Annotated in this window: 41 protein-coding genes, 2 tRNA genes and 1 pseudogene; 20 read left to right on the top strand and 24 right to left on the bottom strand. The window is 58.2% G+C overall.

All coding sequences use genetic code 11. The features are described from left to right. Position 1: 1 nt before the first annotated feature. From OKB77_RS11305 to lolB, 8 genes and pseudogenes are all read right to left on the bottom strand, one after another. Positions 2–78, bottom strand: a tRNA-Met gene (locus tag OKB77_RS11305). 234 nt (positions 79–312) lie between these two features. Beyond that, complete coding sequence (gene ychF / locus OKB77_RS11300; protein ID WP_005353921.1) at positions 313–1,404, bottom strand: redox-regulated ATPase YchF; 1,092 nt, start codon at positions 1,402–1,404, stop codon at positions 313–315. Between the two features lie 116 nt (positions 1,405–1,520). Next, entirely contained in the window at positions 1,521–2,117 is a 597-nt protein-coding gene (gene pth, locus OKB77_RS11295; RefSeq protein WP_005334960.1) for an aminoacyl-tRNA hydrolase, read from the bottom strand. 218 nt (positions 2,118–2,335) lie between these two features. Beyond that, on the bottom strand, positions 2,336–4,324 hold the full coding sequence (locus OKB77_RS11290; RefSeq protein WP_270817643.1) for a bifunctional metallophosphatase/5'-nucleotidase: 1,989 nt from the start codon (positions 4,322–4,324) through the stop codon (positions 2,336–2,338). Between the two features lie 116 nt (positions 4,325–4,440). Then, positions 4,441–5,388, bottom strand: coding sequence for a ribose-phosphate pyrophosphokinase (locus OKB77_RS11285; protein ID WP_005343846.1), 948 nt, complete (start codon positions 5,386–5,388; stop codon positions 4,441–4,443). A gap of 197 nt (positions 5,389–5,585) precedes the next feature. Continuing rightward, positions 5,586–5,660 (bottom strand) — tRNA-Gln (locus OKB77_RS11280). Further along, positions 5,640–6,510: pseudogene (gene ispE, locus OKB77_RS11275) on the bottom strand (4-(cytidine 5'-diphospho)-2-C-methyl-D-erythritol kinase). Before ispE ends, OKB77_RS11280 begins: the two are co-directional and overlap by 21 nt. Continuing rightward, positions 6,510–7,088: a lipoprotein insertase outer membrane protein LolB gene (lolB, locus tag OKB77_RS11270; protein ID WP_005353907.1), complete on the bottom strand. Its 579-nt coding sequence runs from the start codon at positions 7,086–7,088 to the stop codon at positions 6,510–6,512. The pseudogene ispE and the gene lolB overlap by 1 nt, the downstream one beginning before the upstream one ends. Before the next feature lie 126 nt (positions 7,089–7,214). On the opposite strand from lolB, the gene hemA reads away from it, so the two are divergent. The 7 genes from hemA to OKB77_RS11235 all read left to right on the top strand — a co-directional run bounded on the left by hemA (position 7,215) and on the right by OKB77_RS11235 (position 14,314). Beyond that, the gene (gene hemA / locus OKB77_RS11265; protein WP_005362209.1) at positions 7,215–8,474 is read left to right on the top strand and encodes a glutamyl-tRNA reductase; all 1,260 of its coding nucleotides are present in this window, start codon (positions 7,215–7,217) and stop codon (positions 8,472–8,474) included. Between the two features lie 51 nt (positions 8,475–8,525). Further along, the gene (gene prfA / locus OKB77_RS11260; RefSeq protein ID WP_270817642.1) at positions 8,526–9,614 is read left to right on the top strand and encodes a peptide chain release factor 1; all 1,089 of its coding nucleotides are present in this window, start codon (positions 8,526–8,528) and stop codon (positions 9,612–9,614) included. A 61-nt stretch (positions 9,615–9,675) separates the two neighbouring features. Next, positions 9,676–10,527 (top strand): peptide chain release factor N(5)-glutamine methyltransferase, encoded by an 852-nt coding sequence (gene prmC, locus OKB77_RS11255; RefSeq protein ID WP_270817640.1) that lies wholly within the window; start codon positions 9,676–9,678, stop codon positions 10,525–10,527. Between the two features lie 56 nt (positions 10,528–10,583). Next, positions 10,584–10,967, top strand: coding sequence for a SirB2 family protein (locus OKB77_RS11250; RefSeq protein WP_270817639.1), 384 nt, complete (start codon positions 10,584–10,586; stop codon positions 10,965–10,967). A 12-nt stretch (positions 10,968–10,979) separates the two neighbouring features. Then, the gene (locus OKB77_RS11245; RefSeq protein ID WP_005334938.1) at positions 10,980–11,780 is read left to right on the top strand and encodes a SirB1 family protein; all 801 of its coding nucleotides are present in this window, start codon (positions 10,980–10,982) and stop codon (positions 11,778–11,780) included. 97 nt (positions 11,781–11,877) lie between these two features. Further along, positions 11,878–12,732: a 3-deoxy-8-phosphooctulonate synthase gene (kdsA, locus tag OKB77_RS11240; RefSeq protein WP_005334937.1), complete on the top strand. Its 855-nt coding sequence runs from the start codon at positions 11,878–11,880 to the stop codon at positions 12,730–12,732. Positions 12,733–13,033: 301 nt separating this feature from the next. After that, positions 13,034–14,314, top strand: a complete 1,281-nt coding sequence (locus OKB77_RS11235; RefSeq protein WP_270817638.1) for a dicarboxylate/amino acid:cation symporter — start codon at positions 13,034–13,036, stop codon at positions 14,312–14,314. Between the two features lie 116 nt (positions 14,315–14,430). Here OKB77_RS11235 and grcA read toward each other — a convergent pair whose 3' ends face one another. Beyond that, complete coding sequence (grcA, locus tag OKB77_RS11230; RefSeq protein ID WP_005334936.1) at positions 14,431–14,811, bottom strand: autonomous glycyl radical cofactor GrcA; 381 nt, start codon at positions 14,809–14,811, stop codon at positions 14,431–14,433. A 368-nt stretch (positions 14,812–15,179) separates the two neighbouring features. Between grcA and OKB77_RS11225 the strand changes: the two genes are divergently transcribed. The 3 genes from OKB77_RS11225 (at position 15,180) to OKB77_RS11215 (ending at position 17,289) form a co-directional block, all read left to right on the top strand. Beyond that, entirely contained in the window at positions 15,180–15,920 is a 741-nt protein-coding gene (locus OKB77_RS11225; protein WP_058055670.1) for a substrate-binding periplasmic protein, read from the top strand. 69 nt (positions 15,921–15,989) lie between these two features. Then, positions 15,990–16,667: a uracil-DNA glycosylase gene (gene ung / locus OKB77_RS11220; protein WP_005353881.1), complete on the top strand. Its 678-nt coding sequence runs from the start codon at positions 15,990–15,992 to the stop codon at positions 16,665–16,667. A gap of 70 nt (positions 16,668–16,737) precedes the next feature. After that, positions 16,738–17,289, top strand: a complete 552-nt coding sequence (locus OKB77_RS11215; protein ID WP_005353878.1) for a hemerythrin domain-containing protein — start codon at positions 16,738–16,740, stop codon at positions 17,287–17,289. 100 nt (positions 17,290–17,389) lie between these two features. Here OKB77_RS11215 and ygjK read toward each other — a convergent pair whose 3' ends face one another. The 4 genes from ygjK to OKB77_RS11195 all read right to left on the bottom strand — a co-directional run bounded on the left by ygjK (position 17,390) and on the right by OKB77_RS11195 (position 22,867). Beyond that, positions 17,390–19,870, bottom strand: a complete 2,481-nt coding sequence (gene ygjK, locus OKB77_RS11210) for an alpha-glucosidase (protein WP_270817637.1) — start codon at positions 19,868–19,870, stop codon at positions 17,390–17,392. Positions 19,871–20,065: 195 nt separating this feature from the next. Next, positions 20,066–20,866: a helix-turn-helix transcriptional regulator gene (locus OKB77_RS11205; protein ID WP_270817636.1), complete on the bottom strand. Its 801-nt coding sequence runs from the start codon at positions 20,864–20,866 to the stop codon at positions 20,066–20,068. An 11-nt stretch (positions 20,867–20,877) separates the two neighbouring features. Further along, entirely contained in the window at positions 20,878–21,414 is a 537-nt protein-coding gene (locus OKB77_RS11200; RefSeq protein WP_005353872.1) for a YbhB/YbcL family Raf kinase inhibitor-like protein, read from the bottom strand. A gap of 196 nt (positions 21,415–21,610) precedes the next feature. Next, entirely contained in the window at positions 21,611–22,867 is a 1,257-nt protein-coding gene (locus OKB77_RS11195; protein ID WP_005347796.1) for an adenylosuccinate synthetase, read from the bottom strand. 170 nt (positions 22,868–23,037) lie between these two features. On the opposite strand from OKB77_RS11195, the gene OKB77_RS11190 reads away from it, so the two are divergent. After that, a complete protein-coding gene (locus OKB77_RS11190; protein WP_005353868.1) occupies positions 23,038–23,952 on the top strand; it encodes a LysR family transcriptional regulator in 915 nt (304 codons plus the stop codon). 122 nt (positions 23,953–24,074) lie between these two features. Here the strand turns inward: OKB77_RS11190 and OKB77_RS11185 are convergent, their stop codons facing one another. Next, positions 24,075–25,496, bottom strand: coding sequence for a TAXI family TRAP transporter solute-binding subunit (locus OKB77_RS11185; protein ID WP_270817635.1), 1,422 nt, complete (start codon positions 25,494–25,496; stop codon positions 24,075–24,077). An 81-nt stretch (positions 25,497–25,577) separates the two neighbouring features. Then, complete coding sequence (locus OKB77_RS11180; protein WP_204383845.1) at positions 25,578–26,723, bottom strand: MalY/PatB family protein; 1,146 nt, start codon at positions 26,721–26,723, stop codon at positions 25,578–25,580. 182 nt (positions 26,724–26,905) lie between these two features. Between OKB77_RS11180 and OKB77_RS11175 the strand changes: the two genes are divergently transcribed. Next, positions 26,906–28,078 (top strand): MFS transporter, encoded by a 1,173-nt coding sequence (locus OKB77_RS11175; RefSeq protein WP_005334914.1) that lies wholly within the window; start codon positions 26,906–26,908, stop codon positions 28,076–28,078. Positions 28,079–28,093: 15 nt separating this feature from the next. On the opposite strand, the gene OKB77_RS11170 is transcribed toward OKB77_RS11175, so the two are convergent. After that, the gene (locus OKB77_RS11170; protein ID WP_247823263.1) at positions 28,094–29,008 is read right to left on the bottom strand and encodes a LysR family transcriptional regulator; all 915 of its coding nucleotides are present in this window, start codon (positions 29,006–29,008) and stop codon (positions 28,094–28,096) included. 127 nt (positions 29,009–29,135) lie between these two features. Continuing rightward, entirely contained in the window at positions 29,136–29,891 is a 756-nt protein-coding gene (locus tag OKB77_RS11165) for a YciK family oxidoreductase (protein ID WP_040069067.1), read from the bottom strand. Positions 29,892–30,113: 222 nt separating this feature from the next. Between OKB77_RS11165 and sohB the strand changes: the two genes are divergently transcribed. After that, positions 30,114–31,121 (top strand): protease SohB, encoded by a 1,008-nt coding sequence (gene sohB, locus OKB77_RS11160; protein ID WP_005347779.1) that lies wholly within the window; start codon positions 30,114–30,116, stop codon positions 31,119–31,121. A 180-nt stretch (positions 31,122–31,301) separates the two neighbouring features. Next, on the top strand, positions 31,302–32,525 hold the full coding sequence (locus OKB77_RS11155; RefSeq protein WP_270817634.1) for an MFS transporter: 1,224 nt from the start codon (positions 31,302–31,304) through the stop codon (positions 32,523–32,525). A 34-nt stretch (positions 32,526–32,559) separates the two neighbouring features. Here the strand turns inward: OKB77_RS11155 and OKB77_RS11150 are convergent, their stop codons facing one another. Then, positions 32,560–33,642 (bottom strand): diguanylate cyclase, encoded by a 1,083-nt coding sequence (locus OKB77_RS11150; protein ID WP_123172560.1) that lies wholly within the window; start codon positions 33,640–33,642, stop codon positions 32,560–32,562. 175 nt (positions 33,643–33,817) lie between these two features. Then, positions 33,818–34,171 (bottom strand): DsrE/DsrF/TusD sulfur relay family protein, encoded by a 354-nt coding sequence (locus OKB77_RS11145; RefSeq protein WP_005334901.1) that lies wholly within the window; start codon positions 34,169–34,171, stop codon positions 33,818–33,820. Between the two features lie 158 nt (positions 34,172–34,329). Here OKB77_RS11145 and OKB77_RS11140 point away from each other — a divergent pair, with 158 nt between their 5' ends. Next, the gene (locus OKB77_RS11140) at positions 34,330–34,722 is read left to right on the top strand and encodes a DUF1090 domain-containing protein (RefSeq protein ID WP_005334898.1); all 393 of its coding nucleotides are present in this window, start codon (positions 34,330–34,332) and stop codon (positions 34,720–34,722) included. A 56-nt stretch (positions 34,723–34,778) separates the two neighbouring features. On the opposite strand, the gene OKB77_RS11135 is transcribed toward OKB77_RS11140, so the two are convergent. From OKB77_RS11135 to OKB77_RS11125, 3 genes are all read right to left on the bottom strand, one after another. Further along, on the bottom strand, positions 34,779–35,027 hold the full coding sequence (locus OKB77_RS11135) for a YfhL family 4Fe-4S dicluster ferredoxin (protein WP_005334896.1): 249 nt from the start codon (positions 35,025–35,027) through the stop codon (positions 34,779–34,781). Between the two features lies 1 nt (position 35,028). Continuing rightward, positions 35,029–36,390 (bottom strand): prephenate-dependent tRNA uridine(34) hydroxylase TrhP, encoded by a 1,362-nt coding sequence (gene trhP / locus OKB77_RS11130; RefSeq protein WP_042082572.1) that lies wholly within the window; start codon positions 36,388–36,390, stop codon positions 35,029–35,031. Between the two features lie 256 nt (positions 36,391–36,646). After that, positions 36,647–37,384: an EAL domain-containing protein gene (locus OKB77_RS11125; protein ID WP_270817633.1), complete on the bottom strand. Its 738-nt coding sequence runs from the start codon at positions 37,382–37,384 to the stop codon at positions 36,647–36,649. Between the two features lie 279 nt (positions 37,385–37,663). Between OKB77_RS11125 and OKB77_RS11120 the strand changes: the two genes are divergently transcribed. The 4 genes from OKB77_RS11120 to OKB77_RS11105 all read left to right on the top strand — a co-directional run bounded on the left by OKB77_RS11120 (position 37,664) and on the right by OKB77_RS11105 (position 42,612). Beyond that, positions 37,664–38,362, top strand: coding sequence for a hypothetical protein (locus tag OKB77_RS11120; protein WP_270817632.1), 699 nt, complete (start codon positions 37,664–37,666; stop codon positions 38,360–38,362). 45 nt (positions 38,363–38,407) lie between these two features. Continuing rightward, positions 38,408–38,896, top strand: a complete 489-nt coding sequence (locus OKB77_RS11115; RefSeq protein WP_270817631.1) for a CS1 type fimbrial major subunit — start codon at positions 38,408–38,410, stop codon at positions 38,894–38,896. A 66-nt stretch (positions 38,897–38,962) separates the two neighbouring features. After that, positions 38,963–41,389: a TcfC E-set like domain-containing protein gene (locus OKB77_RS11110; protein ID WP_270817630.1), complete on the top strand. Its 2,427-nt coding sequence runs from the start codon at positions 38,963–38,965 to the stop codon at positions 41,387–41,389. Next, on the top strand, positions 41,341–42,612 hold the full coding sequence (locus tag OKB77_RS11105; RefSeq protein ID WP_270817629.1) for a hypothetical protein: 1,272 nt from the start codon (positions 41,341–41,343) through the stop codon (positions 42,610–42,612). The genes OKB77_RS11110 and OKB77_RS11105 overlap by 49 nt, the downstream gene beginning before the upstream one ends. A 47-nt stretch (positions 42,613–42,659) precedes the next feature. On the opposite strand, the gene OKB77_RS11100 is transcribed toward OKB77_RS11105, so the two are convergent. Further along, positions 42,660–43,298, bottom strand: coding sequence for a response regulator (locus OKB77_RS11100; RefSeq protein WP_270817628.1), 639 nt, complete (start codon positions 43,296–43,298; stop codon positions 42,660–42,662). Between the two features lie 122 nt (positions 43,299–43,420). On the opposite strand from OKB77_RS11100, the gene OKB77_RS11095 reads away from it, so the two are divergent. After that, positions 43,421–46,864: an ATP-binding protein gene (locus OKB77_RS11095; protein WP_270817627.1), complete on the top strand. Its 3,444-nt coding sequence runs from the start codon at positions 43,421–43,423 to the stop codon at positions 46,862–46,864. Here OKB77_RS11095 and OKB77_RS11090 read toward each other — a convergent pair. Further along, entirely contained in the window at positions 46,838–47,128 is a 291-nt protein-coding gene (locus tag OKB77_RS11090) for a hypothetical protein (protein WP_042082561.1), read from the bottom strand. The two genes, OKB77_RS11095 and OKB77_RS11090, sit on opposite strands and share 27 nt — an antisense overlap. Positions 47,129–47,340: the final 212 nt, after the last annotated feature.

Raw genomic sequence — 47,340 nt, 5'->3', positions numbered from 1 at the left:
ATGGTGGCTATGACGGGATTCGAACCTGTGACCCCCGCATTATGAGTGCGATGCTCTAACCAACTGAGCTACATAGCCAACCTTGCTTCCGGTGAGTCGTTACCTCGTCACCGTGCGGGCCGAATTATGCGTATCTGGCTCTGGGGCGTCAACCCTTTTTTTGCCAGAAAAACGCAATTTGAGTGCGTTTGACCAGTTATTGGTCTCTGTTGCGCAAAAGCCCAACAATCTGGTTTTTTTTAAGACATTGCCATGATTACCCGGGCAATGGCAGATAAAAAACAGGCCAGCAAATGCTGGCCTGTCATGGGATTAGACGTTGAACAGGAAGTTCATGATATCGCCATCTTTGACGATGTAATCTTTCCCTTCAGCGCGCATCTTGCCCGCTTCCTTGGCGCCTTGCTCACCCTTGTAGTTGATAAAGTCTTCAAAGGCGATGGTTTGGGCGCGAATAAAGCCTTTTTCAAAGTCAGTGTGGATCTTGCCAGCCGCTTGCGGGGCCGTGGCACCGACCGGAATAGTCCAGGCGCGTACCTCTTTCACACCGGCGGTGAAGTAGGTCTGCAGGTTGAGCAGCTGGTAGCCGGAGCGGATAACACGGTTCAGGCCCGGCTCTTCGATGCCCAAGTCAGCCATGAACTCGGCGCGATCTTCATCGTCCAGTTCGGCGATGTCGGCTTCGATGGCGCAGCAGACCACGACCACGACCGCGTTCTCGGCGGCGGCGATTTCACGCACCTTGTCCAGATAGGGATTGTTCTCGAAGCCATCTTCCGCCACGTTGGCGATATACATGGTGGGTTTGAGGGTCAGGAAGTTGAGGTGGCTGACGGCGGCCAGCTCTTCTTTATCCAGCTTCATGCCGCGGATCATCTGACCGTTTTCCAGTGCGACCTTGATCTTCTCAAGCACTTCCACTTCCAGCTTGGCATCCTTGTCGCCGCCTTTGGCACGCTTGGACTGGCGGTGAATGGCGCGCTCGCAGGCGTCCAGATCCGACAGGGCCAGCTCGGTGTTGATCACTTCGATGTCGTCGGCAGGGGAGACCTTGCCGGCAACGTGAATGATGTTCTCGTCGTCGAAGCAGCGCACTACGTGACCGATCGCTTCGGTTTCACGGATGTTGGCGAGGAACTGGTTACCCAGACCTTCACCCTTGGAGGCACCGGCAACCAGACCGGCGATGTCGACGAATTCCATGGTGGTCGGCACAACGCGCTGCGGATTGATGATGGCAGCCAGCTGATCGAGGCGCGGGTCCGGCATCGGCACCACACCTGTGTTCGGCTCGATGGTGCAGAACGGGAAGTTGGCGGCTTCGATACCGGCCTTGGTCAGCGCGTTGAACAGGGTGGATTTGCCTACATTGGGCAGGCCCACGATACCGCATTTAAAACCCATGGATTGTTACCTTACTTGATGGATGCTGTTGGGGATCGCCCGCAGGCGGCCCATGTCATGCTTGTTCTGGTCGTTGCTCATGTACCGGCACAATGCCCGTACAGGGTCAAACCGACCTAACCCTTTTCCGCCTTGAAGCTGTGCAAGCGATTCATGGCCTTGGTCATATCTTGTTTGAACAGGATGTCGGTGGCGCGCAGAGACTCGTCCAGCGCGGCGTCGATCAGGTTCTGTTCACTGCTGGGGGCCTTGGTCAGGACGAAGCCAGCCACCTGCTCTTTGCTGCCGGGATGGCCGATCCCGAGGCGCAGCCGGAAGAAGTTATTGTTGTTGCCCATCTTGGCGATGATGTCCTTGAGGCCGTTATGGCCACCGTGACCACCACCTTGCTTGAACTTGGCGATGCCCGGCGGCAGATCCAGTTCGTCATGGGCCACCAGCATCGCTTCCGGCTCAATCTGATAAAAACGCGCCAGTGCGGCCACCGCCTTGCCGGAGAGGTTCATATAGGTGTTCGGGATGAGCAGCCGCACATCCTGCCCCTCGACCAGGATGCGGGCAGTATGGCCGAAGAACTTGGGTTCTTCACGCAGGCTGACATTGTGCCAGCGGGCCAGTTGCTCCACATACCAGGCGCCCGCATTGTGGCGGGTTTTGGCATATTCCGGGCCGGGGTTGCCCAGTCCGACGATCAGTTTGATTTCGCTTGTCACGCTTGATGTCTTCACTCGCAGCTGCCGTGGGCACACTACCCAGGGCAATAGGACGCAATATTCTAGCCGCCGAGTGGCGATCACTCAACCAATGCGCATGTTATGGCGGGATTTGCAGCATTATTGCGGCCAATGGGTGGCTAACGGTGGGCAAACGGGCCTCTTGCAAGAGGCCCGTTTCAGTTTACCGATGGATTGTGCCCGGTTGACTACCGTCGTTATTTGGCACGCAGCAGGGTTACAGTTTCCTCATCCAGCGCGGTCAGGGAGGGGCGGGCATCGCGCACATACTCCACGAAAGAGGCTGCATCGGTGCCGCAATCCACGCCGCTGGCTTTGCAATCGAGGGCCTGGCCCGGGGCATAGACGGCACTCAGCAGTTCGCCGTTTTGTGCCACCTTCAGCACCGGGAAGGCGGTCAGCTTGCCATTGACGCTGGCGATATCGACCCGCTCGCTCTTCTGACGCTGGACATTGGCCAGCGCCTGCCAGCCATCGTTGCCGTTGGCGCTGTAGGCGTTCATCACTACCCGATAGTGCAGGCTATCCACCAGATCTTGCCACTCGCCGCTTGCGGTCTTGCGCTGCAATTGGGTCAGGGTGCCCGCTTTGCCTGCGTCGGTCTCCTGGAAGGTGTAACGCAGGTGACCGCCATAGGGGAACTTGCCGGCATGGGCGCTGGCGGGCAGGGTGGCGGTGATGGTCTCGGTCAGGAGGGCGCGTACCTCGGCGCCGGTCAGGGTCAGCACCGAGAGCTGGTTCTTGAACGGCAGCAGGGTGAGGGCGCTATCCCCCTCACGCCATTCGCCAGCAGGCAGGTCGGCGCGCACGCCGCCCACCGCAACCAGAGAAAAATCGACCGGGCCGCCGGTCAGGGCTTGCACTGCTGGGGTATTGGCCCAGTAGAAATCCCCTTCGGCAACCAGCGGCGCTACATCTGAGCCGTGGCTGTCGCTGCCGTTGTCACCGGGACGACGGGCATTTTGCAGCTGCTCGGGGATGGTGCCGATCACTGGGCCATAAGCTTTCTCCAGCGCCGGTTTGTAGTGGCTGTCGATGATGCCGCGCAGGCGCGGGTCTTCATCCACGGTGACCAGATTGGGCTGGTTGTCGACAAACTGGCTCGCCTCTTTGCTGCGGGCATCGTCGAGCGCCTGCTTGCGCGCCGCATCGGCGAAGAAGTCGCGGCTGGCCAGCAGGCTGTTGTGGCCCTGGCAGTCGGTCACCTGACCCTGGCTGTCAAAGGTTACCTGTGCCAGACCGATGGCCTGGGCGTAGGAGCCTGCCTGCACCACGCAGGTTTTGCCGATGCCATCCGGATTGGTCACCAGCTTGGCGTAATCGCCGGTCTTACCCCAGCCGATATTGCGAAAATCGCCGAGCAGGCTGTGGGAGTGGCCGCCGACGATGGCATCGAGGCCGTTTACCTTGGCCGCCAGCGCCAGATCCCGCTCGTTGCCGATGTGGGTCAGGGCCACGATCTGGTGGATCCCCTTGGCTTGCAGCATGTCGACCGTGGCCTGAGCCGAGGCGACCTCCTTGCCAAAGCGCAGCTTGCCGACGTTGGGGGCGATATTGCCCATGTCTTCCAGTACCAGACCGATGATGGCGACCAGCTGTTTGCCTTGTGGCAGGTTGTCGAGATCGGTAACCGGGCTCTTCTGGTTACCGTCAAAGGCGTAGACCACGAAGGGCTTGAGGTTGTCAGCCTTGCTGAGGGCCGGATCGGCCTTGGTGTCGAGGTTGGCGGCCAGCACCGGGAAGTTGACCCCCTCGATGAAGCGGGCCAGCTTCTGGTTATCCAGATCGAACTCGTGGTTGCCCAGCGCCATGGCATCGAGGCCGAACTGGCTCAGCAACTCGGCGTTGGCCATCCCCTCGTTGAGTTTGAAGTAGCCGCTGCCCTGCCAGGCATCACCGCCGTGCAGCAGCAGCAAGGGCTGGTTCTTGGCCAGCGCCTCGGCCTGATAGGCTTTCGCCATGGTCAGCAGGCGCGGGTAACCGCCAAAGCGGGTATAGAGGGTGTCCGTCTCCCCCTGCTGGGCAAAGATCTGCCCTTTGATCTCGGCATTGACCGGATCAAACTGGGAGTGGGTGTCGTTCATGTGAGCCAGAGTCAGCACGAAGGGCGGGTTCTCTTTGGCGGGCTGACAGGCGAACAGGGCGGAGGTGAGGGTCGCGAGCAGGAGGGGACGCAAGCAATTCATGGGTAAATCCTTAAGCCTGCCGGGGGCAGGGTCGTACCAGATAGCAGAAAGTTGGAAAGAGAAGGTCCAGAAAGACGAAAACCGCCTGATGGCGGTTTTCGTTATTGCTGAATCTATCAATGCTCAAACATGGCAGAGATGGACTCTTCGTTGCTGATGCGACGAATGGCTTCGGCCAGTACAGTTGACAGCGTCAGCTGCTTGACCTTGCCGACCGCTTTCATCTCCGCAGTGAGCGGGATGGAGTCGGTGATGATCAGTTCGTCGATCACGGAGTTCTTGATGTTCTCGACGGCGGAACCGGAGAAGACCGGGTGAGTTGCGTAAGCGAATACACGCTTGGCACCGCGCTCTTTCAGGGCCTCTGCGGCTTTGCACAGGGTGCCGCCAGTGTCGATCATGTCATCAACGATGATGCAGTCGCGGCCGGCAACGTCACCGATCAGGTGCATGACCTGGGAGACGTTCGGGCGGGGACGGCGCTTGTCGATGATGGCGATGTCGGTGTCATCCAGCAGCTTGGCGATGGCGCGGGCACGCACGACGCCACCGATGTCCGGGGAAACGACGACAGGAGACTCGAGGTTCTTGGACTTCATGTCTTCCAGCAGCACCGGGCTACCGAACACGTTGTCTACCGGAACGTCGAAGAAACCTTGAATTTGCTCGGCATGCAGGTCAACGGTCAGCACGCGATCCACACCGACGCTGGAGAGGAAGTCAGCGACAACCTTGGCGGTGATGGGGACACGGGCGGAGCGGACGCGGCGGTCCTGACGGGCATAACCAAAGTAGGGGATAACGGCAGTGATACGGCCAGCTGAAGCACGACGCAGAGCATCCACCATGACGATCAATTCCATCAAATTGTCGTTGGTCGGGGCACAGGTGGATTGAATGATGAAGATATCGCCACCACGTACATTCTCATTGATCTGTACGCTGATCTCGCCGTCGCTAAAGCGACCTACGGCAGCATTGCCGAGTTTGATAAACAGGCGATCTGCGATCTTCTGGGCTAGTTCCGGCGTTGCGTTACCAGCAAACAGCTTCATGTCAGGCACGGTTTGAAACCTCGGGGTTGCATCCAGTATGTGGGGGAGTCTGAAATCAGACCCTATCGTTTTGGGGCAAACGATTTATCAAGATAACGTACAAGGTGTCTGCTGCCCAATGAATGTGATGATACCGGTAACCCGAATCCGTGGCCGAGTGCAAAACCGGCCACGTTAATCACAACGCATCATTGCTACTTGGGAATTGGCTGGGGTACTAGGATTCGAACCTAGGAATGGCGAGATCAAAACCCGCTGCCTTACCGCTTGGCGATACCCCAATCATTTGAACTGTTGCAATGTGGAGAAGAGAGGTGATATGTTCTCGCCCTTGGCGACAAACCCATCAAGTCCCTTCGGCACGCAGGCCAACACTTCCCGAGCAGTTACTTCGTCTTCAAATTGAGCAAAGACGCAGGCTCCTGTGCCCGTCATTCTTGACGGCGCGTATTCTAGCAACCAGCCGAGCGCATTGGCAACCTCGGGGTGGCGCTTTTTCACCAGTGATTCGCAATCGTTTTTCCACTCGCCTTCCAGCAGGTTGTCCAGCGACATTTTCGGCGTGGCTCTCGGCAGCTCCGGATCCTGGAATACGGCCGCGGTCGCCACATGGCAATCGGGCTTGAGCACCAGATACCAAGCATCGGGCAGTTCGACCGGTTGCAGCCGCTCACCCACTCCTTCGGCAAAGGCCGCCTTGCCACGGACAAACACCGGCACATCGGCCCCCAGCTGGACGCCGAGCGCTGCCAGTTCATCTTCGCTCAAACCCGCTTGCCAGAGGTGGTTAAGCGCCACCAGCGTGGTCGCTGCATCGGACGAACCGCCGCCAATGCCGCCCCCCATGGGCAGCACTTTTTCCAGCCGGATATGGGCACCTTGCGGGCTCGGCAGGGTTGCTTGCAGCAGGCGCGCCGCCCGGATAATCAGATTCTGCTCATCCGGCACCCCGGGAATGGCCGGGCTCAGGGTGAGTGTGTCGCTATTCGGTATCACCTCGAACTCGAGCCAGTCGCTGTGGTTGAGGAAGATAAACAGGGTCTGCAGCTCGTGATAGCCATCGGGACGACGGCCATTGACGTGTAAAAACAGGTTGAGTTTGGCCGGTGCCGGCCAGCGTGTGGAAGCCATTAACGTGCAAGAGTCCATTGGTTGATCTGAAGCTTGAGGCGGCTGTTCTGGCCAGTCATGGTCAGCTGGTGCGGCAGGCGGTAGCCATCCTGATCCCGATAATCGCCATAGACGATCTGCCACTGGCCGTCGCGCACGCTGGCCAGACTGCTGTCGGGGTTGAGTTCAAACTCCGCCTGACCCGGCAGCCCCTTGATCCACTCCGGTAATCCCGCAACCGGAATATTCCAGCCGGTCAGTTGATAGATGAGCGCTTCGGCATCCTGGCTCTGGTGGCGATTGCCGTCGCTGTCGAGCAGGGTGATCTCTCCCTTGCTGCGGGAGAGCTCCAGAATGCTGGTGCCAATCAGGCTGGTGAGGTTGAGGCGATAATCCTCGCCATCCTGCTGCCAGTTGAGGCGGGCGCTGCCCTTTTGTTGGGGGGTGATGATGGCCATCTTGCCGGATAGCTGCCAGTGGGTCAGTTGCTCGAGACGGGTCCGCTCCTGGTTCCAGTTCACCTGGTCACGCTGGGGCTGGGTGGTGGCACAACCGGCCAGCAACAGCAGGCAGGTGAGGGTAAAAATACGTAGCAGCAAGGGACGGCTCCAGAGAGAGGAATTTGCCACAGTATACGGGGCGGCCGTATTGCTTTTAAAGACTTACCCTTTCTCGTACAATTGGCAGCCTTTGCACCCAGCGTATGAAATGATCGTCGCCCACTCATGAGTTTGCTTGCCCTCGGAATCAACCACAACACCGCCAGTGTCGCCTTGCGGGAACGGGTCGCCTTTGGCCCGGACTGCATCGATCGCGCCTTGCGTGAGCTGGTGAGCCAACCCGGTGTCAGCGAGGCGGTGATCGTCTCCACCTGCAACCGGACCGAACTCTATTGCAATCTGGAGGAGGAGCGGCAGGAGCAAGTGCTGCGCTGGCTTCAACAGTTCCACGGGCTGGACGCGGCCGAACTGGTCACTGCCATCTATCAGCATCACGATGAAGAGGCGGTGCGCCACCTGATGCGGGTGGCGTGCGGGCTTGACTCGCTGGTGTTGGGGGAGCCGCAGATCCTGGGGCAGATCAAGCAATCCTACGCTCATGCCCAGCAGGCGGAGTCGGTGAAGGGGGCGCTGGAGCGGCTGTTCCAGAAATCCTTCTCGGTGGCGAAAAGAGTGCGTACCGATACCGAGATTGGCGCCAGTGCCGTGTCGGTGGCCTTTGCCGCCGTCAGTCTGGGTCGGCGGATCTTCTCCGATCTCTCCCAGACCAAGGTATTGCTGGTCGGGGCGGGGGAGACCATTGAACTGGTGGCCCGTCATTTGCGCGAGCAGAACGTCACCAAGATGATGGTGGCGAACCGCACCCTGCAGCGCGCCCAGACTCTGGCAGCCGAATTCGGCGCCCAGGTGATGACGCTCGAAGAGATCCCCGACTATCTGCACGAGGCGGATATTGTCATCAGCTCGACCGCCAGCCCACTGCCCATCATCGGCAAGGGGATGGTGGAGCGCGCGCTGAAGGCCCGCCGCTTCAAGCCCATGTTTCTGGTGGATATTGCCGTGCCGCGCGACATCGAAGCCGAAGTCGATGAGCTCTCCGATGCCTATCTCTACACGGTGGATGATTTGCAGGGGATCATTGAGCAGAACCTCGAAACCCGTAAACGGGCTGCCGCACAGGCGGAAGTGATCGTGCAGGAAGAGCGCGACGAGTTTATGGGCTGGTATCGCGGCCAGAGCTCGGTCGACCTCATTCGCGATTACCGCCATCAGTCACAGCAAGTGGCTGATGAAGAGTTGCAACGGGCCCTGCTGGCGTTGGCGCAGGGCGAGAGTGCCGAACAGGCGCTCAAGGCGATGGCCCATCGCCTCACCAACAAATTGATCCACGCGCCGACCCAGGCGTTGCGCCAGGCTGCCTCCCAGGGGGATCAGAGCGAGCTCTCCCGCTTGCGGCAGGCGCTGGGGTTGTCACAAGAGCCATAATTTTCGGGCAACCTGCCGGTTGTCCCGTCCTCCATTGAGAATGCAAGAGTTATGAATCCGTCACTGATCAGAAAGCTGGAAGGCCTCATCGAGCGCCACGAAGAAGTACAGGCCATGCTCGGCGAGCCGGATGTGGTCTCGGATCAGGATCGCTACCGCGCCCTGACCCGCGAATATGCCCAGCTGGAAGATATCGTTCACGCCTTCCAGCGTTACCGTCAGGCGCAGGATGATCTGGAGACCACCCAGATGATGCTGGAGGATGATGATGCCGACCTGCGCGAGATGGTGCAGGAGGAGCTGCCGCTCGCCAAGGCCAATCTGGAGGCGCTGGAGCAGGAGCTGCAACTGATGTTGCTGCCCAAGGATCCCAAGGATGACAACAACTGCTATCTGGAGATCCGCGCCGGTGCCGGTGGCGACGAAGCGGCCATCTTTGCCGGTGACCTGTTCCGCATGTATTCACGGTTTGCCGAGCGTCAGGGCTGGCGCGTCTCCATCGTCAGCTGCAATGACGGTGAATACGGTGGCTACAAGGAGGTGATCGCCAAGATCGACGGCGAGCGCGTCTATGGCCGTCTCAAGTTTGAATCCGGTGGTCACCGGGTGCAGCGGGTGCCGGAGACCGAATCTCAGGGCCGGGTGCACACCTCCGCCTGTACCGTCGCCGTGCTGCCGGAAGTGCCGGAAGCCGAGCAGATCGAGATCAACCCTTCCGACTTGAAGATCGACACCTTCCGCGCCTCCGGTGCCGGTGGTCAGCACGTCAACAAGACCGACTCGGCCATTCGTATCACCCACCTGCCGACCGGGCTGGTGGTGGAGTGTCAGGACGAGCGCTCCCAGCACAAGAACCGCGCCAAGGCGATGTCGGTGCTCTCCGCCCGCCTGCAAGCGGCCGAGGATGAGCGCCACCGCGCCGCCGAGCAGAGCACCCGCCGCAATCTGGTGGGCTCCGGCGATCGCTCCGAGCGCATTCGTACCTACAACTACCCGCAGGGCCGCCTCTCCGAGCACCGCATCAACCTGACCCTCTACCGCCTCTCCGAAATTTTGGAAGGGGATCTGGACTGCGTCATCACACCGCTGGTGCAGGAGTATCAGGCCGATCAGCTCGCCTCGCTGGCCGAGAACAACTGATGCAAATGGTGATCCGGCAAGCTCGCATTAAGTGTTGTGCCCATAAGGTGGAGTGGCACTGATGCAGATCCAGCAGGCCCGCGCCCATATCATGACCGTGCTGGCTGGGGGAGAATCCCCCCGCGCCGATGCCGATGTACTGCTCTGCCATCTGCTCGGGTGTCGTCGCAGCTATCTGATGACCTGGCCCGAGCGTGAGCTGGATGCCGCCCAGCAGGCCACCCTGCAGGGGTGGCTGGCCCGTCGTCTCAATGGCGAACCCATCGCCCATCTGGTGGGCGAGCGGGAGTTCTGGTCGCTGCCGCTGAAAGTGAGCCCGGCGACCCTGATCCCGCGCCCCGATACCGAGGTGCTGGTCGAGCAGGCGCTGACCAAAATCCCGCAGGGGCCGTGCGCCGTGCTGGATCTGGGCACCGGCACCGGCGCCATCGCGCTGGCGCTCAAGTCCGAGCGGCCCGAAATCGATGTGTGGGCGGTGGATCGGATGGTGGACGCTGCCGCACTGGCTCGCGAGAACAGCGCCGCGCTGGAGTTACCCATCGAGGTGCGCGACGGCAGCTGGTTCGAGCCCCTTGGCGAGCCGGATCGCGACGAAACGCCACGATTTGCGGTGATTGTCTCCAATCCCCCCTATATTGATGGCGCCGATCCTCATCTTGAGCAGGGTGACGTGCGCTTTGAACCCCGCTCGGCGCTGGTTGCCGATGACGCCGGGCTGGCCGATATCCGCCACATCGTGGCCCATGCTCCCGCTTATCTGTTGCTTGACGGCTGGTTGCTGCTGGAGCATGGCTGGGATCAGGGGGAGGCGGTGCGTCAGTTGCTGCGTGATGGCGGCTACCGTGAGGTAGCCACGGTGCGTGATTACGGGGATAACGACAGGGTGACGCTGGGCCTCTGCCCGCTGCGCTGACGGTTCCTCACTGTTACACGGCGGGTTGCCTGTGCGCCCCCATGCAAGGATTGAATATGGTTTTTGTGCTCAAACACCTGCACCTCACCCTGATTGCCGGGGCCGCGCTGATGTTTATGCTCCGCTTCTACTGGGTACAGACCGCTACTGGCCGTGCCTACAGCGCGCCGGTGATGAAGGTCAGCGGCTGGCTCAATGGTCTGGTGGTGCTCTCCGGCGTATTGCTCTGCATGGTGCTGGATCTCAACCCGCTCAATAACGGAACGCCCTGGCTCAGCGAGAAGCTGATGGCCATTCTGGTGCTGGTATTTCTGGCGGCGATGGCGCTGCGGCTGGCCAAAAGCAATCTGGTGCGCTGGTGCTCCTTTCTGGGGGCGCTCGGCTGGATCTACTTTATTGCCAAGTTGGCAGTGCTCAAACAGACGAGTGTGTTCGGCTAAGGCATGAAGAGAATGTTACACATAGACGAATGGACCGATTTCGAAGCCCACGACATTACCGAGCTGGCGTTGTCAGTCAGTGACGAAATTTATGGCTCGGTCGAGGAGGGGATGCGCGAGTTGAACCTGCTGGACGAGTGGCTGGACGAGCAGATCGAAGAGGGCACCTGCGACGAGGTGCGCCAGCAGTTGCTGCAGGGCTTCTACCACAGCCTCGGTTTTCATGGCGACTGGCAGGATTATTTCTCTGCCAACAACTGCGATCTCAATCAGGTGCTGGTTCAGCGCAAGGGGATCCCGGTCAGCCTCGGTATTCTCATCATCCAGCTGGGACGCAAGCTTGGGCTCGATGTGGAGGGGATCTGCTTCCCCGGCCACTTCCTGGTGAGCTTTGCCGGTGGCGAGGGGGAGGTCTATGTCGACCCCTTTACCGGCGACGAGCTGAGCCTGGCCCGCATCGAGCTGCTGCTGCGCGGCGCGTTGGGGGACTTGGCGACCCTGACCCCCGACTACCTGCAACCCTCCGGCCAGTGGGAGATCATCGAACGGCTGCTCAACGTCAGCAAGGGTGCCCTGCTGCGGGAAGACCGCATGCCCGAGGCGCTGCGTTGCAGCGAGCTGTTGCTGCGGATGAAGCCCGGCGATCCGCTGGAGACGCGGGATCGCGGCTTTATCTACGAGCAGCTCGATTGCCCGCGCCAGGCCGCCGACGATTTTGAATATTTTATTGAACAATGCCCGGACGATCCGGTGGCCGATGTGCTGAAAGTGCAGCTGGCCGCGCTGGATCTGAGCCCCAAGCCCCTCCATTAAGGGCGGCTTGAAACTGAAACAGAAGAATATCAAGGCCGCAGCGCTCGGCTGCAACGGAGTAACTTGGCTTCAGGCCCCTTCATTAAGGAAGTCTTAGATGGAACAGAAGAATATCAAGATCAACCAGATCGACGTAGCCAACGACAAACCGTTCGTGCTGTTTGGCGGCATGAACGTGCTGGAATCCCGCGACATGGCGATGGCGGTGTGCGAGAAGTACGTGGAAGTGACCAGCAAGCTGGGCATCCCGTTTGTCTTCAAGGCGAGCTGGGACAAGGCCAACCGCTCCTCCATCCACTCTTACCGCGGTCCGGGTCTGGAAGAGGGGATGAAGATTTTCCAGGAGCTGAAAGCGACCTTCGGCATGCCGGTCATCTCCGATCTGCACGAACCCCATCAGGCCAAGCCGGTTGCCGAGGTGGTTGACGTTATCCAGCTGCCCGCTTTCCTGGCACGCCAGACCGATCTGGTGGAAGCCATGGCCCGCACCGGCAACGTTATCAACATCAAGAAGCCGCAGTTCCTCAGCCCAAGTCAGATGAAGAACATCACCGACAAGTTCGAGGAGTGCGGCAACGATCAGCTGATCCTGTGCGAGCGCGGTGCCAATTTTGGCTACGACAACCTGGTGGTGGACATGCTGGGCCTGGGGGTGATGAAGAAGAGCACCGGCGGCTATCCGGTGATCTTTGACGTGACCCACTCCCTGCAGTGCCGTGATCCGCTGGGGGCCGCCTCCGGTGGTCGTCGCGAACAGGTGACCGAGCTGGCACGTGCCGGCATGGCGGTCGGTCTGGCCGGTCTCTTTATCGAATCCCACCCGGATCCGAAAATTGCCCGCTGCGATGGCCCGAGTGCCCTGCCGCTGGAGAAGCTGGAAGGCTTCCTCAAACAGATGAAGGCCATCGATGACCTGATCAAGGGCTTCGAACCCCTCGATACTTCGGCCTGATCCCGACGCTGTCATGCCTGATAAAAATGCCCCGCAATGCGGGGTATTTTTATATCTGCCATATTTAGTTGAAGACTCAAATTAATCTACGAGCAAACAATTGTTGGTTTCTGTGGTGTTAATGGTGTTAATTTTGTTGTGTGATTAATGTCTCTTAATTGTTTTTTATTACATGTAAAGTGGTCCCCGTAGTAATGCAGAAACAGCATGGATCGGGTGAGGTACGCAGATATCTCGTCCGGCTATCTGCATGTTTATTGCTGCCATAACAATGTGCAATTAAATTAACAGGACGTTAATAATGCGAAAGAAACTATTTAGCAGCCTCTATTTTCAGGTATTGCTCGCGATTACCCTCGGGGTATTTCTGGGGCATGTCTATCCGGAACTGGGCGCCGATATGAAGCCCCTCGGTGATGGCTTCGTCAAATTGATCAAGATGATCATTGCCCCCGTTATTTTCTGTACCGTGGTTACCGGCATTGCCGGGATGGAGAGCATGAAGGCAGTCGGCAAGACCGGCGCCATTGCTCTGCTCTACTTCGAGGTGGTCAGCACCATCGCCTTGATCATCGGGCTGTGCGTGGTCAACCTGTTACAACCGGGTGCCGGCATGAACGTCGATCCGGCTGCGCTGGATGCCAGCGCCATCTCCGCCTATGCGGAGCAGGCCAAGTCCCAGGGCATTATCGCCTTTTTGCTGGATATTATTCCGGGCAGTGTGATCGGTGCCTTTGCCAGCGGTAATATCTTGCAGGTGTTACTGTTTGCGGTGCTGTTCGGCTTCTCCCTGCATCATATCGGTGAAAAGGGACAGGTTATTTTCGGCGTCATCGACAGTTTCTCCAAAGTCATATTTGGCATTATCAATATGATAATGAGACTGGCGCCGGTCGGTGCATTCGGGGCAATGGCATTTACCATCGGCAAATATGGAGTAGGTTCACTGGTACAGCTGGGCCAGCTTATTGCCTGCTTCTATCTCACCTGCCTCTTCTTTATCTTCATTGTGCTGGGCAGCATCGCTAAAGCCTCAGGTTTTAGCATCCTGCGTTTCATCTCCTACATTCGTGAGGAGTTGCTGATCGTGCTGGGGACCTCCTCTTCCGAGTCGGTACTGCCGCGGATGCTGGACAAGATGGAGAAGCTGGGTTGCCAGAAATCGGTGGTGGGGCTGGTCATTCCGACCGGGTACTCCTTTAACCTGGATGGCACCTCCATCTATCTGACCATGGCGGCGATTTTTATCGCCCAGGCTACCAATACGCCGCTGGATCTGTTCCAACAGATCACCCTGCTGGTGGTACTGCTGATCTCCTCGAAAGGGGCGGCGGGGGTAACTGGTAGTGGCTTTATCGTGCTGGCGGCGACTATTTCGGCGGTTGGCCATCTGCCACTGGCTGGTTTGGCGCTGATCCTGGGGATCGACCGTTTTATGTCCGAAGCGCGGGCGTTGACCAACCTGATCGGTAACGGGGTTGCCACCGTGGTGGTCGCCAAATACTGCAAGCAGCTGGACGAGAAGAAAATAGATGCAGTGCTCGGCGGCAAGGTCGGGCAACTGGAAGCGGACAGGGCGTAAGAGCTGTTCCCCCCCGCACGGCCGCGTTGGCTGGTGCGGGGCAATAAAAAAACGGCCAATCGGCCGTTTTTTTGTGCTGATACCGCAAGTATCAGCTCTTCACTGCAGGGCGCTGATTACAGGCTCTGGGTGAAAGTACGGGTAACCACGTCACGCTGCTGTTCCGGGGTCAGGGCGTTGAAACGCACTGCGTAGCCAGATACACGGATGGTCAGCTGCGGGTACTTCTCCGGGTTTTCGATTGCATCTTCCAGAGTTTCGCGACGCAGCACGTTGACGTTCAGGTGCTGGCCACCTTCAACAGCAGGCTCAGCCTGAACCGGCAGTTCGCGGTATTCGAACTGACCCAGGTCAGCCAGTTGCACTTCTTGATCGGCAGCGAAAGCATCGCCTTTGACGCAGATGCAGCGAGCTTGTTGCTTCTCTTCGTCCAGCAGCCAGAAAGAGTTCAGCAGAGCGGTGTTGGCGGCCTGGGTGATTTGAATGCCTTTGATCATGGTATGACTCCTCAATGGGAACGCGAATCCAACTGTAAGGAAATTACCCTGATGTATTTAAGCTACCGTCGATGGCGATGACTTAAAGGGCCCTTGCCTTACACCTTTTCTTTGATGAGGTCATATATACCACGGTGGTAACATTACCAAAATTGATCTAGATCAAGAAAATCCGACAAAGCGCCATTTCAATGGGATTAAATTCTTGAGTTGAATCAAAAATAGGTCATTTTTCTGATTTTGTAAGATATCCAAATTATGCATCTTTTATCTCGTTAATCTAGTAATTTAACTACATCTTTTGGGCTTTTTCTGAGGTTAATTGAGGGGTTGGCTACACTCAGCAAAAAAAGCGAGGAGAGTGCCGGGTGAATAATGGATGGCGAAAGTGGGCATGGCTGGCCCTGTTCTGTTGCTGGGCAAGCAGTGTTGCGGTACGGGCCGAGACGGTGCGTATTGCTGTGGGCGAGTGGCCGCCCTATATCAGTGAGGCGCTGCCCAATCAGGGCTTTCTCTGTGAGGTGGTGCGCCAGGCCTTTGCCGAAGAGGGGCTCGATGTCAGCTTTCACTTCTATTCCTGGGCCGAGGCTTACCGACTGACTCTGGAGGGACGCTATGTGGTCACCATGCCCTGGTTTCGCTCCCGCGAGCGGGAGCAGCTTTTCTATCTCTCCGCCTCGCTCGGCCATTTCACCACTCGCCTGATGACGCTGACCGGTACGCCCGCGGTCAATCTGGGTGAGCTGAAACACGAGCCGGTCGGGGTGACCCGTGGCTATTTTTATGGCGATGGTTTTGCCGCTCGCCAAGCCGGGCTCACCCTCGAGTGGTCAGATTCCGATGAGCAGAGCATGGGCAAGCTGCTTGACGGGCGGATCCACTATCTGGTGATGGATGAGCAGGTGGCACAGACTCTGTTCCAGCAGGCGCTCGTTCGTCATCCCCAATCACTGTCACTGACCGGCGCCGCCGACCCCATCTGGTCGCAACCGGGATACTTGCTGATGCGCAAGGCCGATCCCGAGGCGCGCCGTCTGATGCTGCTGTTCAATACCGGGCTGCGCAAGTTGGAGCGCTCGGGACGCCTCGCCAGGCTCTGGAAAGCGTGAGCCACGGTTGCGTCTTGCGGGCTGGCCCCCTATCCTGAGCCCTTCGCCGTATCAAGTGAGGAGGCCGGGGTGCTGACCTGGAGTGATGTGATTGGCTCTGAGAAAGAGCAGGACTATTTCAAGAGTACGCTGGCAACTGTCAGAGCCGAGCGGGAAGCGGGCAAGGTGATCTACCCGCCAGCTACCGATGTGTTCAATGCCTTCAAGCTGACCGAGCTGGATCAGGTCAAGGTGGTGATCCTGGGCCAGGATCCCTACCACGGCCCCAATCAGGCGCACGGGCTCTGCTTCTCCGTTCTGCCCGGCGTGCGTACGCCCCCCTCACTGGTCAACATCTATAAAGAGATGCAGCGTGACCTGCCAGGTTTCGTCACACCCAATCACGGCTTTCTCGAATCCTGGGCCAAACAGGGTGTCTTGCTGCTCAACACTGTGCTGACGGTGCAGGCCGGTCAGGCCCATTCCCACGCCCATCTGGGATGGGAGACCTTTACCGACCGGGTCATCGAGCAGATCAATGCCAGTTGTCAGGGGGTGGTGTTCCTGCTGTGGGGGGCCCACGCCCAGAAGAAGGGACGTTTCATCGACCGCCAGCGCCACTATGTGCTGACCGCGCCGCACCCGAGCCCACTCTCTGCCCACCGCGGTTTCATCGGTTGCGGTCACTTTAGCGAGACCAATCGCTTGCTGGAACAACAGGGCAAGAGTCCGATAGAGTGGAAATCTGTCTGCATCCCACTTGATTGAGTGCAAAGTTCGGGCGACAAATGACCGTATACTCAGGGACATAAGATTAATTCAGAGCCAAGGAGTGCCCATGTTATCCAGTCTGCACAAGGACCATCTCAACATCGCCCGACTTTTGGAGCTGCTCAAGCACAAGCTGGCAGCCATCCGTGCCGAAGAGCCCATCAGCTATTTTCTGGTGCGCGATGTCATCGACTACCTGCGGGAGGTCTCTGACAAGTACCACCATCCCAAGGAAGACCTCATCTATGACTACTACCTGAAATATCGGGTGGTGGAGGGTGAGGTCGCCAACCGCCTGCAGGAGGAGCACGTCAAGCTGCTGGAGGCCGGAGCCGATCTCAAGGAGATGGTGGAGATGATCCTGATGGATGCGGTGATCCCCCTCGATCAGTTCACTACCAAGCTGGAGCGCTTCGTGGAATTGCAAGAGGCACACATGAACTATGAAGAGGGGGTGATCTTCCCCCATCTGCGTGACTCCCTGACCGAGGATGACTGGCGTCATCTGGAGCAAAACTGGCAGAACCGCGCCATTGGCGACCCCCTGTTCGGGGCTGAGGTGAGCCAGCACTTCCAGGCACTGGCCAAACGCCTCTCTCTACCGCTCACGACCGGCTAAGACGAGCCCGTACCTGCCGTGTGGCGGGGATTGTGTGAGTGCAACTTGAGTGAAAACAGAAAGGCCTCCATCTGGAGGCCTTTTGCATGGTGGAGCAAGCTTACGCCTGTGGTTTCAGGAAGTTGCGATAGAGCATATAGAGGTGGGCCGAGCTCCAGCTGAAGTTGCTGGCCCCCTGCATGGCGCCGGTCTCCGGATTGTAGTTTTCGCGGATGGGGCCGCTGCCCGCCAAGCCCTCTGCGTTGTTGAACAGTTTGTTGACCAGTGCTTCGGCATCGCTGCGGTAGCCGTAGTTCTCCAGCCCCTTCACCCCGAAGTAGAACTGATCGAGCCATACCCGGCCGCGCCAGTAGATATTGGGGTCGTAGGCCGGGTTGGTGAGTGCGGCTGTGCCCAGCGGGATCTTTGTGTTGAACTCCTGGGCGTTGAGCATCACCTCGCGCACCCGTGCCGCTTTCTCCTTGTCGGCGACCTCAGCCCAGAGCGGGCTCCACCCTTCCGGGCCACGGCCGCGGGCGGTCAGCAATTTGCCGACGCAGCCGTTGCCGTCAGCAACATCCCCCTGAGCAATCTGACGATCGTAATAGAAGCCTGATGCCTCATCGAACATGCAGCTGTTGATGTAACCAGCCAGCTGGGTCGCGCCATCGCGGTAGCGGCTCGCGTCGTCCGGCTTGCCAAGCAGGTCGGCCATGTCTGCCAGAATGCGTTTCTCCTTGGCGAGGAAGGCGTTGAGCTCCACTGACTCCTGATCGATGGAGAAGCCGATCAAATCGCCATTGTCCTGATGGTTTTCAAAGAAGGCGACGTTCCAGTCCTGACGTGCCTTGGCCAAATCTCCGCGATAAGTCTTGTCGGCATAGCGTTGCAGCTGGCCCGGTTCGATAAAGCCGAAGCGGGCGGCGTTGTCCATGCCGGACTCCCAACCGGCGCCGTGCTGGGCACCGATATCCATGTCGCTGTAACCGCCCACGTTCAACACCTGTTGATAGAGCGGCATACCGGCGCAGGCATACCAGCCATCCCCCTCACTGGTACAGCTGGAGAGATCCAGCCCGGCGGGAATACCGTTGGAGTACTGCACCTTGAAGGTGATATTGCCGTACTCGTCGTTGTGCTCCACATGCTTGGTGGCGCCATATTCGATGATACCGTTGCGGTTATTGTCCCGCGCGCGGTACCACCAGTCGTGGTAGGCCTGCAGCTTGGGATACATCTCGGCGATAAAGGCCTTGTCCTTGGTGGCGCTGTAGATTTCCCAGATAGCCCAGGCGGAGAGGGGCGGCTTGGTGTCGCGCTCGTTCCAGTTGCCGCCATCGCCACCGCGATCCGCCAGCTTGTTGTAGAAGACGGCGTCGATCACCATGCCCGCATCTTGCGGTCGAACCGGGTCATCCGGCTGCACCTGATAGTCATACATGGCGCGCACGTTGTTCTTGGCCACCTCAGGGTTGAAGTGCGCCATGGCATAGGCGTGCTTCCAGCTGTCCCAAGCCCAGACGCCGTCGAACCAGCGGGCGGTATTGGAGGGGGTTACCCCGTCGTGGAGGATGGCGCCAGCCGGGGAGCGCCAGTTGCCATTGAGGGTCTCCATCGCCTTGACGGCGATGCGGCGCTCCGACTCGGGGATACCCTGATTGGAGAGACCCTTGGCAAGGTAGTCCTCCCAGCGGCGGATGGAGTCGGCAAAATAGCTGGCCGGGTTGGCCAGCAGGGCTTGACGGCTCTGCTGATAGCGGCTGGCGTCATCTGCGGAGTGGAGATAGCTCTGCAGGGTGTAGATATCCTCGCTCCCTTTGGCGGCCAGGGTAATGCTGGCGTCGCTTTGGTAGCCCAGTGTCTTCTGGTCGAGGGTGGTGCGGCTTGGCAGGGTGCGGTCGATTCGATAGCGGGCGCTGCCGCTCTGCATGATGTTCCAGGTGCTGCGCAGTTTACCGAACTGGAATTCGATTCCTTTGTCGCTCTCGCTGATGGTGCGTGTCCAGCCTGGATATTTGCTGGCAATCGTATCCTTGGCATCCCATTGATTGAGCAACTCGCCCTGCCAGTTGAGGTTGAGGGTGAGCGGTGCATCGGTCTGGTTGATGAGTCGGGTGCGGATAAGAGCGGTGCGGGCATCGCCATAACGCAGCTCCAGCTCCAGCGTAAAGGGCTCGAACTCGAAGCGTTGCACCAGTGCACCGGGAATGGCGTACACCTCCTGCTTGCGGGCGCTGGTGAGCGGGAACGGGCGGCCGCTCGCATCGCTGAGGGTAAGCTTGTCCAGCTCGCTGGCAAAGAAGAGGCTGTACTCCTCGGAGATGACCATGGGGCCGGTAAAGCCCCCCCACTCCTTGTCGCTGGCAGGCAGCAGGAAACCGTGCCATGCCCCCAGATCGAGCAGCGGGTTGTATTTGAGGTTGGAGTAGCTGTCAAAGTCGCGGAATTGGGTCGGAGTTCCCCGACGGTCGATCACGTCCTTGTACTGGATGGCCTGCTCCGGTTTGGCGACTGTGCTGCTCTTTGTCTGGTTATCGTTGCAGGCGGTCAGTCCGAACAGGGCGGTGCCTAGGGCTACCGAGAGTAAAGTTTTACGAAACATTTCTCGCTCCAATTCCGTTTATGTAGGTTAAAAGGAAGATTTTTTACGCTTATTTTTAGTGAAAAGGTGTTCGGTAGCCATTGTATGGCAAGGAGAAAGGGGGCGCTGGCGCGAGATCACACTCTGAAGAGGCGGCAATGTGAGCGAGATCACCGGGTTACATCAGGTTACATTAGATTGGTTTTAAGTAATGTTTTACTTGTCGTTGCTCGCCAATCTGGCAGGGCAGGTGTGCAGGTATTGGTGAGGCGTCAGGCCGAACTCCTGTTTGAAGCGGGCGGCAAAGCGGCTGGGGGAGTCATAACCGCAGGCGAGGGCGACCTCCAGCGGGGTCAGGCCCTGTTGCAACAGGTTGAGGGCGTGGCTCATGCGCACCTGAGCCAGCAACTGGCGAAAGCTGCGACCTTCGGCGGCCAGCTTGCGCACCATGGAGGCGCGGCTCATGGAGAAGTGGGGGGCCACCGCCTCCAGGGTGTGGTCGATTCCGGGTTCCACCGCCAGGTAGCGTGCCAGCCGCTCTGCGAGGGTCATGGTGCTGGCGGGAAAGAGCAATCCGAGGGCGTTGGCGGCCCGCAGTTCGGCATAGAAGCCGCGCAGCAGTTCGGCCTGGGTCGCTTCGCTCAGTCCCCGTTCGGCCATGGTGCTGATGAGTTCAAAGCAGAAGGCGAGCCCGGGGGTGACTTTGACGGCGGGTTCCTCCAGATCGGCGTGGAAAGGGGCTGACTCGGCCAGCCATTCTGGTGGCGGCGGGGTGAGCAGCGTGATGGCGTGGGAGCGAAACTTGCCCTGCTCCGGCTGATTGACGAAAGTGAGCAGGTGGCCTGCCGGGATCAGCAGCCACCGCTCCCTGTCAAACGACAGACGTCGCTCGCGCCACCACAGTTGCTTGCTCCCCTGGGTGACCCAGATGAGGGTCGGGGCGTAGATGAGCACCCGGTGCAGGGGCTGCTGGCGGATCCCGAGATAGTGGCTCTGTTGCAGCAGGGGAGTGCTCATCCGGTTGGCTCCTAGGGGGTGACGAAGGTGGCGGTCAGGGTGGCTTTGCCGAGCGCCATGCTGTTGAGCATGTAGCCTACCATAGCGGGCGGGGTATCAGCCTTCACCTCGAGATCATGGGGCAGGGCCCAGGCGGTGAACTGATAGCGGTGCATGCCGTGACCTGCGGGCGGGCAGGGGCCGCCGTAACCCTGGCTGCCAAAGTCGGTGCGGATCTCCAATCCCTGCTTGAGCTTGCCGGAGGCATTGCTGGCCAGCTCGCTCTGGGTGGCAGGCAGGTTAACCACCAGCCAGTGCCACCAACCGCTGCCGGTAGGGGCATCGGGGTCATAGGCGGTGATGGCAACACTCTTGGTGCCTGCCGGCAGATCCTGCCAGCTAAGTTGGGGCGAGTGGTTGTCGCCGCTGCAGCCAAAGCCGTTGAAGCTGAACTGTTTGTCCATCAACTGGCCTTCGTGAATGTCCGTGCTCTTCAGGGTCATGGCAAAGGCTGGCATGGCCGTCAGGCAGAGCAGTGGCAACAGGGCACTCTGTTTGAGCAATTTCATCGGGTGACTCCTCGTGTAGTAACGGGTTCACTTTAGCGAGGGTGGGACAGGATTTTGTTGCAGAACGACTCAAAGTGAGGTCGATTAGTGAGTTAATTGAGCCTTTTGGTGTTTTTATGGCAAGAAGGTAAACGGCAGCCATAAAAAAACCGGCATCAGGGATGCCGGTTTTTTGTTTGACGATGAGAAGTGCGGCTTAGCGCAGGATCATCTCGTCACGGCCCGGGCCGACGGAAACCATCGGAACCGGTACGCCGAGCAGCTCTTCGATACGCAGCACGTACTGCTGGGCAGCGCGCGGCAGCTCTTCGAAGGTGCGGCAGCCGGTGATGTCTTCGCTCCAGCTTTCCATCTGCTCGTAAACCGGCTTCAGGGCGGCAGTTTGCGGCCAAATCGGGTTCTCGGTGTGGGCACCTTCGTAGGCCACGCAGATCTTCAGATCCGGCAGACCGGTCAGGCAGTCCAGCTTGGTCAGGGCCACTTCGGTGGCGGCTTGCAGCTCGACACCGTTCTTGGTGGCGACCGCGTCGAAGTAACCGACATCACGGGGACGGCCGGTGGTGGCACCGAACTCGTTGGTGATCTTGCGGAACTCGTCCTGGTTCTCCATGGCGGTCAGCAGAGTGCCGGTACCGACAGAGGAGCTGAATGCCTTGGCCACAGCGATGACGCGCTCCGGGCGCAGACCCGGCAGACCGCCACCGATACCGGCGTAGGCGCCGGATACGTGGGAGGAGGTTACCCAGGGGTATTCGCCGTAGATCAGGTCACGGCCAGCGCCCAACTGCGCTTCGAACAGCAGGGTCTTGCCTTCTGCCTGCAGCGCTTTCAGCGGCATGCTGACGTTGCACACGGCGTCGATCCACGGTGCAGAGACTTCCAGCAGCCAGTCGGCCATTTCCTGGGCAGTCTGGGTGAATTCGAAGGAGGGGTAGATAGCCTTCATCTGCGGTAGTTTCCAGTCCAGCATGAACTGGATGCGCTCGACCAGCACGTCCGGCTGTTTCAGCCAGCCAACCAGGATCGCTTTCTTCATCACGCGATCGCCGTAGGCAGGAGCGATGCCCTGACGGGTGGAGCCATAGGCGCCGTCACCCAGACGTTGCTCTTCAAGGGTATCTTCCAGTGCGTGCAGCGGCAGGCACAGGGTTGCGCGGTCAGAGATGGCCAGCTTCGGAGTCACGCCGGAGGCTTTGACTTCCTCGAGCTCGACGGTCAGTTTCTCGGGGCTGATCACCATGCCCGGGCCGAGGACAACCAGGCAATCCGGGTTGAATACGCCACTCGGAACCTGGTGCAGCTTGAAGGTGCCAAGGTCGTTGACCACGGTGTGGCCAGCGTTGTTGCCGCCCTGGAAGCGAATGCTGGCGCCAGCTTGACCTGCCAGATAATCCACGATGCGGCCTTTGCCTTCATCACCCCAGTTAGCACCTACGACTACGATAGACGACATGACTCTTTCTCCTAAGACGTTAGGCGTCCATCCTAGGAGCCTGATGCGGATTAGAAAAATTAATTATCTTTATAATTCCGATAAGAGAACCATATAATTATGGCCAATTAAGCGGCAAACTGCTCGATTTTGCCTGACAAGCCCCGCACCTCGCGGGTTGAGGGACTCTTATGCTGGATATTCACTGGCTGCAAACCTTTGTCACTCTGGCCCGATTGCAACATTTTGGTCAGACCGCCACCGAGCTGCACATGACCCAACCCAATGTCAGCCTGCATATCAAACGGCTGGAGCAGGCGACCCGGGTGCGGCTGATCGAGCGCAGTCCGTTTCGCCTGACGCAGGCGGGGGAGCGGCTACTGCAAAGCGCCGAGCGCACCATCGCCGAGTTGCAGCTCTGCCAGTCCGATCTCAATGCCCTCAACCAGCTGAGTCAGGGGACGCTGGCCATCGCCGCCAGCGACATTATCTCCCGCCTGCTGCTTATCCAGCCGTTCCAGCGCTTCAAGCGGGAGTTCCCCGGCATCGACCTCACTCTGTTCAACACCACTTCGGATCAGGCCGCCGAGCTGGTCAAGGCGGGCAAGGCGGATCTGGGTTTTGTCATGGCGCAAAAGCGCAGCGAACCGCTCTTCTATACCGAGCTGCAACAGGTAACCTGGTGCGCCCTGGGCCACGGCCTTGCCCGCTGGCAGGCGCGGGCGGTGGCGGGGGAGAGCGATCCCCTCGACGAGCCGACCCTGATCCTGCTCGGTCACGACACCCGCACCCGGGCGCTGATCGACCCGTCCCTGCCGCTGCTGGCCTTGCCCCCCTGCCGCATCATGGAGGTAGGCAGCGTGGACGCCCAGCTCGATTGGGCCGAGGCGGGCTTTGGTGTCGCCATCGTGCCGGACTTCTCCCTGCATCCGCGCCTCAACCTCACCGCGCCGGTCACCAGCCTCGGCGACTTTCCCGGTACCAGTCTGGGCTACGTGGTGCGCCAGAATCAGGTGTTGTCGCGGGCCATCAAGCAGTTGCTGCACTGGGTGGAGGAGGAGATCCAGAAGCCCAACCCCTATCTGACCCGGGTGATGGAGCCGTAGCGGGGCGGCAAGGTGAGCAGGCCTATCGGGGTGACTAAGCCGCCATCAATTGTCACTATCGAACGCGCGTAAACAATCAGGGCAGCCGAGGCTGCCCTGATGCGTTTGTGGGTGCTGACCACTCAGTGCTGCGGCGGTGTGGCTGCACTGGTGGCAGGGGAGGGCAGTGTATCGGTTTTATCCTGCGGTGGGGTTTCGTCAGCAACCGCGCTGCTGGCAGGCTGGGTTGCCTGCTCTTGCGGCGTAGTGGCCGCAGAGGCGCTTTGTGGCAACTGAGCCGAAACGGCAGCCGATGGTGCTGGCGCCGTTGACGCTGCGGCAGAGGGAGCCACTCTTTCCCCCTCGGTGGGCGGCGTAGCAGTGAGCTCGGGGGTGACCTCAAGTGCCTCTTCGGGCAAGGGATTAACCTCTGTGGCTTCTGTTGCCACTGCGGTACTGCTGGTGGCGGTCGCGTCGGAGGGCGCCTCAATGGGCGCAGTCGCCCCGTCCGCGGCACTCACCTCTGCCGTTGGTGCAGCCTCCGAGGCCGATGGCGCTGGTGTTAACGGCTCCGGTGTCAGCTGTTCCGCGGTTAACTGCTCGGGGGTCAGTGGCAAGGGGGCTGGCGGTTGATCCGACATCCCCGCATGGAGGGGCAGCTCGGTTTGCGCCTGCAACTGCTCGGGGGTCACTTTGCTCAGGGCAGGATGCAGCCGACTGAACTGCTTGACCCGGGCCAGCAGGGTATCGCGCACGGTACGGACGATGGGGTCCGGCAGGCTGGCCAGCGCCACCAGTTCGGCACTCATCCCGATATTGTTGATGGCGGTGGTCTGTCCCGGATAGAGGTTGGCGGTGATGCGGCTGCGCTGGTAGTAGGGGTGTTGTTTGAGCAGCGTGTCGATCTGCTCCCCTTCGATGGGGATGAGGCGCACCTTGCAGCGGCTGATCAGATCGCCGACCGCCAGACTGGGGTGACCGGCTACCACAAAAGCGGCATCCAGCGAGCCATCGCACAGCCCTTCCAGCGGTTCGCTGTCCGACTTGAGTTGATAGGCAGCAAACTGCCCGGGTTGCCATCCCATGGCCGCCATCAGGGCCTGGCTGGTGATCTGCTCACCGGCGCCCTTGTTGCCAGGATAGACCCGCTTCCCTTCGATATCTGCCAGGGTGGTGATGTCGCTATTGGGGGCGGCCAGCAGGGTCAACGACTCCTGATAGAGGCGAAACAGGCTGCGCAGCTCATTGTTGGCCCCCTGCCCGCTGAAGGGGCCGGTGCCGTGCAGGGCGTGGTGCAACACATCGGATTGTACCAGCGCCAGCTGTACGTCCCCCTTGTCGAGTGCCTTGAGGTTGGCCATCGAGCCACGGGTGCTCTGCACGGTGCAGCTGTCCCCATGCAGGGCATGGCCGGCATTGAGCACCCGGCAGATGGCGCCACCGGTCGGGTAGTAGACCCCGTTGAGCGGGCCCGTTCCGATAGTCAGCGCTTGGCTGCCAAAGGGGAGCAGCGCAGAGAGTGCACAGAGGGGGAGCAGAAGGTGATGCAAGATCCGTAGAGACATAATTGACCGTTGACTGAGTTGACCGCTGGCTGATGACACAGGGAAAAAGGGATGGGGCTTGCCCATCCCGTTGCTGGCTGATCAGGGCTTGTTGTGGTTGAGGATTGCCCGCTCCATCCGCGCCAGCGCGTCGGTCAGCCGTGCCCTGGTGCAGCCGAAGTTGAGCCGCACGAACTGACCGTCGCCAAACTGGGCGCCGGGGGAGAGACCAACGCCGGCCTGCTCGAAGAAGGCGATGGGATCGGCAAGGCCAAGGGCGCTCACATCGATCCAGGCCAGATACGTCGCCTGATGACTGGCCAGCTTGACGCCGGGCCAGCGGGTAACCGCTTGCTGGATCAGGGCCAGATTGGCTGTCAGATAGTCGAGTTGCTCGGTCAGCCACTGTTCGCCCCCCTCATAGGCCGCTTCGGCGGCGACAAAGCCCAGCAGGTTGACGTCGGCGCTGATGCCGCGCATCGCCTGCTGTAGCCTGAAGCGCAGACGGGGGTTGGGGATAATGGCGAAGGAGCAGCAGAGACCGGCGATATTGAAAGTCTTGCTCGGGGCCATCATCACCGCGCAGCGCTCGGCTGCTTGTGCACTGATGGCGCCGTAGGGAATGTGGCGGGCGTTTTTATCCAGCAGCAGATCGCAGTGGATTTCATCGGAGCAGATCACCAGATTGTGGCGCGCGGCGATGGCATCGATGGCCAGCAGCTCGTCACGGGTGAAGATGGTGCCGCCCGGGTTGTGGGGGTTGCAAAGCAGCAGCAGATCTGCGGCGGGAGCCTGACGTTCCAGCTCTTCAAGATCCAGCACCCAGCGACCGGCTTCCTCAATCATCGGCACGGTGAGCAGGGGACGATCATTGAAGCCCGGTGCCTGCAGGAAGGGGTAGTAGACCGGCTTGGGAGTGATGATACCGCGGCCATGCTGGCTCCACGCCTTGCAGGCAAGGTTGAGCCCCGGCACCACGCCGGGCAGGAACACCAGCCATTCGGGCTCGATTGCCCAGCCATAGCGGGTCGCCATCCGTTCGATAATGAGTTCGATCAGGCGCGGCGAGGGGCGTGAATAGCCGAAAATGCCGTGGGCGACCCGTTTGGTTAACGCCTCAATCACGGACGGGGGGGAGACAAAGTCGGTATCGGCAACCCACATGGGCAGCACATCCTGACCCTTGTACTTGTCCCATTTCAGGCTCATGGTGCCACTGCGGTCTACTTCCTGATCAAAATCAAACATGCGAACTCCTTGTGCTGGCAGGATGGGCTTTCACTCTACGGGGTCGCGGCCTCCCTCGCAAGGCGCACACCTGCTTATGCCATCCTTGAGCCCGCTCTTGATAGTGACATAAGATAGGCGCCGAATTTTCATACGGCTGCCGCCCGCTAGCCCGTATCGTCCCTCCAATCAGTGGTAACCCTATGAGCTTGTCGATAGCGGCGGTCAAACGCCCTGACCCCGTCTCTCTTTCGTTTCTTGCCGTGACCTTTATGACCGGCGTCGCGGTGGCACTGCAGGTGCCTACCTTAAGTCTGTTTCTGGCCGAAGAGGTGCAGGTGCGCCCCTTTCTGGTCGGGCTCTTCTATACCATCAATGCTGTGGTGGGCATTCTGGTCAGCCAGTGGCTGGGCCATCGCTCCGACAACAAGGGGGATCGCAAGCGACTGATCCTGCGCTGCTGCTTTGCCGGGGTAGCGCTCTCCTTGCTGTTTGCCTGGAACCGCAACTACTGGCTGCTGGCGAGTCTGGGGGTCATGCTTGCGGCGCTGGCGGCCACGGCCAGTCCCCAGCTGTTTGCGCTGGCGCGGGAGTATTCTGACAGCCGCAACCGGCGGGCGGACATGTTCAGCTCGGTGATGCGGGCCCAGTTTTCGCTGGCCTGGGTCATAGGCCCGCCCATCGCCTTCGCGCTAGCCATCGGCTACGGCTTCGAACTGATGTACTTGGCCTCGGCACTGGCCTATCTGCTCTGCGCCCTGGTGGTGTGGCGCTGGCTCCCCTCTCTGCCTTTGCCCAAGATGGCCGAAGAGACAGAGCGGGTCAGCAGCTGGCGGGATCCGGCGGTGCGGGCGCTCTTTATCGCCTCCACCCTGATGTGGACCTGTAACAGCATGTACCTCATCAATATGCCGCTCTATATCACCCGGGAGCTCGGGATGGATGAGAAGCTTGCCGGTATCCTGATGGGCACGGCGGCGGCGCTGGAGATCCCCTTCATGCTGCTGGCGGGTTATTACACGGCCCGTTTTGGCAAGCGCCCCATGATGTTGTTGGCGGTGCTGGCTGGCGCGGCCTTTTACACAGGTCTGGTGACCCTCACCGACCAATACGCCCTGATCGCCTTGCAGCTGTTCAACGCCATCTTCATCGGTATCGTGGCGGGGATCGGCATGTCTTATTTTCAGGATCTGATGCCGGGGCGGGCCGGGGTAGCGACCACCCTGTTTGCCAACAGCATCCGCACCGGCTCCATCATGGCAGGGGCCATCGCCGGAGTGGTGGCGGAGGTGTGGAGTTTCCACGGGGTCTTTATGGTGGCGCTGGGATTGGCGCTGGTGGCACTGGCCGCCAGCTGGCGGGTGCCCAACGTCTGACGGGGGATCTGGCTGTTATTTATCGTGCCGGGGCTGGGCGTGCGGAAGCGGCGCTGATTCGCCCTGATATTCGTTGCGCAGGCAGCGCAGCAGCAGCTCGGTCGCTGGGCCGAGAGATTCGGGGGAGAGGGTCAGCAGGTAGGTGTAGAGGTGGCGCTCGTTGCCGCTCTCCAGATCCAGCTGTATGAGTGAACCTTCCGCCAGCTCCCGCTCTATCAGATGGCGCGGCAGCCAGGCATAGCCGAGGCCAAGGCGCAGCATGGCGAGCACTTCGTGGTAGTGGGTCGCCTTCCAGCCGGTGTCATCCGCATCGTTCCAGTCCACCGAGCGGTGAATGGGGGGATGAAGGCTGATCTGGTTGTGGCTGGTCAGCACGTCGCTGCGGATGGGCCCCTCCTCTTGCGCCAGCGGATGGCTGGCGGCGCAGAGAGGCAGCAGGCATACCTCGTCCAGCAACAGGCCGGTGCGATCGCCGGGCAGGTGCTCGGAGAGCATCAGGTCCCCCGGTTGCAGGGCGTTGAAGTGGCAGTGAATGCGTTCGTGCAGGTTGACCCGGCAACCCCGGCTGCGGGGATAGAAGCTGGCCAAGGCCCGATAGAGGCGATCCCTTGGTTGCAGCGCCGAGACATAGAGGTTGATCTGCGGCTCCCACTGCCGCTCCAGGTTGTTGGCCAGATTCTCCAGCTCCTCCACCTGCTGGCTCAGCTGACGGGCCCGCTTGAGGAAGATCTCGCCCGCCGGGGTAAGCACCGCCTTGCGGCCGCGCACCTCCAGCAAGGGCACCCCCAGACTCTGCTGCAACTTTGCAACCGCATGATTGAGGGAGGACTGGCTCTTGTTCAGCGCCTCGGCCGCCTGGGCGTAGCCGCCGCAGTCGACTACCGCCTGAAAGATCCGCCATTGCTCAAACGTGCTCTTGGGACGAAACATAGTTCAACCTGATTGGAGATAGGATGGTCAGTGGTTCGAACAGGGAGCCTGTGCTCCCTATTCAATTTAACCCCTGCCGTACAACACTCTGGGTATTTTATTGATTTATTTGGGCTGAGCCGCCTGTTTATTTTGGCTGAGCCACAAAGGTTTGGCCGGTTTTGCCGCGGCTGTCCGACCCCATCAGGTAGAGGTAGAGGGGCATCAGGTCGGCCGGGGTCTTGAGGTTCATGGGATCTTCCGCCGGGAAGGCGCTGGCGCGCATCTTGGTGCGGGTGCCGCCTGGATTGAGGGTATTGACCCGCACACCGGTGTTCTCAAGCTCGTCGGCCAGCACTTCCATCATCCCCTCGATGGCGAATTTGGAGATGGCATAGGTGCCCCAGTAGGCGCGCCCTTTGCGCCCCACGCTGGAGGAGGTGTAGACGATGGAGGCATCGCCCTGCGTCTTGGCAGTCTGGCGCAGCAGCGGCAGCAGCGCCTGGGTCAGCAGGAATTCCGATTTGACGTTGACCTGCATCACCTCGTCCCACTCCTTCTCCTGAATGTGTTCAAACGGAGAGAGGGTGCCGAGCAGACCGGCGTTGAACAGCACGCCGTCGAGGCGGCCAAACTGCTGGGCGAAGGTTTCGGCCATGCCGCGGTAGTGGGCGGCGGTGGCCCCTTTCAGATCCACCGGCACGATGGCGGGCAGCGGATAACCGGCCGCTTCAATCTGGTCATACACGGCTTCGAGTTTGGCGCTGGTGCGGCCGAGCAGGATCACGGTGGCACCGTGAGCGGCGTAGGTGAGGGCGGCTTCGCGGCCGATCCCGTCGCCGGCACCGGTGACCAGAATGACTTTATCCTTGAGCAGATCGCGGGGCGCCTGATAATCGAGCATGACAACTCCTGTTAACAAATTCCGGCCATAAGTGCATGGCAATCGGCGCCAAGTGTACTGATCCGCGCGCCTGTTTGACCAGCCAGCGGCAAGAAAAATGTGAAGAAAATAGAGAGGTTGTGATGCTCGGGTTGGTTTTTCCTGGCACTGGCTGCGATTTTTTGCGCGCCTCCATCAAACTCCCTAGAATGTGACGAAAACCGATCCATTCTGGAGTCCATCGTGACATTTCTGACCGAATATGGCCTGTTTTTGGCCAAGACAGTGACCTTCCTGCTGGCCATCGGCGCCATCATCCTGATGATCGTCAGCACTCGCCAGCCGAAAGCGCGCAAGGGTGAGCTGGTGGTGACCGATCTCTCGAGCGAGCTGGAGCAGGGGCAATTTGCACTCAAGAGCGCGCTCGCCAGCAAGGCCGAGCGCAAGGTGATGGAAAAGCAGCAGAAAGAGGAGCAGAAGAAGCGCGCCAAGGCGGGGGATGAGCGCAGTCGCCTGTTCGTGCTCGATTTCAACGGCAGCATGGATGCCAAAGAGGTAGCCTCCCTGCGCGAAGAGGTGAGCGCGGTGATCGGCGTCGCCCAGCCCGGCGACGAAGTGCTGCTGCGACTCGAATCCGGTGGCGGCGTGGTGCATGGCTATGGCTTGGCCGCTTCCCAGTTGCAGCGACTGCGCGATCGTGACATCAAGCTCACCGTGGCTATCGACAAGGTGGCGGCGAGCGGCGGCTACATGATGGCCTGCGTGGCGGACAAGATCCTGGCTGCCCCCTTTGCCATCGTCGGCTCCATCGGGGTGATCGCCCAGATGCCGAACTTCAACAAGTTGTTGAAAAAGCACGATATCGAATTCGAGATGCACACCGCCGGCCAGTACAAGCGCACTATCACCATGTTTGGCGAGAACGACGATCTGGGGCGCGAGAAGTTTCGCGAGGAGCTGGCGGCGATCCACGAGCGCTTCAAGGCCTTTGTGGCCGAACACCGCCCGCAACTCGATATCGATCAGGTCACGACCGGTGAACACTGGCTGGCGAGTCAGGCCAAGGGGCTGGGGTTGGTGGATACCCTCTGCACCAGCGATGACTACCTGCTGGCGCAGGCCAGCCACCACAAGGTGATCGGCATCAGCTATCGCAAGCCTAAAAGTCTGACCCAGAAGCTGGGACAGCAGGGCGCGCAGGCGCTCGAGGCGGGATTAGGGCGTCTGTGGCAGCAGAGCCCCTGGCGCTAACCCGAGGGAAATCCCGCGATAAAAAGGCCAGCCGATGCCCATAGGCTGGCCTTTTTGCATCCGGTTGTACCTTGCTGGTGAACAAAGGTTGTTTCTATTGAGGCCCTCTGTTACAACTGAACGCTTTCCCCGTTTATGACAGGATCTTGTGGTAAGAGCTGCGGGGCATGGAGCATAGCGATGTCATGGAGCACCTTCAGGCAATTTACCCCGCTGGTCTGGATCGTCATTCTGGGCACCTTCATGGTGCGCACCAGCTACTACATGGTGTGGCCCTTCCTCTCCATTCTGCTCTATCGGGAGTATGACCTTTCGGCCACCTTCATCGGCCTGTTGCTGGGGAGCTCAATGGCCCTCTCTACCCTGGTCAGTTTTTACGGCGGCTGGCTCTCTGATCGCTTCGGGCGGCGCAGCATACTGCTGGCTGGTTGTCTGGTGGCGATGATCTGTTTCGGCCTGCTCGGCTTCTCCCATGCGGTGTTCTGGCTTGGGGTCGGGGTGATGGGTAGCGGCCTCTCGTCGGGGCTCATCGATGCCCCCGGCAAGGCGCTGATGGCCGACAGTCTGGCCTCGGCCAAGGCGCGGGAGCTGGCACTGCACCTGCGCTATTTTCTGCTTAATCTGGGGGCCGCGTTGGGGCCTCTGCTAGGGGTGACTCTCGGGATCAACGCCCAGCAGGAGACCTTCCTGTTTCTGGTGGTGAGCTATTTGCTGCTGGCGCTGGCCTTTGGCTGGGGATTTCGCCGGGCTGGCAGCACAGGCAAGCCGGGTGCAGCTGGCCCCGGACTGCGGGATGCCATCAAGGTGTTGCTGGCGGATCGCGCCTTCCTGCTGCTGGTGATGGCCAATCTTCTGATGGTGCTGGTTTACTCCCAGTTTCACTCGCCGCTGGTGCAGTATCTGACCCGGGCCGGTATGCCGCAGGTGGCCGAGCTGGTTGCCCTGCTGGTGGCGACCAACGCCCTGACCGTGGTGCTGCTGCAGTTTCCGCTGCTGCGGTTGTTGTCACGCTGGCCGGTGCGGGTACGGCTTCATATCGGCATGGCGCTCTTTCTGGCGGCCCAGCTGCTCTTCGCGCTGGGGGACCCGATGGTGCGCAGCCACTGGTTTGGTGCCGTGCTGCTGCTCAGCATCGGCGAGACCATCCTCTTCCCCCTGCTCAACGTGCTGATCGACCAGATGGCCCCTGCTCACCTCAAAGGGAGCTACTTTGGTGCCAGCGCACTGGCCGGGTTGGGAGGGGCCGCAGGTGCCCTGCTGGGAGGCTGGATCCTCGAGCAGTGGAGCGGTCAGTGGCTCTATGCGCTGATGGCGCTGCTTTGTGTGGCGATTTTTGCGCTTTATGAGTGTGGGGCCAGAGTACAGCGTCCCGCTGTGGCCACGTCTGTGGTTGAGCGGAGCTGACCCGGTTAATGCGGGGATCTGTGATGCTGAATGTTCAGTGCGTGCTACCCGGCGTCTTCTCTTTGAGCGCCTTCTTGGCTGCGTACATCCTCTCGTCGGCGAGCCGGATCAGGTTTAGCCCGTCGTCGTAGTGCTCCGGCCCGGTCTGCACTATGCCGATACTGAGGGTGAGATCGCCCAACTGCTCCTTGACGGTGTTGATCAATCGTTTGAGATAGATATCCCGCGCCTGACTCTCGTTGCAGTTGGGCAGGATCAGGCAGAATTCATCTCCCCCATAACGAAAGCAGCTGTCTTCGGCGCGAAAGACCTGACGGATGCAGTGGCCAACGATGCGCAGGATCTCGTCTCCGCGCTGGTGACCTTCGGTATCGTTGATTTGCTTGAAGTTGTCGATATCGAGATAGGCGATGGCCATGGGTTCGGCACGGCGCTGACAGGTGCGCAGGCTCAGCAGCAACAGCTCGTTGAGGTGGCGAACGTTGAGCAATCCGGTCAGGGCATCGGTGCGGTTCAGCTCCTCCAGTTGCTTGGTTCGTTCGCGTACTTTCTGCTCCAGACTCTTGGCATAGTTCTCCGACTTCTCTCTGGAGGACTCTATTTCCGACACCAGACTGCGAATGTAGGTTTCGAAGACCAGAGTGATGTCGAACAGAAAGAGTTTGTCCAGTGCGGCCAGCATGACGAGGCGCTCCGGTTCATCGTGGATCTGCTCGAACATATCCTCGATCAGCAGGGCTTTGAGGGTGTTGATGGCGGCCAGATAGAGCTTGGGTTCGACTCCGATCCGCTTGTGAACCAGCCCGATCCGCAGCCGGTTGTTGACGTACTCCAGATCGTAATGGCCGCTGAAGAGATCGAGCACATAGCGCCGTTGTGCGGTGCGCAACCGTATGAGGGTATCAGCATCCCCGATCAACAGGGCGATTTCGGTGATGGCCGTCTGCTGCTGGTAGAAGCGATCCACCAGGGCGTCTATCCGTGGTTCTATCTTGCTGCAATAACTTGCCAGCCGCGCCACATCCTGCTCATTGAGCAGCAATAACTCCTTGCGATGGGCAATTTCGAAGTCGGTGATCCTCATCTGCTCAAGCAGGGTCTGTTCGGTCGGATTCATCGTCGTCCTCGGTTTATTACTGGGCGTTACGCTGTCCATGAGGTGGGACAAACAAGCAGGCGTGGCAACTGATAGTGTAGTCAGTGAGACTGGTGGCGCGCGCAATGCCCCCGTATGGCGGGGGCCATTGAGGGTCAGATGAGGACTAAAGGGGCAAGAGAGCCGGAGGAGGAGATCAGAACGTCAGCACCTTGTCGGCAGCCAGGGTCCATTGGGCCAGCATCGGCAGGGTGCCGACCTCAATCCCCTCGATCAGCGGCAGGGCGGTGATGCCACGGGCATCGGTGCAGGTCTTGCACAGGCGAATGGTGACGCCCTGAGCCAGCAGGATCTCCAGCATCTGGCGCAGGTTGTACCCCTCGGCCGGTGCCTGACCGGCCAGCGCTGCACTCACCGCATCTGACATCAGGAACAGCTTCAGGCTGGCACCACCCTGTTCGTTGAGGGCGATAGCGAGACGTAGGGCGTTGAACAGGGATTCGCTGCCATAGGGGGCACCGTTGGCAATGACCACAATTTGTTGATTCATAACAGACTCCCGATTGGAAAGAGCGCCATTGTAGAGCCAACGGGGTGGCAATTGCGTGATGTTGCACAACTTCTGTCGCACCTTTTTTCCACTTGCTTGACCCTGCTGCCGATCGAAGTTTTTATGGTCAGCTCGCAAACAAGACCGGATGAATCGAGATGTGGAAAGTATTGGGAGCCGGCTTGCTGCTGTTGGCGGGTCAGGCCTTTGGCAGTGAGGCGGTCGGTTGCAAGGCCCGTCTGCAGGCCGTCAATGACCAGCTGGTGTTTGCCAAAGCACACAACAATGCCGGGCAGATTGCCGGGCTGGAACAGGCCGCGCGCAATATCAAGGCCAACTGTACCGATGAAGGTCTGCTCAAGGAGCAGAAAGAGCGGGTTAACAAACTGCGTGGCGAGGTGGATGAGCGTCTGCTCGAGCTGCAGGAGGCGAGAGTCAGTGGCAAACCGGAGAAGATTGCCAAGCGGCAGGCCAGGCTGGAGGAGTCCCAGACCCGGATGCTGGAGGCCCAGCGTGAGCTGGACAAACTGATCCGGCTGGTCGGCAAGTGATGGCCAGCCGCTGAACGCAGGATCAAAAAAGGCCGATTGCTCGGCCTTTCTTCGTTTTACTGCCTGTGCATCCGCACAAACTTCTCCATCAGTTGATCTTCGGTCTCCACATGAGCGGGATCCCAGATGATGCAGTCGATAGGGCAGACACTGATGCAGGTCGGCTTCTCATAGTGACCGACGCACTCGGTGCAGCGACTGGGGTCGATCTCGTAGATCTCCTCACCCAGGCTGATGGCCTGGTTGGGGCACTCGGGATCGCACATGTCACAGTTGATGCACTTGTCGGTGATGAGCAGCGCCATCTCAGGCCGCCGTGTGCGGGTTGCGGGTATCCTGACTGTCGCCCAGATTGCGCAGCAAAATGCCGTAGTTCACATCCAGATCTTTCGGGACCGGCACATAGACAACGTGACCGTTGCCCGGCGCGGTATCGATAAGCTCGCCCTTGCGGTTCTCCATCTGCTCCAGATTGAAACGGACGTTGCCCTGCGGGGTCATCAGCTCCAGATTGTTGCCCACCAGGAACTTGTTCTTCACCTCGACCTCGACCATGTCACCTTTGCGTCCGGTGATTTCGCCGACAAACTGTTGGGTGTCGGAGACGGAGTAGCCGTAGTCGTAGTTCTGGTATTCGCTGTGATTGTGACGGCGCAGGAAACCCTCGGTATAGCCGCGGTGGGCCAGATTTTCGAGAGTGCCCATCAGACTGCGGTCGAACGGACGTCCCGCCACCGCATCATCGATTGCCTTGCGGTAAACCTGAGCGGTACGGGCGCAGTAATAGAACGACTTGGTGCGCCCTTCGATTTTCAGCGAGTGAACGCCCATCTTGGTCAGTCGCTCGACGTGCTCGACGGCACGCAAGTCCTTGGAGTTCATGATGTAGGTGCCGTGTTCGTCCTCGAACGCGCTCATGTACTCGCCCGGGCGGTTGGACTCTTCCAGCAGCACAAGGGCATCAGTCGGCTTGCCAAGGCCCAGGGTGTTGTCCGGACGCACTGCGATGGGCTCCTGACGGTGGACGATCTGGCCCACGTCATCTTCTTTACCTTCGTGCACCTTGTACTCCCAGCGGCAGGAGTTGGTGCAGGTGCCCTGGTTGGGGTCACGCTTGTTGATGTAGCCGGAGAGCAGGCAGCGGCCGGAGTAGGCCATGCACAGCGCGCCATGGACGAACACCTCCAGCTCCATCTCCGGCACCTGCATGCGGATCTCCTCGATCTCGTCCAGCGACAGCTCGCGGGAGAGGATGGCGCGGGTCAGGCCCATTTGATGCCAGAACTTCACCGTGGCCCAGTTGACCGCGTTGGCCTGCACCGAGAGGTGAATGGGCATATCCGGGAAGGCTTCACGCATCATCATGATAAGACCGGGGTCGGACATGATCAGCGCATCGGGGTTCATCTCCACCACAGGGCGCATGTCGCGGATAAAGGTCTTGAGCTTGGAGTTGTGGGGCTGGATGTTGGCCACCACATAGAACTGCTTGCCCAGCGCATGGGCTTCGTTGATGCCCAGCTGCAGGTTTTCGTGATCGAATTCGTTGTTGCGCACCCGCAGGCTGTAGCGGGGCTGACCGGCATAGACGGCATCGGCGCCATAGGCGTAGGCGTAACGCATGTTCTTGAGGGAACCTGCGGGGGAGAGCAATTCTGGTTTAAACATGGTGGACTCTTTATATCTGATTGCAAATCAGGACGATGCCACCTGATGGCATCGTAGTGGTTGAGCTGCGGTGCAAGATGCCCTCCGAGAGGAGGCTCAATGCAGCGCGACCCGATGACGGCATATCCGGAGTTATCTAAAGAAGAAGCGCCGGATATTCGGGGTGCGAGATTGTACTCGCCCCCACGTCATCATGCAATTTGGCAGGACATTGTTGGCTGCGCGAGCCGATAGGATGCCGAAATGAAACCGCCGCTCAGGCCCAACGGGAGAGGGGGGAGGGCATGGCGTAGACGTAACCCTGTTGATAGTCACAGCCGAGCTGATCGGCAATCTCGATATGGGTCTGGTTTTCCACCCCTTCGCACACCACCTTCATGCCGAGTCGCTGCAGGTACTCCACCAGTCCGGTCAGCATGCGCAAGGCATGGCTACTCCTGGTCGCTTGCAGCAGCAGAGAGCGATCCAGCTTGATGACCTCGTAGGGGAGCGCCATCACCCGCTGAAAATTGCACTCCTGAGTGCCGAAATCATCGCAGGCGATATGGGCACCGTGGCTGCGCAGTACCTCGATCAGGGCCAACTCCTTGCGCTCTAGCGGGGCGTACTCCACCACCTCGAACCAGATTGCGATATCCAGCTTGCGGGCTTGTAGCAGCACCAGCAGCAACAGGTTCTGATAGGTGGCGCTGCTCAGTGTGGGATTGAGGTTGATGGAGAGCATATATGACCTTCCCTTCGCCAGTGCTGGCAGGTCGCGCAGAATGGCTCTGAGCATAACGATATCCACATACAGGGACTCCTCATCGCTGAGAGAGGGAAAGTCTATTCCCTGATAGCGCTGCTGGTGGGGTTCCCAGCGTCTGGCCAGCGCCTCAAAGCCGATGATCTGGCGATCCCGGTCAACGATTGGCTGATAAAAGGGCACGGCAATGTCCGCTGTCGTCAGGGATGCCACGTCACCGACCGGAAACTCTTCTTTAAACGCAAACATGTCACTTCCCTGCTGACTGAGATGATTTCGGATAATAGGGGAGGATGTTGAAAGCTGGCTGTAGGAATTGTCTGATTGTTTGCAGAAAAAATACTTTGGCAGTATCAGATTATTCCGATTAAGTCCGCTGTGTGGATTATCTAGACTGGCCTCAATGACGAATCGCCGAGCCAAATATGATCATCTGGCGATCTGCATATATGGAATTCGTATATTTTTCGGAGCCTTCAATGAATGAAGGCACCACTCTCTATCGTTTTTACAGTGTGATAATTATTCATGAATAAGATTTTTACTGTATTGCTGCTTATATTCAGCAGCAATGCCTTGGCATTGCCGGATATTAGCGTTGGCACCTTATATGACTATATGTCGGCAGAAAAAACTACGCTGCTCAAGCGGGTTAGAAATCTTGGTGATGAGACGGCATTTGTCAAAATAACCTTGGCCGAAATTATATATGATACCGATGGCGTGCCGAAGGAGCAGGAGTTACCGGAGGAGGGGGTTCGTCAGTTGGTGATCAGTCCCTCCAGGTTGATTATCCCTGCTGGCGGCTCACAGGCTACCCGTTTTATCTATATGGGAGTGCGGGAGCGAGAACGTTATTTTCGGGTGCGTTTTGTACCGGTCAAGCCACAGGATGATGAAATAACCGAATTGCCACCACAACAGCAAATTAGCGCCGGGGTCAGCATCATGACCGGTTATGGCACCATTTTGTTTGTGGCACCCAAAGAGACCCATTATGACACCCGGATTGGCCGCAATAACGGTGCCCTCTATGTGGAGAACCGGGGCAATGCCACCGTTATTCTCGATTATCTGGAGCTGTGTGACAAAACGTCATGCAGCCAACCGGAGAAGCTGCATCTGTTGCCCGGCGTTAAAAAACGGGTCAGCCAAGATGCCACCAGTACGGTTCGTTTTGAACTGATAGAAGGAAAGCAATCGGTATTCAAGGAGTTCAAGGCCTGAACATCGATATGTCATATGAATATCATCAAAGAATAAGGAGTGGTTATGAAGAGGTTATGGTTCACCCCCGCACTGTTGTTGGCAAGCAGTACCCTGATGGCAGCCGAGAAGGTCGAGCATACGGTAACGGTGACGGCGCAGATCCCGACGGACAAGTTTTATGTGCAGCCGGTCGGGGACTGGATGAATACCCCGCAGAAACTGACCTTCAACCCTTTTAACCAGAAGTTGGATCCCTTGGCCAAGCAGCTGGAGATGAAGAGCACTCTTGGCCCCATTAAGGGCTATCTGGTCTATCCCGCTACCATCGCCAGCGGCAAGGAGAGTATCGGCTTGACGGTCAAGGTGGCAGGCGTTGCACTGACCACCACATCCGCCGAGCTGTTGACCCAGGCCGATGCCAATACCGGCAAACAAGTCGGACTGGAGATCATTCCGGCCGTGGCACCAAGCGGTGGCTACAAGCCCGGCAACTATCAGGGAATTGTCAGCATGATGTTTGAGTCCGAGGCGCCGCCTGCTCAAGGTGGCTGACTTGGGTATGTGGGGGCCATCAGGCCCCCCCTTTAATTGAGATTTCAGGCTTTCAGGTTGTACTTCATGGTTCGTTCTCTTCTTCTTTTGCTCGGGCTGTTGCTCTCTGCTCCGCTGGTGGTGGCTAAACCTGCACTGCTGTTGCAACAGGCGCAGCAGTTGCCTGAAGGGTTTGAAGAGCACTTTTTTGGGGTGCCCCTGATGGTGCGAATCACTGTCGACGGTCGCCTGCTGGGGGATGGGGAGGTGCTGCTCGGGCGGGATAACTCGGTACAACTTCTCTCACTGGTGGATGTACAGGAGAGCGAGTTTGACGAGGGGGCGCGTGAACGCTGGTTGAGCAAGTTGGGAAGCCATCTGCCACTCGGCGAGTGTGGCCGGGCCTGTCCTGAAGGCATAGTGGGGTTGCAATACAGCCTGGAGGAGTCCCAGCTCTCGATACTGACCGGTAAGGTGGAGCAGGGAGCGCGGGATCAGCGTTTTATGGCGTTGCCCCAAGAGAGTAAGGGGTTGCTCGTCCAGAACCAGCTGAACCTGGTGCAGGGCACTCAGCGTAACGGTCACTACAACCTGCAGTTGGAGGGCAGCTGGGGACAGTGGACCCCTTTTATGGAGGGGGATGCCACCTGGCAAGAGGGTGGGCCAACTGATCTGGGGATGGCTCAGATCTATGGAGAACGGCTCCATGAGGCCAATTTTTATCGTCTCGGCTTCTTCTTTCCCTCGGCGCAGGGGTTGGTGCGTCAGCCCAACTACTACAGTAGTGCGACGCCTACAGTGCTTGGTGTGATGTGGGGCAGCTCGGATCTGCTGCGCCGGGAACGCGGGGTTCCCAGTCTGGCGCCGATCCAGGTGGCACCGGCACGGCCGGGCATGGTTGAGATCTATCGGGATGGCAACCTCATCCAGTCCCAGCCGGTCGTATCCGGTCTGCAGGCGCTCGATACCCGCTCGCTACCTGGTGGTATCTACGAGGTGGAGCTGCGGCTGCTGGAGGATGGTCAGGAGACCCGCCGTTGGCGCGAGATGATCTACAAACCCTCCAACTGGCAGACACCGGAGGAACCGTGGCGTTTCAACCTGTTTGCCGGGCGTCAGACCCGCTGGCTAGTGCGGCAGGGAGATAGCGATTTGGAAGGCGCCAGTGGTGGTGCTGCGGTGAACCACCTGCTGCTTCCCTCGCTGGTGGTGGGGGCGGGTAGCCAGTATGTGGACAGACGTGCCCAGCATTCCCTCTCACTCGACTGGGAGGCTACCAGTCAGCTTCACGGCTTTGCCTCCCTCAACCAGAGTGTTGACATGGGGTGGGGTTACGATTTGCAGGGGATCTACTGGCATGGCAATAGCAGTCTGGTAGCCAGCCATTCACGCAATCTGCGCCAGCAGGGGGAGGCAAGTTCGGTGTCCAGCCTGTCATTGCAGCAATCGCTTGATAAGTGGGGAACCCTCGGTGTCTATCTCTCTCACCAGTCTGGCCGTGGCAACGGCGCCGATGTGGGGTGGCACTACAGTGACCGGCTTTGGGGGCGTTGGGTGACCTGGGGGGTGACCCTGTTCGATCGCCCCGGCAGCGAGAGCACGGCGCAGCAGCGGGATCGCGGTAGCACGCTGAGTCTCACTATCAACTTGGGGGGAGATGATCGCCAGTTGTCGCTGGGGCTGGGCAGCAATACCTCACGCTCGGGCGGTGCCCAGCGCAGTGCCTATCTCAACTACCAGCAGGAAGTGGATTGGGGCCCGTTGCGTCAGGTCAGCGTGGGCAGCACCCACGACAGCTATGGTACCGGTCTATCCGGCTATGGTCGTTTCGCGTCGCCCTGGTTGGGGGGCGACCTGTTTGCCCAGCACTCCTCCTACAACGCAGAGGTGACCGGAGGCGTTAATCTGGAGAGCGTGGTGGCACTGGGGCAGGAAGGGAATCTGGCGCTCGGTTCCCGCGAGATGAGCGGCATGGGCAATGAGGCGGCGATGATCCTCGATATCGATGCTGATAACGAGGCGGCGCGGATCAGGGTCAGCGACGATCTGGGCAGCGTACAAACCCTTGGGCCCGGTCGCCATCTGGTCTCGGTGCCAGCCTTGCAGAGTGGTGTCTTGCAACTGGAGATGGCTGACCACGAGGGGACGCCGCTCACCATCAAGCCCACCGCGCTCCCTTACCACCTTAATCGCGGTGGAGTGGGTTATGGCCAGGTGAATGCCATTAGCACCGTTACAGTGATTGGTCGCCTGCTCGACGAGCAAAATAGGCCGCTGCGTGGTGCCATGGTCAGTAACCCCATAGGGCGGGCATTTACCGAAAACGATGGCTTCTTTGCGCTGGAGGCGAGTCGACGGCAGCCGGAATTTACCGTGGAACATAATGGTACCCTCCGTTGCAACAATCCGGCAGGTAAGCAGGGGAGTATTGAGGAAACAGATATTATTCTATTAGGTGAATTGACATGTTCATCATTGAAGGTTGTAAATCAAAGCATGGTATCTACCAAATGATTAAATTAAGAGCTAGTGATTTTTATTTACATTTTTTAAAATCAATGTTAACTTATATTGCTGTATTAACTTTTCTGCTCTCTGGTAATGCTTTTTCTAAAACAATAGAGGTGACTGCTGAGTATAAACCGAAGTCATATGATATAAGTGATAGTTTGTTCAAGAGTACAACCAGGTGTGAAAAATTGACTGGGTGGATGTGGTTGACTACTTGTAATGGTAGCATCTCACCGCTCGATAATTTATTATTTTCTATCGATGCTGATGTGAAGAGAAGCACTATTGTTGAGTTTTCAGACCCCAAGGATTCATTTTTTTTCTTAGGTTTTCCAAGAGAAAGAAATATAGTGTTGGCTTCAGGTAATGGGGTTAGTTTTTCTGCATCATTTGTCCCCAAAATGATGGGGGTATATTATAACGCAGATATAAAGCCTGATATTGGTTGGCCATTCTACCATAATGTATTATCTAATCCGCTTGGGGGGTGCAGTCATATCGATAAACATATGGGAGGCGGTAACTTCTTGGCGCATTGGATGATGTTATGGAAAGGTGAGGCTGGAAATAAATGTTACACCAAGTCATCTCTGCTTTCTAATGGAACCATAAAGGGCTTTTTTTTTGGCTTCAAAATAAAACCACCTTCACCTATTGGTATGCCTAACGGCATATACAAAGGAAGTATTACATTATCTTTAGGAAAGGATGGCGATCTTAGTTTCGGTAATGGTACATATACAGATAATCAACTGGTAATCAACTTGACACTTGTTGTTAGGCATCAGCTTAAAGTTGTTTTCCCTATGAACGAAAAAACAGTAGACCTTCAGCCAGTTAGAGGATGGAATAACTGGATATATCGTAAAAATGGTCATGCGCCAGACGCATTAACGGCAACATTAGCAGCCAGAATCTGGGCATCTGCACCCTATAATGTAAGATTAGGATGCCAATATTTAAATAATGAAGGAAGTCGCTGCTTGATTAAAAATGAGCGAGCAAACCACTCTGTACCAGTTGATGTCTATGCTACAGGGATGCGTGGTGGTCAGTATTTAACATATCCAAATAAAGATGAAAATTATTATGGACACTCAGTACTATCAGGTGATGAACGGCCATTCAAATTTGAAATAAAAGGTGCGCAAGTTTCAGAAATGATGAAGCATCCCGGTGGGCGTTACAAAGGGGATATTACTATAATAATTGAGGCTGCTATCTGACTTACATAACAGCACCATAATTTAATATTTATTTTCAAAGTCTTATTTTAGTAAAAACCATGTTCTTTGGCGTATTGAAAAAGCTCACTATCACTTTGTAAGCCGAGTCGTACCATGGCGCTTTTTTTCTGGGTGCTGATAGTTTTAACGCTGCGATGAAGATAGTCGGCGATCTGAGTGACTGACATGCCGCTGGCCAGCAGGCGCACTACTTCACTCTCCTTGGGTGTCAGCGGATTGCTGTTGCCTTGCCCGGAGATACCGGCACTGGCCAGCAGCATTTGTACTGTCGGACCAATATAGTGATGGCCGAGCAATGTCTGGCGAATTGCATCGGCAAGTTCATTAATAACCGATTTCTTTAGTATCAGTCCTTTTACCCCAGCCTGAATAAGGGATTGCAAGATGCCACTGTTCTGGATTTGGGTCAGCACAATAATGGGAAGATTGGGATAATCCCGGCGCAACTGCTGGATCATGACCATGCCATCGCTACGGGTATCCCCCGGCATGCTGAAATCAGTGATCAGCAAATCACAATGATGTTGCTGCAATAAAGTCCGCAAGTCAGATACCTGATATGCCTCGGCGATCACTTCACAATGGGGGGTTATCTGGTCAATCAGGCTGCGGATTCCGGTCAGAATCAAGGGGTGGTCATCGGCAAGAATAATCTTGAAGGACATGGATGAGCCTCTTATAAAACGGTGAATAATATTCAGGCTATCAAAGCTAACATTTCTATACTACCGTGCGCACCCCATTTTTTCAGGTGCATATATCTTTTGATAAATATATTTGAATCGTTATGTCTATATATTGTTCGCTTATGTCATTAATCAAACGATTCATAATTATTGTCTCTGTTTTTTTCTTGACGCCTGCCGTATTGGCGAAATCTGGTCCCTCTCTCCCAACGATTGAAGTCGGAATATTGGCCGGAGGATGGGGCCCTTTTCAGCAGTGGGACGGCAGGGCCGCAGCCGGATTCAGCGTTGAATTGATGGAACAATTGGCCAAAAAGCTGGACTACAAGATTGCTTGGCAGGTTTACCCCGACTGGGAGGCTATGTATAGCGATGCCTGCCGTGGCAAGCTCGATATCCTGCTTGATGCTTTTAACTCTGAAGTGCGCCAGTGCATCACTTATAGCCTGCCTTACTACACCTCACCGACTGTGGTGGTGGTGCGCCAGGACAGCGCTCTGTTTCGGGATGTGAGCCGCTTGCAATCTGCCAGCATTGCCATCGAAAAAGGCTTTCTGACCGAGAAGCTGGTCAAGCTGCATTATCCCAGTGTCACGCCTAGGCTGTTTGTGGATACCCACAGCGCACTGCAGGCGGTAGAACAAGGGCGGGCAGATGCCTATATCGGCAACCTTCATGTGGCCAATCTGTTTATCGAGCGTCACCCGGCGTTGGCGGTGGTCGCTCAGTCTCCCTTGTTGATGGAAACCCTGCATCTTGGCATCGCCAGTCAGAAACACTCTCTTGCTATCCGGCTTGATACTGCCATTCAGGCGCTGACGGTCGAGGCGCGCAGTGAACTGGAGAAACGCTGGTTGGGGGAGAGTCTGGAGCCCAATTTTATGGGGCACAGCAATTTCTTGCTGCGTCCTGATGAGCGTGGCTGGCTCTCGACATTGCCACCGTTGAAGCTGGGATTGCTTCCCAGCTGGATGCCCTTCTCTTATCACGATGAGAATGGTAACCCGATCGGCTTGATGTTGGATTATCTGAACTTGCTGCAGGAGAAGTTGGGGTTGGCTTACAGCCGAATACCGATAAAGGATTGGCCTGACCTGCAACAGCAACTGCTGCATCACGATGTGGATCTGGCAGTACTGCCCGCACGGATCATCGAGCGGTTGGTGGGTTGGCATGCCAGCGAGCCCTTTGCATCATTCCCGTTGGTACTGGTGACATCACGTGGCAGTCTCCCTATCGGGGATCTCTCCGATCTGGCCGGCAAACAGTTGCTGCTGACCGATGGCATGTTGATCCCCGAGCTGAGGGCGCTGGTGCCCGACCTTAAACTGACCACGACCAAGAGCGCTGGCGAGGGACTCACCCGTGTTGCCGCAGGTGAGGGAGATGCCTATATCGGTAATTTGGTGGTGGTCTCCCGCCTTATCACCGAGCAGTTTGATGACCGGCTTCATATTGCCGCGCCCACCCCCTTCAAAGATGAGTTGGCCGTTGCGGTGCGTGAGCCTTACGTCCCCTTGTTGCCCCTGGTCAACCGGGTGCTTGCCAGCATGAGCGACAAGGAGCAGCGCCAGATCCGCAACAGCTGGCTGGCGCTCAATTACAGCGAAGGTATCCCCAGAGCGAAACTGGTGCGCACCCTGTTGCCCGCCGGGGGGGCGATTACGCTCTTTATTCTGGTGCTGTCGGTGGCTTACTGGCGGCTGCGTCAGGAGATAGTTCGTCGTCATCAGGTTGAGGCTGCACTTGCCAGAGCCAAGGCCAAGGCGGAGTCTGCCGCCACCCAGAAAGGGGAGTTTCTGGCCACCATGAGCCACGAAATTCGCACGCCCATGAATGGCATTGTCGGTATGGCGGAACAGCTCACTTTTACCGAGCTGACCCAGGATCAGCGCCAGATGGTGGAGGTTATCAACCGCGGTGCCCAGGGGTTGCATGCGCTGATCGACAACGTGCTCGACTTCGCCAAGCTGGAGGCGGGCAAGATGCAGCTCGAAGAGGCCCCTTTTCTCATCCGTGAATTGATCGACAGCGTGCTGACCATGACGGTGAGCGAAGTACATCGCAAGGGGTTGCGCGTCTATCTCTGGGCGGATGCCGGTGTGGCGGCTCGGGTAAGTGGTGATGCGCTGCGTTTGCGCCAGATCCTTTTCAACTTTGTCAGCAATGCCATCAAATTTACCGAGCGGGGCTTTATCGAGATCTCGGTGCAATTGCTGTCGCAGGAGGAGGGGCAACAGCAATTGCACTTCGGCGTGCGCGACAGTGGCATCGGCATGAGCGCCGAAGCGCTTGGCCGGATCTTCAATGCCTTTGAGCAGGCAGAGCGCTCCACCACCAGCAGTTATGGTGGTACCGGCTTGGGCCTGAGTATTTGCCAGACCCTGGCCACCTTGATGGGTGGCGAGATCCGGCTGGAGAGTGCCCCTGGGCTAGGCACTTTCATCAGCCTGACGGTTACGTTGCCAGTGCTGGCACAGCGAGAGCCTGATCTCCGTCTCAATGGCGTGCAAGCCCATATCGATCTCCATGACGATAAGCTGTGCCACACCCTGCTGTTGCATCTTGACGCCTTGGGGGTAACACGAACGTCTGAGTCTGGTGATGCTCAGTTGCGTTTCACAGACCATGAGCTGGCGGGCAACGGGGTCATCCGGGTGCTGCCGCTGGCAACCCCTCTCGGTTATCGTTGTGATGAGGAGGGTTACATCCTCAACAGCAATCCCATGACTTGGCATGCGGTGCGGGAAGTTTGCTATCGCCAGCTTGGCTTGAGCTATGGGACGGCAACGAAAGCTATGCGAAAGAGCGTACCCATGCAGCCCTGCCGGGTATTGCTGGTGGAGGATAATCCCCTCAACCAGTCGCTGGTAATACGCCAGCTCAGGCAACTGGGGATGAACTGCGATGTGGCAGAGCATGGCCAACAAGCTCTTGAGATGGTCGCACAGCATCCCTATGAGCTGGTGCTCTGTGACTGTCAGATGCCGGTGATGGATGGTTATGAGTTCACCCGCAGGATACGGGCTGCAGAGAAAGGTGAGCGGCTACTGATCATCGCCATGACGGCCAATGTGTTACCAGAGCAGGCTCAGCGCTGTTTTGCCGCGGGCATGGACGATCTGTTGGGTAAACCGGTGCTGCTGGATACTCTGCGCCAGATGTTGCAGAAGTGGCAGATCTTACCCGCGCCAACCTTGATTGATATTGCAGCCATGGAGGCATTTTTTGGTCATGGTGACAAGTTGCGGCAGATGTTTCCGCTTTTTCGCCAGGAGCTTGAACAGTCGATAGTGCAGGAGTCACTTGATGACAATGCATTGGCCAATTGGGTGCATCGTCAGGCGGGGACCATCAGCATGATGATGGTGCCGGAATTGGCAGAACAGGCATGGCGATTGGAAGAAAAAATCCGTCAATTTGGATCGCCAGCTTGTACTGATGAGCTGACACGCTTTCGTGCCCAATTACAGCAAATCATCGATGAATTGACGTTATTGAGCGAAAGAGAGGGACACTCAGTTATCGAGGGAGAGCTGGAGTAAGGGGAACTGTTCGCTCATAAAATTGCGGGGGCTGTGGCCATTGCCTGCGGTGGCCAGCCATTCCCAATCCAGTTTTGGCGAGCCCGCTTTGAAGCGTTGATAGGCAACGCCCTGATGGATGGTCAGAAAGAGGGTCGTGGGGAGTCCCAGCTTGTTGCTGTAGCGCACCATCAGATCACCCTGATAGTCGTTGCTGATTCTGACTTTGAGCGCCTGCAATGTCAGACCGGTGGCGTGACCATGCTCGTCCCAGACTTCAAACATGATATGAACACTCTGATGTCGATGATGCCACGATGAGCAAGATGGGATGCAATTGCAACTGTCAGATCTGACAAGGTCGGAAAAATGTGATGAGAATGGCAGAAAGCGAAAACCCGGCGCGAGGCCGGGTTTTCTTGAATGATGGTGGAGGGAGAAGGATTCGAACCTTCGAAGGCAGAGCCGTCAGATTTACAGTCTGATCCCTTTGGCCG

This window comes from Aeromonas sp. Y318-3 (genome assembly GCF_027706185.1).
GTDB lineage: Bacteria > Pseudomonadota > Gammaproteobacteria > Enterobacterales > Aeromonadaceae > Aeromonas > Aeromonas veronii.
This window is presented reverse-complemented; position numbering and strand designations above follow the sequence as displayed.

Excerpts from the sequence above, each read along its gene's own strand:
- OKB77_RS11200 (WP_005353872.1), bottom strand. The coding sequence starts at position 21,414 with ATGAAATTGCTCAAACAGAGTGCCCTGTTGCCACTGCTCTGCCTGACG.
- OKB77_RS11195 (WP_005347796.1), bottom strand. The coding sequence starts at position 22,867 with ATGTCGTCTATCGTAGTCGTAGGTGCTAACTGGGGTGATGAAGGCAAA.
- OKB77_RS11150 (WP_123172560.1), bottom strand. The coding sequence starts at position 33,642 with ATGAATCCGACCGAACAGACCCTGCTTGAGCAGATGAGGATCACCGAC.
- OKB77_RS11115 (WP_270817631.1), top strand. The coding sequence starts at position 38,408 with ATGAAGAGGTTATGGTTCACCCCCGCACTGTTGTTGGCAAGCAGTACC.
- OKB77_RS11170 (WP_247823263.1), bottom strand. The coding sequence starts at position 29,008 with ATGTTTCGTCCCAAGAGCACGTTTGAGCAATGGCGGATCTTTCAGGCG.
- OKB77_RS11125 (WP_270817633.1), bottom strand. The coding sequence starts at position 37,384 with ATGTTTGCGTTTAAAGAAGAGTTTCCGGTCGGTGACGTGGCATCCCTG.
- OKB77_RS11175 (WP_005334914.1), top strand. The coding sequence starts at position 26,906 with ATGAGCTTGTCGATAGCGGCGGTCAAACGCCCTGACCCCGTCTCTCTT.
- trhP (WP_042082572.1), bottom strand. The coding sequence starts at position 36,390 with ATGTTTAAACCAGAATTGCTCTCCCCCGCAGGTTCCCTCAAGAACATG.
- OKB77_RS11250 (WP_270817639.1), top strand. The coding sequence starts at position 10,584 with ATGGTTTTTGTGCTCAAACACCTGCACCTCACCCTGATTGCCGGGGCC.
- OKB77_RS11180 (WP_204383845.1), bottom strand. The coding sequence starts at position 26,723 with ATGTTTGATTTTGATCAGGAAGTAGACCGCAGTGGCACCATGAGCCTG.
- ygjK (WP_270817637.1), bottom strand. The coding sequence starts at position 19,870 with ATGTTTCGTAAAACTTTACTCTCGGTAGCCCTAGGCACCGCCCTGTTC.
- OKB77_RS11105 (WP_270817629.1), top strand. The coding sequence starts at position 41,341 with ATGTTCATCATTGAAGGTTGTAAATCAAAGCATGGTATCTACCAAATG.
- kdsA (WP_005334937.1), top strand. The coding sequence starts at position 11,878 with ATGGAACAGAAGAATATCAAGATCAACCAGATCGACGTAGCCAACGAC.
- OKB77_RS11140 (WP_005334898.1), top strand. The coding sequence starts at position 34,330 with ATGTGGAAAGTATTGGGAGCCGGCTTGCTGCTGTTGGCGGGTCAGGCC.
- prmC (WP_270817640.1), top strand. The coding sequence starts at position 9,676 with ATGCAGATCCAGCAGGCCCGCGCCCATATCATGACCGTGCTGGCTGGG.
- hemA (WP_005362209.1), top strand. The coding sequence starts at position 7,215 with ATGAGTTTGCTTGCCCTCGGAATCAACCACAACACCGCCAGTGTCGCC.
- OKB77_RS11205 (WP_270817636.1), bottom strand. The coding sequence starts at position 20,866 with ATGAGCACTCCCCTGCTGCAACAGAGCCACTATCTCGGGATCCGCCAG.
- OKB77_RS11245 (WP_005334938.1), top strand. The coding sequence starts at position 10,980 with ATGTTACACATAGACGAATGGACCGATTTCGAAGCCCACGACATTACC.
- OKB77_RS11290 (WP_270817643.1), bottom strand. The coding sequence starts at position 4,324 with ATGAATTGCTTGCGTCCCCTCCTGCTCGCGACCCTCACCTCCGCCCTG.
- OKB77_RS11095 (WP_270817627.1), top strand. The coding sequence starts at position 43,421 with ATGTCTATATATTGTTCGCTTATGTCATTAATCAAACGATTCATAATT.
- OKB77_RS11090 (WP_042082561.1), bottom strand. The coding sequence starts at position 47,128 with ATGTTTGAAGTCTGGGACGAGCATGGTCACGCCACCGGTCTGACATTG.
- OKB77_RS11190 (WP_005353868.1), top strand. The coding sequence starts at position 23,038 with ATGCTGGATATTCACTGGCTGCAAACCTTTGTCACTCTGGCCCGATTG.
- OKB77_RS11135 (WP_005334896.1), bottom strand. The coding sequence starts at position 35,027 with ATGGCGCTGCTCATCACCGACAAGTGCATCAACTGTGACATGTGCGAT.
- OKB77_RS11110 (WP_270817630.1), top strand. The coding sequence starts at position 38,963 with ATGGTTCGTTCTCTTCTTCTTTTGCTCGGGCTGTTGCTCTCTGCTCCG.
- OKB77_RS11145 (WP_005334901.1), bottom strand. The coding sequence starts at position 34,171 with ATGAATCAACAAATTGTGGTCATTGCCAACGGTGCCCCCTATGGCAGC.
- ychF (WP_005353921.1), bottom strand. The coding sequence starts at position 1,404 with ATGGGTTTTAAATGCGGTATCGTGGGCCTGCCCAATGTAGGCAAATCC.
- OKB77_RS11120 (WP_270817632.1), top strand. The coding sequence starts at position 37,664 with ATGAATAAGATTTTTACTGTATTGCTGCTTATATTCAGCAGCAATGCC.
- prfA (WP_270817642.1), top strand. The coding sequence starts at position 8,526 with ATGAATCCGTCACTGATCAGAAAGCTGGAAGGCCTCATCGAGCGCCAC.
- OKB77_RS11235 (WP_270817638.1), top strand. The coding sequence starts at position 13,034 with ATGCGAAAGAAACTATTTAGCAGCCTCTATTTTCAGGTATTGCTCGCG.
- OKB77_RS11165 (WP_040069067.1), bottom strand. The coding sequence starts at position 29,891 with ATGCTCGATTATCAGGCGCCCCGCGATCTGCTCAAGGATAAAGTCATT.
- OKB77_RS11155 (WP_270817634.1), top strand. The coding sequence starts at position 31,302 with ATGTCATGGAGCACCTTCAGGCAATTTACCCCGCTGGTCTGGATCGTC.
- grcA (WP_005334936.1), bottom strand. The coding sequence starts at position 14,811 with ATGATCAAAGGCATTCAAATCACCCAGGCCGCCAACACCGCTCTGCTG.
- OKB77_RS11185 (WP_270817635.1), bottom strand. The coding sequence starts at position 25,496 with ATGTCTCTACGGATCTTGCATCACCTTCTGCTCCCCCTCTGTGCACTC.
- OKB77_RS11215 (WP_005353878.1), top strand. The coding sequence starts at position 16,738 with ATGTTATCCAGTCTGCACAAGGACCATCTCAACATCGCCCGACTTTTG.
- OKB77_RS11100 (WP_270817628.1), bottom strand. The coding sequence starts at position 43,298 with ATGTCCTTCAAGATTATTCTTGCCGATGACCACCCCTTGATTCTGACC.